Origin of the sequence: Actinophytocola sp. (assembly GCF_009379765.1) — a bacterium.
Taxonomy (GTDB): Bacteria; Actinomycetota; Actinomycetes; order Mycobacteriales; family Pseudonocardiaceae; genus Actinophytocola.
Genome location: NZ_WHTD01000044.1, coordinates 1 through 51,632 on the forward strand (window position 1 = coordinate 1; position 51,632 = coordinate 51,632).

Genomic DNA, 51,632 nt, shown 5'->3' on the forward strand with positions numbered 1-51,632 from the left:
CCCTGGTGCAGGGCAACGAACTTCGCGATCCGGCCCAGTGACTCCGCGGCGCGTTGAGCGCTCTGCCGGGTGTACTCAACGCTCTCGGTGAGGAGCGCGCAACGTTCATCGAACATGGCTCAGTTCTACCGGCGACCACCAACTTTTCCTTACACAGCAAGCAGATTCACCCATGTGGGTTTGTAGCTTGTCAGGTCTCGCTCGACGTTCCTGGTGTCTCCCGCCGGGAGTCTGTTGCCAGATCACTCGCCAACACCGCGACATACTTCCCTGCCCGCACAAACAGCTCCGCCCGACCAAGGCACGACGCCGACCGGCTGTGCAGCTCGAGTTCGACGGCCCGCCGGTCCACGTCCGTCCTATGAGGACGCTGCTCTGGTCGTGGTGCGGCCTGCGCAGATCGCCGCGCTTCAGGCTGAAGGTTGCCGGATTGACGCGGCAGTTGGTGCAGAACAGCCGGAACTCGTCGAAGCCGTCGGGCGAACTCTCAGAACTGACCGTCCCGCACCTGGAACTTCGTGGGCTTGTCCCACAGAACGCCCCCGCGCCGAACCCAGTCGGTCTGCCACCGCAGCAGGGTCGGGGCCAGCACGTCGGGCACACCGAACAGCTCATGACAGCGCGCCGCGTTGTTGAGCAGCGCGGTCTCGGCCTCCGACCCGGTCAGCGCCGGCGCCACACCGAGGTCGTCGCCGGCAGCCTCCGCCAGGGCGCGGACCGACAACGTCTCCGGTCCGGTGAGGTTGAGGATCTCGACCTCCGGGGTTGCGATCGTCAGTGACCGCAGCGCGACCTCGTTGGCATAGCCCTGCCAGACGACGTTGACATAACCGGCGCCGACATCGATCGGGCGCCCGTCGCGGACCGCGGTGCAGATGTCGGCGAGAACGCCGTACCGCAGCTCCACCGCGTAGTTGAGCCGGATCAGGGTCATCGGGGTGCCGTACCGCTGCGCGGCGTAGGTCATGACCCGTTCCCGCCCGAGCGTCGACATCGCGTACTCCCCGACCGGACCCACGGCGTCGCGTTCGGTCGCCCCGCCGCTCGCCGGGCCGACGAAGGGATAGACGTTTCCGGTCGAGAAACAGGCGATTCGCGACCCCTGGTAGCGCCGCGCCGCCAGGCCCGCGACCACCGCGTTGGTCTGCCACAGCGGCGCTGGGTTGCCCGCGCTGCCGAACTTGGCGCCGACCATGAACACGACGTCGGCGGCGTCCGGCAGCTCGTCGTACGGCCGGTCGCCGAGGAGGTCGAAGGCGACCGTACGCACCCCCGCCGCCCCGAGTCGTTGCCGCACGGCGTCATCGGTCCACCGGGAGACCGCGATGACCGAGCGGTCCGGGCGACCACCGGATGCCAGGGCGCGGGCCGCGAGCATGCACAGCGTCGGCCCCATCTTCCCGCCCGCGCCAAGGACGACCAGGTCGCCGTCGCCCGCGCACAGGTCCGCCACCAGGGCAGGCGACGGCGTCGACAACAGCTGTTCGAGCTCGGTCTCGTCGGCGACCATCTCAGCCCTTCACTCCCGTCATGGCCACACCCTCGGTGAAATGTCGCTGGGCGAACAGGTACGCGAGGAAGATCGGCGTGAGCGCCACCACGGATCCGGCCAGCGTCACGTTCAGCGGCTGGGACTCCCGCATCAGCCCCGCGATACCGGTGGTCAGGGTGCGCATCTCGGGATCCTGTCCGATGACGAGCGGCCACAGGAAGTCGTTCCAGTGCCACAGGAAGACGAACAGCCCGAGAGTGGCCAGGATCGGCCGGCACAGCGGCAGGATCAGCTGAACGAAGATCCGCAGGTCCGAGGCCCCGTCCACGCGGGCGGCGTCGATGATCTCGTCCGGGATCCCGGCGATGAACTGACGCATGAGGAAGGTCGCCTGGGCGTTGGCCAGGGTGGGGACGATGAGGCCCCAGTACGTGTTGACCCCGTCCAGCTTCGACAAGATCACGAAGGTCGGGATCAGCGTGATGTGGTACGGGACCATCAGCATCGCCAGGAACGACCAGAACACCGCGGTCCGCCCCGGGAACCGCTTCTTCGCGAAGGCATAGCCCGCCATCGACGCGAGCAGCAGGACGAGGACGACGCTCACCAGTGCGTACACGAGAGTGTTGAGGATCCAGCGGGCGAGGTTGTTCGCGGAGAGGACGATCCGGTACGCCTCGGCCGTGAGACCCGTTGGGATCAGCGCGTCCGGGAAGGTCAGCACGGACGCCGGTTTGAACGACAGGACCACCATGGCGTAGAAGGGAAAGAGCGTGACGAGCGTTGCCACCGCCAGGAGCAGGGGGACGAGCACCCGCCCGAGACGTCGGGGTCTGAACAGGACGTCGCTCATGTCTCCTCCTTTCCGAAGGCAACCCGCTGGACCACCGTGAACACGAGCACGATGACGAAGAGGACCATCGAGACGGCCGCGCTGTAGCCGAAGTTGAAGAACTTGAATGCCTGGTCGTACAGCATGTATCCCATGGTGTAGGTCGAGTTGACCGGACCGCCGCCGGTCATGATGTACACCGCGTCGAAGACCTGGAACGACGAGATGGTCTCGATGACCACGAGGAAGTACACCACCGAGCGCAGCTGCGGCAGGGTCAGGTGCCGGAACCTCTGCCACGGTCCGGCGCCGTCGACCAGGGCCGCTTCCTCCAGCTCCCGCGGGATCTCGTTGAGCCGGGCGAGGACGACGAGCATGTCGAACCCGAACCTTCCCCACGCGGCCACGATCGCCACCGCCGGCAGTGCCAGGGTTGAGCTGGTGAGCCATGACCCGGTCGGTACGCCCAGTGCGGACATCAACGACGGCACCGGGCCGCCGTCGTTGAAGATCCAGATGAAGATCACGCCGGCCAGCACCAACGACGTGATCACCGGAAGGAAGAAGACCGACCGGAAGAACCGCACCCCGGCGAAGGCCCGACGCACGAGAAGCGCCAGCCCGATGGACACCGCGATGACCAGTGGGACGGCGATGACCGTGTAGACGAGGGTGACCGTGAGCGCCTTCCAGAAGAGCTGGTCCCCCAGCATGTACCGGAAGTTCTCCAGGCCCACCCAGTTGATGGCACCGCCGAGGTCCATGTTCGAGAAGGCCAGCCCGACGCCGCCGAAGAACGGCGTGAACCGGAAGGCGACGAACAAGGCGAGCATGGGGAGGACGAAGGCGAAGCCGATCAGGGCGTCCCGCCGATGTCGCCCGGCCAAGCGAGGTCTCGGCACCCGGGCGCCTTCCCCGGGTGCCGAGACCTCGGCCGGGCGAGCCGGCCTCGCCGCCACCACCTGCGGTCGGGACACTATTTCGAGAGGATCTGCTGCGCGGCTCCCGCGGCGTCGTCGAGGGCCTGCTCCGGGGTCTTCTCGCCGAGGACGGCGGCCTGGACCTCAGGGGCGACGACCGCCTGGATCTCCCGCGCCTTGGCCACTGCCGGCCCGGTGTAGGTCATGTCGAGGTACTTGGCCGACTCCGCCTCGACCGTTCCCGGCGCGTACTCGAGGGGTGCCGTCGTCTTGGGCGCGAAGTAGCCGCCGAACTTGTCGACCGCGGCCATGACCTCGGGCGTCGTGACGAAGCTGAGCCACTCCGCGGCGGCCGCCTTGTTCTTGGATCCCTTGAGGATGGTGTAGGAGCCCACCGTCCCGTAGGTCTTCTGCTCCTTGTTCTTCAGCGGAGGGATCACCACCCGGTCGTCGCCCCACTGCTCGGTCAGGAGGGTGGGCTCGATCTGGAACTCGCACGCCACCTGACGTTTCGCGATGGCGGACTGCTCGAGCGGGACCGCGGTCGTCGCCTCGGACTTGGGCGCGTATCCCTTGTCGACCAGGTCGGTCAGGAAGGTCAGCGCCTCGACCGCCTCGGAACTCTTGAGCGACAGCTCTCCGGACTTGTCGAAGATGTCCCCGCCGGCCTGCCACACCCAGGGGTAGAACGTCGTGTTGAGCGCGGCGGCGTTCGTCGCGTCGACCTGCGTGGCGTACAGGCCCTTCGCCTTGAGCTTGGGCGCCATCGCCATGAGGTCCTCCCAGGTCGCCGGCGGCGTGGTCACGCCGGCCTGGGTCAGCACCTTCTTGTCACACGTCCCGGGGATGACGCTCATGAGGATCGGCGCACCGTACAGCTGTGCGTCCACGGTCACGGCGGACAGCGCGGAGGGCCGGTACCCCTCTGTCGACACCGAGTCGGGGATCGGCTCGAGGGCGCCCTTTGCCTGCATGGCACGCAGCTCGTCCGGGACCATGTACGCCACGTCCGGGGCATTGCCACCGGTGATCTGCGTGACGAGCGTCGTCTCGCGGTCCTTCCACGGCTGCACGTCCACCGTCACGGCGATGTCCGGGTTCACCTTCTTGAAGGCCTCGATCTGGGTCGCCCAGAACGCCTTGTCCGCCGCGTCGTCCTTCAGCGGATAGACCCGGACCGTGATCGATCCCCCGGCCCCCTCCCCGTCGGCCGACCCGTCGTCACTCCCGCACGCGGCGAGCGAGGCGCCAGTCAGCAGGCAGACGAAGAGGGGAACGATTGACCAGCGCTTCGACATCATCGCGACAACCCCTATCTCATCGGATTTCAGACCGGACCGTAATGACCCCAAGTCGTCTCGTCAAGCCCGTGCGTGATCGATCCACCCACGTTGACATGGCCGTTTCGGCACAGTTACGGTCAGGACCGATATTGTCACTGCGACGCGACGGAGTCTTGTGGATGACCAGGACTGACCCGGGGGCCGATCCGGCTGCGGTCAGGGCGGACGACACACCCCCTCTGACGATCCTGAGACAGGGTTGCGCCATTCCTGCCCATCCCCTGGCCCTGGACGACGGCGGCGGCTTCGACCCGAGCCACCAACGCGCGCTGACCCGCTACTACCTCGACTCGGGAGCCCGGGGACTCGCCGTCGGCGTCCACTCGACGGAGTTCGCCATCCGTGCGGTCGGTCTGCTGGATCCCGTCCTGGAGCTCGCGGCCGAGACGGTCGCCGACTGGTCCCGGCGCAGCATCGTCCTCATCGCCGGCGCGTGCGGTCCGGCGCGCCAGGCCGTCGCCGAGGCGGAACGCGCGGCCAGGCTCGGTTACCACGCGGTCCTGCTCAGCCCCAACGGTCTCGACGGCGTCGACGAGGAGGTGCTGCTGGACCGGACTCGCGCCGTCGCGGAGGTGCTCCCGGTCGTCGGTTTCTACCTGCAACCGTCGGCGGGTGGCCGGTATCTCTCGCCCGAGTTCTGGACCCGGACGGCGCTCATTCCCCAGGTCCTGGCCATCAAGGTCGCTCCGTTCGACCGCTACCAGACCCTCGACGTGGCGCGCGGCGTCCACCAGGCCGGCCGAGCAGGCGACCTCGCGCTCTACACCGGCAACGACGACAACATCGTGGCCGACCTGCTGACGTCCTTCGACTTCGGCACGGGACCCGACCGTGCGCGGGTCGACATCCGCGGTGGCCTGCTCGGACAATGGGGCGTGTGGGCCGCACGGGCCGTCGAGCTCCTCGACCTCGCCCGCCGCGCCAAGGCCGGCGAATCGGGCCTCTACCCCGAGCTCCTGGCGTTGTCCGGACGGATGACCGATGCGAACAGCGCGATCTTCGACGCACGCGGTGCCTTCCGAGGCTGCATCCCGGGCATCAAGCAGGTGCTCAAGGACCAAGGGCTCGTCGCGAGCACGCGGTGCCTCGACCCGGGGGAGGTCCTCTCCCCGGGGCAGCACGCGGAGATCGACCGGGTTCGACGTGAACATCCCCAGCTCGCCGACGACGTATTCGTCAGCGAGTACCTGGACCGCTGGCTGGCCTGAGGAGGAGACGACCATGAGCGCAGCCGACGCCTTCGCCACGACGGCACTCACCCAGCTCGGCCGGGTGGTCGACGAGCAACGCGAGAACATCGCAGCCGGGGGCGCGATGATCGCGGCGGCCCTGGCGGCCGGTGGCATCCTCCACGCCTACGGCACCGGTCACTCCCGCAGCGTCGCGCTCGAGCTCGTCGCCAGGGCCGGAGGCTTCATCCCCACGAACCTGTTGTCCATCAAGGATCTCGTCCTCTGGGGCGGACAGGCGCCCGAGTCGATTCGCGACCCCAGGCTGGAGCGCGAGCCCGGCGTGGCAGAAGCCGTTCTCGCGCTGCACGACGTGCGGGCGGGCGACGTCATGGTCATCGCGTCCAACTCGGGCATGAACCCGGCCATCGTCGAGATGGCCAGGCTCGTGCGGGACCGCGGCGTGCCGGTGGTCGCCGTCGGCTCGCTCGCCCACAGCCGGGCCGTGGCCAGCCGGGACACCACGGGCACGACCCTGTTCGACAACGCGGACGTCGTCGTGGACACCCTCACCCCGCACGGCGACGCCGTCGTCGCCCTCGAGACCGGCGGCTACGCCTGCGGCACCTCGACCCTGGGCGGCGTGCTCATCGCCCAGCTCCTGGTCGCCCGCGCGATCGAGGAGCTGGACCGGCGGCAGGTGCACGTCCCGGTCTACCGGTCGATGAACACGAGTGGGGCGGACACGTCGAACGCCGAGGCCGAACAGTCGTGGGCCGCGCGCCTGCGGCCCGTCGAGGCCTGAGCCCGGGGTGGCCGAGATGACTGTGGGTGAGCCGACCGTGGCTGAGCCGACCGTGGTCGCGGTCGACCAGGGCAAGTCGGGCACCCGGGCCGAGGCTCGCGTCGAGAGCGGGGCGAGTGTGCACGGCGCCGCGCCCGGCCTGTCGCTCGCCCGCGGCTCCGAGCTGGGCTCCACCGGCGCCGACGCCGTGGTCGACGCGGTGGCGAGCCTTCGCCTCCCGAGGCCACCCGATGTGGTGTCCGTCGGCACCACCGCCGCTCCGGAGAGCCAGGACGCGCGCCGCGAGCTGGCCGCGGAGCTCCGCGCCCGGCTGGGCGCCGAACGGGTCCTCGTCACGGAGGACGCGGTCACGGCGCATCTCGGGGCCTTCCGAGGCGCGCCCGGAGTCGTCGTGTCCGCCGGCACGGGCGCCATCGCGCTCTGGTCCGACGGCCAGACCTGTGCCCGGGTCGACGGCTGGGGGCCGATCCTCGGCGACCATGGCAGTGGTGTCGCCATCGGCGGTGCCGGGCTGCGCGCCGCCTTCTCGGCCATGGACGGACGTGGCGCGCCGACATCGCTCATGGAGTCGGCACGGCGCCACCTCGGCGGACTGGGTCTGGACGCGGCCAGGAGGTTGCACGCCGCCGCCAACCCGACCGAGATCATCTCCGACTTCGCCGTCGACGTGCTGCGCGCCGCCGAGGAAGGCGACCAGGTCGCCGGCGCGATCGTCGCCCGGGCGGCGACCGACCTCGCCACCAGCGCCGCGCTCGCCGCGCGGCTCTCGTTGGCGGCCGGGGAGCATCCGCGGTGTTGCGCCGTCGGGCAGCTCATGCGGAGCCCGGCCCTGCGATCCGCGTTCACCGAGCGAGCGACCGAGTTGGGGCTCGTCGTCGGGCCGGCTCCCGCGGGCTCCCTGGCGGGTGCCATGTTCCTTGCCACGACGGGGCCGCCCCCGGCCTTCGCCGCCCTCGTCGGCGTCGCCGCCGGCGCCCGGTCGCGGCTGCCCGGCCCGCTGGGCGCCCGGTGAGAGTCGGTCACGGCGCCGCGCCTATCCCGGTCCCGGACGGCTCGACGATGGGCGGCTACGTGGACCGTCGCGGACCGAGCAGCGGGATCGCCGACCAGCTCGAGGCACACGTCGTGACCTTCACCGATGGATCCCGCCGGTTCGCTCTGGTCGTCCTGGACCTCATCTGCGTGAACGTGGATCTCGCCGGCGCGGTCCGGCACGCTCTCGTGGACCTCGGGGTCGACGAGTCCTGGGTGTGCGCCACCCACACGCACTCCGGTCCGGAGACGGGTTGCCGGCCGCGCGGGGCCGAGACGCCGGCGCCGTGGACCGAGGTGTGCGCGGCCGCCGTCCGGCAGGCGACCCGGGACGCCGTCGCCGGCGAGCTGTCGGGGTCGCTCACCGCCACCACGGTGGCCGTGGCCGGCGTGGCGTCGGTCCGAAGTAGACCGGATGGGGCGCTGCCCGTGCCGGTGGACCTGGTCTCGTTCCACACCGGTCACCTCGACGGGGCTCTGGTGGTGCTGCCCGTCCATCCGACGGTGCTGCCGGCCGGCAGCACCGTGGTGAGCGCGGACCTCGCCGGGGCCGTGCGCCGGGCCTCGGCCGAACGGCTCGCGGCCACCGGACGCGCGCCGTGGGTCGTCGTCGTGACCGGCGCGGCGGGCGACATCAGCACCCGCGGCGTCCGCCGCGGCACGGATCCCGATGAGTGCGACCGACTTGGTCGCGTCGTCGCGGACCAGGTCGTGGCGCCGCGCTCACCCGCCAGTCCTCGGCACCGTCGCCGGTCGGTCGCGACGACGCCGTCCTGACCGCGGCGGCCGACGTGACCCTGGCTCCGGGCGAGCAGACTCGGGACGACGCGGACGACCGTGGCAGGTCCACATCGGACGGGTCCGCGCGGCAGGAGGAGACCCTTCGCCAGGCCCGGCGACTCCGCCGGTCCCTGGGCCACTCCGACGCTCCCCTGCCCGCCACCGTCCGTGCCGCCCGGCTCGGGAGCGTCGGCCTCGTCGGCCTGCCCGGCGAGCCCTTCCTCGGGCTCCGGTCCCGCGCCGTCGAGACGCTCGGTGGCGAGCAGGTGCTCCTGCTGGGCTACGTCGGCGGCTACGTCGGTTACCTGCCGACTCGGGAGGCGTTCGCCGGCGAGCCGACGTACGAGACCGTCATCAGCGCCGTGGCGGCCGGCGAACCGGAACGGCTCGTCGACACCGGCACCGGGCTGCTTTCCCTGCTGGGTCAGAACTCCGCCAGCTGACGGAGGAAGTCGACCCGCGCCATGGCGTGCAGAGCACCGCCTCCTTCGTGCTCGTTGAAGGGGTACACGCGGATGTCCTTGGGGCCCGCGTAGTGGTGGTAGGCGGCGAACACCGTCGAGGGCGGACAGATCGGGTCCATCAGGGCCACCGAGAACAAGGCGGGCGCCTCGGCCCGGGCGGCGAAGTTCATGCCGTCGAAGTAGCTCAGGGTCCGGAACGTCTGCTCCGCCAGCTCGGGGCGCTTCCGGAGGAACTGGGCGACCTCGAGGTAAGGGACCCGGTCGGACACAACGGCCCCGCGCCGGTAGTCACATAGAAACGGCACGTCCGGAAGCACCGCCCGCAGACCCGTGACGAGACCGGACACGGCGAGCGCGAGGCCACCGCCCTGGCTCAGCCCGGCCACGGCGATCTCGTCGGATGCCACGAGATCCAGCGTGCGGGCCGCGTCCACGGCCCGCACGGCGTCCGTGACCAGGCGACGGAGGTAGTGCGCCTTCGGGTCGTTCGCCCCTTGTGTCATGAAGCCCGGCTCGTGCGGTCCCGACGACGCGGCGGACCGGTCCCCCGTGTCCCCGCACGAGTGTCCCCGCGCGTCGACGACGAGGTGCGCGATCCCGCACGCGGCATACAGGAGGTGCTCGTGCACGCGGCCCCGGCCGACTCCGTACCCCTGGAACTCGACGACGCACCAGCGGGCGGTGCCACCCCTCGGCAGCACCAACCACCCTCGGATCGGCTCGCCCGCCCACCCGGCGAACGTCACGTCATAGGTGTCGACGGCGCGCACTCCGGCCTCGACGCGGGTGGCCGTCGGCCGGTCCGGGCACGCGCGCGCCGAGTCCAGGGTGTCGCGCCAGAACTCGTCGAAGTCGGGCTCGCGGGTGAGCTCGGGCCGGTAACGCAGGAGCTGGTCGAGAGGCAGGTCGACAACCGGCATGTGTCTCGCTACCTCTTCGACACGCGCCAGGCGATCAGCTCGGCGTCCCGCGCGAAGACCAGCTCCCCCGCGTTGTAGACCATGCGCAGGGCCGGCTGGTCCAGCAGCGGCTGCCACTTCTTCCGGTTCGTGTCCACCTTGATCACGTGTTCGCCGCCGACGAGTGCGTAGAGCGTCCTGCCCTTGTCGTCGAGGGCGAGCTGACCCGCCTGCGAGTGACCCGGGGTCGTGTCGAACGTGCGCAGCGTGCGACCGGTCCGGGTGTCCAGCTCGAGCACGTCGCCGTCGACGATCGCCCACAGCCGGCCACGCGCGTCCGTGGTGACCGCGGAGATCGTCTTCGCGGCCGCCGAGGGGTTGACCTCCCAGAGCTTCTTCCCGTGCACGACGTCGTAGGCGAAGACGGTCGCCCGGTCCTGGGTCGGCGGGGTGGTGGACAGTCCACCCGCGACGGTCGTGCCGCCGTAGACGACCCCGGGGCGGCCCGCGGTCATGGACGTGATCCCCTCGTCGGTGACGAGTTGGTCGGTGACCCGCTCGACCGCACCGGTCCTCGCGTTCAGCACCGACAGCGTCCCGCCGAGGGTGTTGCCGGACGGGGTCGAGCCGACGACGACCTTGCCCGCGGTCTCCGCGACGCCCTGGGGACGGCTCTGGACGTGCGCCTTGAGGTCGAGGAGCTTCACCGGGTTCTCGACGCCGCCCGGCGCCGTGTCGGAGTACTCCGAGCTGTACCAGGGCTTGGCCGGGTCGTAGCGGTACACCCGGGCGTCCGGGTAGGCGCCGACGACGAGCCCCTGCCGGGTGGGCAGGAGGGACTCGATCTGGCTGAACTGGTGGTAGTCCGCCGCCCCGTCCTTTGTGGACACCGCAGCGAGCCCGCCCTGGAGGAAGCCGCCGGCGTAGACCGTGCCGCGCGGACCGGAGGCGAGCGCGAGAACCTGGGTCGGTTGACCCGGCACGCCGGCGCGCTTCGTCTCGAACTGTCCCGTCGTCGTGTCGTAGCGGAACATCAGGCCGCGCCAGAACAGCCCGACGACGCTGGTCCCGTCCCAGCCGATGCCGCGGGTGTTGACGATGCGTCCGTAGGCCTTGAGCCCTGTCCGCTGCTGGCCGCGGGAGACGGGGTCGTAGCCGATGAGCTCGGCGGAACCCGCCTCGAACTGCCGGAAGAACCAGACCCGCCCGTCCGGACCGGGTGGGGTCACGTCGAGACCGGCCGCGCCGTCGACCGTGTCCGACCAGGTCCCGGCCGCGAGGTCGTAGACCCGCAGTGGGCCGGGGAAGGTGCCTTCCCGCGCGTAGAGGTAGCTGCCGTAGGCGCGCAGGTCGTTGACGACCTTGCCCGTCGGGTCGGTCAACCCCGGCGGCTGGGGCAGCGGGCGCTTCGCTCCGGTGGCCAGGTCCAGCTCGGTGATCGCCCATGACGCGTACGCGCCCGCGTAGATCTTGCCGTTCGCGTACGCGATGCTCTTGACGTAGGTCTCCCCCGCGGCCATGACGCCGAAGTCGTGGAACGTTCGGGTCGTCGGGTTCCAGCTGAACACCTTGCCACCCGGCGACGTGCCGCCGTAGACCGTGCCGTCCGGTGCGACGACGATGTTCCAGATGTAGGCCTCCCCCGCGATCGGCACCCCGAGGTCCTCCGCCTCGGTCGCACCGGGTGCCAGCCGGTAGAGCCGGCCCGCGCCGTAGGTGCCCGCGTACACAGTGCCGTCCGGCGCCTGCTCAACGCCGTAGGCACCGCTGGATCCGGGCAGGGCCGCGCTCAGCAGCGGCGCTCCCGAGGTTGGATCCACGGCGTTGAGGTAGGCGGGGGTGCCGGACGACGCCGACCAGATGACCCGGCGCCCGTCCGGCATCGTCCCCACGGTGCCGCCGATGAGGAGGACGTCCTGCAAGGGCACCCCCAGCGACCGCGGCCCCACGGGACCTGGTGGCTCGTGCCCCGGGACCGCTTGGGCGGCGGGCGGGAGCCCACTGGAGACGAGCAGGAGCAGCAGGGCCGAGCCCACGACCTTGAGCACTGTTCTCCGTTGCCGCACAGCAGTTCCTCTCGATGCGTCTGGTCTGGATGGTCAGCTCGGCACGGCGAACAGGTGCGTCATCGCCGAGGTGTGGTTGGGAGAGGATCCACTTTGGCCGGTGGAGTCGGTGAGCCCCGCGGCCGCGCCACCCACCGACCCGACGTCGCCCGCGAGATGCGTTGTCGTCACCTGGGCGTGGACGTGGGTGCATCCCGGTCCCAACGGCACGATCGTGTAGAGCGGGACGGCGGCGTGGTTGACCCCCGTCGCCACGGTCTCCTCCGTCTGGGCTACGGGCGCGCTCGCACATCCCGTCCCGCCCGAGGTGGTCACGGTGAGCGTGAACCGGGCCTTCGAGTAGCCGTACGCGCATGCCGGGTTTCCCGCGCAGCGGTGGTACTCCACGTCCGCGATCACCGCGAGCCGGCTGTAGCCCGACGGCAGCGTCCGGTCGATCACCGGCGCGGTGATGCTGGAGATGACGGCGGGGTTGCCGACGGGCAGGGACTTCTGGACGGCCAGCCCGTTGACGTCCTCACCGACCGAGGTCGACGCGAACCTCAGGGTCCCTTCCACGGTCTCCCGGCCCGCCTCGTAGGAGGTCGACGCGGTCCGCAGGTAGAGCTTGCAGGTCAACGTGCCGCTCGTGGTCGCCGAGACCAGGAAGCGGGTGACGATCCTGATGTCGCGGTGGGCCGGGTCCCCGGGTGGGGGGAGCATGTTCTCGCCCATGACCACGTTGGAGGCGCCGGCGCCCGCGCACCGGACCTCGTTGTCGATCAGGTTCACCTGGTCGGCGTTGTAGGCCCGCAGCTCCGAGTAGACATAGGCCGTCGAACCGGCCGCCATCGGGGTGTCGACGGTGGCCAGGTGCACGACCTTCTGGGTCGCGGGGAGATCGGGGTCCCTCGGCGTCGGAGGGACATCGGTGATGACGACCGGGCCGAAGTCCTGGGAGATGGTCGCGGCGGCCGAGGTCGCGTCCGCGACCACGCCGACGAAGCCCGTCATGACCACGGCGATGGAGAAGGCGACGGGCCGCATCCACCGAAGAGTCTTCGTCACGTCGTTCTCCTCGCAGCGCCATGGCGAACCTCGACCGACCCCGACCTAACCCGTCACTCGCGGCGCAATGCCTCTGGCGACTGGTTACGGACAGGACCGTAATTGGTACGAACATAGAGCCGCCTTCTCGGGACGTCAAGACATCGCTCCCGAGGTCGGGTTCGGTCGACTCAGCGGCCGCGGCGCCGGCCCGCCCGGGTGCCGGCGGAGAACGCCGCCGCACCAGCGGGTTTCACGGCCGCTGTCGCCTGGGTGCCGGTGGAGCTCGACGTCGCGGACCGGGCGCGCGCACGGGAGGTCTTGGCCCGTCGGGATTGGGTGCCGGCCGGTCGGCCGCGCCGGCCCGAGTGGACACTCGGCGCCGGCGGCGCGCTCGGTGCCACGTAGGTGCGGGTACCGGGAGCGAGCTCGGCGAGCAGCGGGTGGCCCGGGCGCAGGCGGGTGACGGTGGCGGTGATGCCGGCCTTGCGGGTGAGGTCACGGACATCGGCGACCTGCGCGTCGGTCATGAGGGTGACCACGGTGCCGGACGCGCCCGCCCGAGCCGTGCGGCCCGAGCGGTGCAGGTATGCCTTGTGCTCCATCGGCGGGTCGGCGTGAATGACCAGCGCGATGTCGTCGACATGGATGCCGCGGGCGGCGATGTCGGTGGCGACCAGGGTGGCCGCGCTGCCCTCGGCGAAGGCGAGCAGGTTGCGCGTGCGTGCCGGCTGACCGAGGTTGCCGTGCAGCTCGACGGCGGGCACCCCCTCGGCGACGAGCTGGCGGGTGAGCTTGGTGGCGCCCCGCTTGGTACGGGTGAACACCAGCGTCCGCCCGGGCGCCGCGGTCAGGTCGACCAGCACCGGGAGCCTGGCCGCAGGTTGTACGTGCAGGACGTGGTGGGACATGGCCGCGACCGGCGAGGAGACCGGGTCGACGCTGTGCGTGACCGGATCGTGCAGGAAGCGCCGTACCAGCACGTTGACCCCGCCGTCGAGAGTGGCCGAGAAGAGCAGCCGCTGACCGTCCGCGGGGGTCTGGTCGAGCAGCCGGGTGACGACCGGCAGGAAGCCGAGGTCGGCCATGTGGTCGGCCTCGTCGAGCACGGTGACCTCCACGGCGTCGAGCCGCACGTGACCGGACTCGAGGTGATCGGCCAACCGGCCGGGGCACGCGATGACCACGTCGACACCCGCCTTGAGGCCCGAGATCTGCGGACCGGGGCGGACCCCGCCGTACACGGTCATGATGCGCAGCGACATGGCCTTGGCGAGCGGGGCCATCGCGGCCCGGATCTGGTCGGCCAGCTCGCGGGTGGGAGCCAGGACCAGCGCCCTCGGCCGGCCCGGACGCCGAGATGTGCCGCCTGCGGCGAGCCGGGCGAGCACGGGCAGCGCGAACGCGTAGGTCTTGCCCGACCCGGTCCGGCCGCGCCCGAGCACGTCGCGACCGGCCAGCGAGTCCGGCAATGTCGCGGTCTGGATGGGAAACGGGGTGACGATCCCCTGGGTTGTCAATGCCGCCGCCAGCGTGGCCGGCACGCCCAGCTGGACGAAGGTCGGACCGTCGGTCGGTGAACTGTCGGATGTGGACGCGAGAGTGTTGCGAGGGCGGCGAGCCGCCATGTGGTAACTCCGAAACGTTGATGGGTCGTCCTGCCCGGCGCTGACCCGGTGGGTCGCGGCGCGTGGTGGTCGACAAGAGAACGCGGCCCGAGGCAGAACTGAGCGGGCCGCCACCTACAGGCTACACGCTCCAGGCCGTCGCGGACCGGCTGGGTGATCAGCGCAACCGGGTCGTCGCGCGGCCGTGCGGCGCCGCCGCCGCCTACGGTGGGCCGGTGGCTCACGGAGGCGTGGTTCTGTTCACCCTTGGCGGCACGATCGCGATGGCCGGACGGCAGGGCGGGGTGGTGACCAGGCTGGGTGGCCGCGAGCTGGTCCGCCGGTCTCGAGGTCGGTGCCGGTGTCGACCTCGACGTGCGTGACGTCCGGGCCGTGCCCAGCGCGAACCTGTCCTTCGGCGACGTTCTCGACATCGTCGACGCGGCCGGTGCGGCCGTGGCCGACTGCGCTCGCGGCGTCGTGCTCACCCAGGGCACGGACACCTTGGAGGAGACCGCCTTCCTCATCGACTCGGTGTGGACCCACGACGTGCCGTTCGTGGTGACCGGCGCGATGCGCAACCCGACGCTGCCCGGCGCGGACGGGCCGGCGAACGTGTTTGCGGCGGTGCGGGTGGCCGCGTCGGCCGCGGCGCGGGGTCGTGGCGCACTGGTGGTGTTCAACGACGAGATCCATGCCGCGCGGTACGCGCGGAAGGCGCACAGCACGAGCACGGCCCCGTTCGGCTCCCCCGACGTGGGGCCGGTCGGCCACGTCGTCGAGGGTGCGCCGCGCCTTCTGACCGGTGTGGCCAGGGTGCGCCCGATCACCGGGTTCTCCCGCACCGCCCTGGCGGCGACCAGGATCGCGCTCTACACCACCACACTCGACGACGACGGGGTACTGCTCGACAAGCTCGCCGCCACCCACCACGGGCTCGTGGTCGCGGCGTTCGGGGTCGGGCACGTGCCGGGTGCTGCTTCGGCTCCTCGTGGCCGCGGGCGCCGGCCGCGACCGGATCGCCGACACGTTCGCCGCGCTCGGCTAGAAGGTACTCACAGTCAGTCCAGGGACGGCTCGCTGGTGACGGCGGCGATGGCCAGCTGCCTCGCCGGCTCGTCCACCTCGCGCACCACGAATTGCCGCGACCTGATGTGCTCGAGCAGGTCCGGGTCCGGCGACACGGCGTGCTCACGCAGGTAGTAGGAGACCGCGCCGGGCCAGACCCAGCTGCCGTCGGTACGGATGGTCATCGGCACCGCGGCCGGCCGGTCGGGGTTGAAGGCGTCCTCGGCAAGCCCCCGCCCGGCGAGCACGACCGGCGCACCGTCGAGGTAGTCGAGCACCCGCTGACGCTCCTCGGCGGCCAGCGGCAGCCGGCGCACCACGGGATGACCCTCCCGGTTGAACCCGTCATGGATGCGAGGCGTCCGGATGCTCGGCCGCGCGGCTGTGGGCGTCGGCACCGGGTCGGCGCCGGTCCGCTGCCACAGCCAGGCCGGCACGAACTCGTCGGCGCGCGGGAACATGGCCAGCTCGTCGCGGTAGCCGACCCGCGGTGGCACTCGCCGCCAGCGCGGCTCCTCGTCGATGACGAACTCCACCGCCGGCGGTCCGTCCGGTCGGAAGGTGAGCTCGGCGGCGAGCCAGGTCCCCCTCTCGGCCTGGTACATCCCGGACCGCAGGGCGCCGAGCAGGCGCACCACTTCCTCGCTCGGCCGCTCCGCCCGGGTGGCCCCGTCCGGTCCGTGGACCACCAGGTCCACCTCGATGTGCCGGCCCGCGGCTCGGTAGTGCACCTGGACCTGCCGCGAGCGCGGCGGGACCGACGCGGTCACGGCCTGACCGATCTGCGACACGAGCTGCCGCTGCTGTTCCGGCCTCAGCGGTACCGGCTGGCTCATGATCGAGTCCTTTCGGCGTCAGCCGGCCGACGGGGACGGCGGCGCGCCGGTCGCGGAACCAGTTCGCGCAGAAGCGTAGCCGCTCCTGAACTCGGGTACCCACACGGCGTTCACCGGCTCCCGACACGCCCGGCGCCGCTACTCGGCGGCGGTGGTGATCGGCGCGAGGATGGCTTCGACCCGCGCGTGGTCCGGGCTGGTGCCGGTGTCGTGGAGGCGGCACAACTCCAGTGCGGTGCGGTGTTCGGTCAGATCCCGGTGGTCGGGGTCGGCGCCGCGCGCGATGAGGTGCGTCACGCTCGCGACCCGGCCGTTCATCGCCGCCTGACGCAGTGCCTGGCGTCCCCACCGGGCGTCGGTGGCGTCGACCGGTGTGCCTGCGTCGAGGAGTTGGTCGATCACGTCGAGACGCTGATGGTCGGCGGCCATCACCAGTGCCCGGACCCTCTCCTGCGGCGGTGTGTCGGGCCGGAGCCAGCCGGTGACGTCGCCGACCGCGGCGGCCTCGGCGATGCCGCCGACCCGGGCGCCGGCCCTGGCGAGGACGGTGGTCAAGCCGAACACCGCCGCGTGCCACAGCGCGGTGCCGCCGGGCACCCCGCCCGAGGTGGGTGCGGCGGTCGCGTCGAGGTCCGCGCCCGCGGCGATCAGCACCGCCGCGACCTCGGCGTCGCCGTAGCTGGCCGCGGTGGCCAACGGCGTCTCCAGGTCCTCAGGTCGCCCGTCGACCAGGGCGCCGGCGGCGAGCAGAGCCCGGGCCATCCCGCCGGTGCCGGGCATGTCGCGCCAGACCCTGCCGGCGGTGTCGTAGCGGAGCATGGCCACATATCCGAGCGGGGTCGCGCCCTTCGGCTGATCCCGCCAGTGATCCATCGGCTCGGTCGCCAGGCCGGGGTGGTCGGCGAGGAACGCGGTCAGCTGGTCGACGTCACCCCCGTCGAGGATCTCCCGACGCTCGACCTCGACCTCGAGCCGGGCCCAGCCGGCGAACCCGTAGCCCCGGGCGACCGCCAGCCGGGCGGTGACCAGCGTGGGACGCGCCGACAGGGCCGTCAGCGCGGCTTGGGCGGCGGACTCGCCGTGGCGGGCCGCGTGCAGCAGGTCCGTGGCCTGGTGGCGCAGCCGGTCGAGGCTGGCGTGCGCGGGAAGTGCGGGCATGACGTCTCCTTCCGGGGGATCTCGGCTCAGACGGTGCCCTCCGCGAAGTCGGTGACGTCCTGTCCGGTGCTGTCCTCGCCGCCGGACGCGTATGTCTGGCCGTCCACGATGATCTCGTACCCGAAGCTGCCCGCGGAGTGGTGGTAGTCGATCCGCCACGCGACCGGCTCCGGCCAGGCCGGGATGTCCACGATCCGCCGCCACGGCAGCGCCACGTTCCGTACCGACTCCGCCTGGCCGCGCACGGTGGTCGTCAACGAGTACAGGGTGCTCTCACCGGACACGATGATCTCCAGCGTGCGGTCGTCCGACTCCGTGATCGGGGCGACCGGGGCGGTCGTGGTCGTCGTGGTCCGCACCGTCGTCGTGCCGGGCAGTGCCCTGCCGCTCACCGGCTCGTCGCGGGCGAACGCCAGCGCGGCCGTCGCGCCGCCCCCGAGCACTGCCGCACCGCCGGCGAGCAGCACCGCCCGCCTGCTCACCCTCGGGGTGGGTGGTGGCGCGGCCGGCCCGGCCACGGGCGGGTTCGCCGCCTCGCTCACCCGCCGGTGGATCTCGGCGACCACCTCGGCGGGCAGTGACATCCCGTCGGACATCCCGTCGGACGCGGCGATCCGGGTCGCCGACACCAGCTCGGTCACCGCGGGACGGGCGGCCGGATCGGCGTCGAGGCAGCGGGCCACCAGCGCCCGCAACGGGTCGCCGGCGGCGTCGAGCCGGGGTGTGCCGGTGAGCGCGTACGCCAGCGTCGCGCCGTAGGAGAAGACGTCGCTCGCCGGGCCGGTGGCGGCACCCGCGAGCTGTTCGGACGACATGAACCCGGGCGACCCCGCCCTGTGCGCGCCGGCCCCGGTCCGCACGCCGCCCACGATGCCGAAGTCGATCACCCGGGGGCCTTCCGCGGTGAGCAACACGTTGCCGGGCTTGAGGTCCAGATGCAGGATCCCGGCGCCGTGGATCGACGCGAGCGCTTCGGCGAGCCCCGCCGCCAGCGGCGCCACCGACTCCCGCGGCAGCGGGCCGTGGTCCCGCACGGCCTCCCGCAGCGACACCGCCGGCAGGAACTCCATGGCGAGCCACGGGACCGGCGCGTCCGGGTCCGCGTCGACGACGCCGGGGCTGTACCGCCCGCCGGCCGTCCTCGCGGCCGCCACCTCGCGAAGAAAACGGTCCCGGTACTCGGGATCGGCGGCGAACTCGAGGTGCATCACCTTGACCGCGACCGTGCGACCACCGAGCGACCGTCCGAAGTAGACGATCGCCATGCCGCCCACGCCGATGCGCGCGAGGATCCGGTGGCGTCCGATCGTGCGGGGGTCGCCGTGCTCGAGTGGCCGCACCTCAGCCTCCACCCGGTGGCCGGATCGCTTCGACGTATCCCTCGACGGTGCCGACGAGCACGAGCCCGTCCGAGACCACCACGCCCCACGACGCCGCCACGTTGCCGTGGTCCCACCGCACGCTGCCGTCCGCGGTGTCCAGGGCGTACAGATGCGCGGTGTTGGACACGACGTACAGGGTGTCGCCGACGAGGGCGATCGTGCTCTTGTCCACGTTGTCGTAGGGGTCCGTCGCGCCGGTGCGCCTGCCGATCGGGCGGGTCCACAGTGGCGCGCCGCCGGCGGCCGCGAAGGCGCGGATCTCGCCGTCGGCGGCGTAGTACATCGCGTTCGCGTCGGCCACCAGCCAGACGAAGGCGCTGCTGCCGAGGCCCGGCCGCTGCCACCCCACGACCCCGTCCGCGGCGCGCACCGCGCGGATCGTGCCCTTGGCGTCGCAGACGTACGCGATCCCGTTGGCGGCCTGCGGGTCCGCGGGTTGTTCCGGGACGGGGATCGTCCAGCGGACCCGGCCGGTGTCCAGGTCGACGCCGGTGACCTTCTCCAGGGTCGCGGCGACGAGGACGTCGCCCGCGGCGACGAACCCCCGCTCGCCCCGGACGTCCGCGGTCCAGCGCGGCCGCCCGTCGGCGGCGCCGATGGCACGCAGCATGCCGGTGCCGAAGCACACGACGCTTCCCGCGACCACGGCGGACCGCGACACCTCGCCGGCCGGCGGGTCGTATGTCCACTTCGGACTTCCCGTGGCGCCGTCGACCGCGCTGACCCGCCAGCCCTTCGGGTTGACGAGCAAGGCGGTGTCACCCGCGGTCGCGCTGACAGTTTCCGCGTCGCGTTGCCACGCGAGCGCGCCCGTCGCCGGGTCGAGCGCGCGGATCCCGACGCTGCCCCACGAGGACGCGAGCACCGTCCCACCCGCGAGGTACAGCTGGGGAATCGACGTGCTGACCTTCACTCGCCACTCGACCGCGGCGCCCGTCCGGGTGAGCACGCCCGGGGTGGACGACCGCGCGGCACCGTCCTGCGCCGCGCGGTGCTCGTCGTCACCCAGCAGTGCCACCGCGCCCACCACCGCGCCGGCGGCGACCGCGACCCCGCCGCCGATGAGGACCGTCCGCCTGCTGACCCGCCGCGGCTCGGGGCTCGGCACGGGCACCGACGGGTCCATGGTCGGCTCGCTCATCAGCGAGCGCGACGCGCCCTGCGCCGGCCGGTCCAGCGGCTCGTCGCCGCCTCCGGGCAGGGTGAGCACGCGCCGGGCGGCCGCGGCGTGGCGGTCGATCGCCTCGGCGACCCGGGCCGGCAGCCACCCGGTGGCGTCGGTGGCCCCGGTGGCGTCACCCAGCCGGTCGAGCAGCGCGACGGCGGGCGGCCGCTCGCGCTGGTCGACCCGCAAGCACGTGGCGAGGAGGTCGGAAAGCACGCGGTCGTCGATGCCGGCGACGTCGGCGTCCGCGGCGACGACCCGCCGCAGGACGACGTCGGTGTCACCGGTGCCGAAAGGCTCCCGCCCGGTCGCGGCGAACGCGACCACCGCGCCGAGCGCGAATACGTCGGCGGCCGTCCCGGCCACCATGCCGTTCACCTGCTCCGGTGCCATGAACCCCGGCGTGCCGAGCACCGTGCCGGCGCGGGTGATCGCGGTCGCGTCCTCCTGCCTGGCGATCCCGAAGTCGATCACCCGCGGCCCGGACGCGGTGAGCACGATGTTGCCCGGCTTGAGGTCGCGGTGCGCGAGCCCGGCGCGGTGGATGTCGGCGAGCGACTCGGCGAGACCCGCGGCCAGCGTGCGCACCGAGTCGAGCGGCAGGGGCCCGAAGGTCACGATCGTCTGGCGCAGGGTCAGGCCGGGAAGGTAGGCGGTGACGAGCCAGGGCTCGGCGGCCTCCGGGTCGGCGTCGAGCACCGCCGCGGTGAAGGTGCCGGTGACCGTCCGCGCCGCGGCGGCCTCGCGACGGAACCGAGCCCGGTACTCGGCGTCGCCCGCGAACCGCGGCCGGATGACCTTGATCGCGACCGCCCGACCGCCGGGCGAGCGCCCGAGGTAGACGACCCCCATGCCGCCCGCGCCGAGACGGGCGAGCAGGCGGTGGTCATGGACCCGTTCCGGGTCGCTGGGCAGGAGCGGCTCCACTGCCATGACCCTAATGGCTCAGGTACCTCGAAACCCACGAGCCTCCTCGGTGGGGTGGCTGGTTTGCCGGGATCACCCTCGTGGCCGTTCTCGCCTTGGCCGGATGCGGGACCGCCGTCTCATCCCGGTCCGCGGGTGCCTCGGTCCGCGGACGCCTGGCGACACGGCGGGCCTCGACCTGTGCGCGGTACGGCGGTCGGCGTCAGGTTCCAGGTGGGTGGCACTGTCTACTTCGGACGTGCGCCGAACCAGGTGGTCAGCGCGTCGGCCAAGGCGTCGCCACCCGCCCAGGCCACGACGCCGTCCGGGCGGACGAGCACGCCCGGCAGGTTCGGCTCGTCCGGGCACCGGGTGCGGACGGTGCGCACGCGGCCCTCGTCCAGGTCCACATGCGACGGGAGGCCGCCCAGGTCCAGCAGGACGCCCGCGCCGCCGCGGAGGTGGTCGGCCAGGCGGGTTCCGTCGTCGAGGGGCAGGTCCGGGGCGCTGCGGCCGACCAACGGGTGGTCGCCCGGGAGGTCGTACCGTTGCCAGACGCCGGAGATCTTCTTGGCGAAGTAGGTGGTGCCGGCGACGGTGTCGACGAGCTCGCCCACGACCGCGCGGATGGCTCGCGCGTGCGGGTCGGGGCGCATCAACGCGATCTGCGCCCGGGTCCAGTCCAGCACCCAGGCGCCGATCGGGTGGCGCTCGGCGGTGTAGGTGTCCAGCAGGTCCTCCGGAAGTCGGCCGCGCACCACGGCGGCGAGCTTCCAGCCGAGGTTCACCGCGTCGCCGATGCCCAGGTTCAGGCCCTGGCCGCCGAACGGGGAGTGCACGTGTGCGGCGTCCCCGGCCAGCAGTACGTGGCCGAGCCGGTAGGTGGTGGCCTGCCGGGCGTTGTCGGTGAACCGGGTGGCCGACCGCACGCCGGTGATGGTGACGTCCACACCGGACACCGCGCGAAGGCTCTTCTCCAGCTCCGCCATGGTGATCTCGGCGTCCCGGTCGGCCGGTGGGCCGTCGAACTCCACGGTGAGGACGCGGCCGGGATTCGGGCCGTGGGCGTAGGTCCCCGTGGGCGTCATGTGCCAGCCCCGGCTGAGCCGGTCGGGTCCGTCCATCTCCACGACGGCCTGGTGGCCGGTGATCTCCGGGGCGGTGCCGGGGAACTCGAACCCGGCAGCCTTGCGGACCAGGCTCCGGCCGCCGTCGCAGCCGACCAGCCAGCTCGCCCGCATGCTCTCCGGCTCCATGTGCACGGTGACGCCGGTGTCGTCGGCGTCGAAGCCGGTCACCTCGACGCCCCGGCGAACGTCGACGCCGAGCTCGGCGGCACGGCGGTCGAGGATCGCCTCGATCTGCTGCTGTGAGACGAACCCGATGTCACCCGCCGGTCCTTGGCCGGCGAAGTCCGGGTCGGACTCGTCCAGCAGGTCGGCGGACAGCCAGATGGCGGCGAAGTGCCCGGCGAACTTCGGCGGTGGTTTGGCCGGCCCGCGGTCCTTCATGAAGGACCGGAACACCGCCATGGACTCGTCCTGGGCGGCGGCAAGCTCCGGGAGCAGGCCGCGCCGGTAGAACGCCTCGGCGGTCGGGACGTTGATCGCCCCGGCCTTGATCGTCCGGTCGGGTTCGGTGAGCCGCTCCAGCACGGCGACCGACACCCCGTGCAGCCGCAGCTCGCAGGCGAGCATCAGACCTACCGGCCCGCCGCCGGCGATGATCACGTCGTGGTTCATACCGAAAACTGTACTCGACTCAAAATTCAGTCGGGTACAGTATCGGCGTGGCGTCGTTGCGGGAGCGGAAGAAGGCCGAGACCCGGCAGCGCATCGCCGACATGGCCACGGTCATGTTCGTCCGGCGCGGGTTCGACAACGTCACGATCACGGACATCGCCGAGGCGGCGAACGTGTCGAAGGTGACGGTGTTCAACTACTTCCCGCGCAAGGAGGACATCTTCTTCGACCGCGGCCCGCAGGCGCTGGACCTGCTCACCGCCGCCGTCCGCGACCGCCGGGCCGGCGAGTCCCCGCTGCGCGCGGTGCGGCGGCTGCTGGTGGATCTCGCCGAGCAGCACCACCCGGTCGGCGGTTTCCGGGACGGCTTCCCCGCCTTCTGGCGCACCGTACTCGACTCCCCCGCGCTGCGCGCCCGGGCTCGCGAGGCCATCGATGAGCTCGAGGAGCATCTCGCCCGCCTGATCTCCGACACCAGTGACGATCCCACTCCCCGGTTGACCGCGGCGGTGGCCATCGCCGCCTACCGCACCACCTACACCGCCGGCATCACCCGCATGCTCGCCGGCGCGAGCGCCGACGAGGTCACCGCGGACCACATCGCCGCGGTCAACCGCGCCTTCGACATCCTGGCGGGTGGCCTCGCATGACCGTCGTGGCGAGGTTGCGCGGGAGCGCCTGACGCCCTGGCCCGAAATCGTTCCTCCCGTGTTGTCGAATATCGGGTTGTGGCGGCGTCACTACGTCGACGGCGCCACACCGGCGGCGTGCGAAGAGAGGACGACACATGGAGTACGCACTGCTCATCTACGGCGACGAGAAGGTCTGGGCGGCGCACGACGAGGACGAGAAGCATGCGAACAACGCGCGGCACGAACGCTTCGCCACCGCGCTGGCAGCGCGGGGTGCGATGCGCGGCGGCAAGGAGCTGGCGCTCGCGAGCTCGGCGACCACCCTGCGGCACGAGGACGACGACGTGAGCGTCACGGACGGTCCGTTCGCCGAGACCACCGAGGTGCTCGGGGGCTTCTACCTGATCGAGGCGGCCGACCTCGACGAGGCGATCGCGTTGGCCAAGGAGCTGCCGGAGCGGGTGGTCGAGATCCGGCCGGTCGTACCGATGTCGGAGAGCGGCAGCTGAACGCGCCGGACGCGGTCGAGCAGGCGTACCGGGAACACTGGTCGCGCCTGCTCGCCCTGCTCGTGACCCGGATGCGGCGGTTCGACATCGCCGAGGACAGCCTCCAGGACGCCTTCCTGGCCGCGGCCCGGACCTGGCCGGAGCGGGGCGTGCCGTTCCACCCGGCGGCCTGGCTGCTGACCGCCGCGCACCGGCGCGCGCTCGACCGGATCCGCCGCGAGGAGAACGAACGGCGGCGGCTCCCGTTGCTCGTGACCGACCCGAGGGCGGAGGACGTGGTGGTGGAGGATCCCGACCCGGATGCCGGCCCGGGTTCCATCGTGGACGAGCGGCTGCGGCTGCTCTTCGCCTGCTGCCACCCCGCGTTGTCCGCCGACGCTCGTGCGGCGCTGATGCTGCGGTTCGGCGCCGGGCTGAGGACCGCCGAGATCGCCCGCCTGTTCCTGGTGCCCGAGCCGACGATGGCCGCCAGGCTGACGAGGGCCAAGGCCAAGATGGCGCTCGCGGGCATCCCGCTGCGCCGGCCGACCGCCGAGGACGTGCCCGCGCGGCTCCGCGTCCTGCTGAAGGTCGTCTACCTGCTGTTCACCGAGGGGTACCGGGCCACCGCCGGACCCGAGCTGCGGCGACCGCGGCTGGCCGGCGAGGCGATCCGGCTCGGCTACCTGCTCTGCGAGCTGCTGCCGGACCAGGACGAGGCCCTCGCCCTGCTCGCGCTGATGATCCTGCAGCACGCCCGCCGCGACGCCCGCTTCGACGGGGAGGGCCGGCTGGTCCTCATGGCCGACCAGGATCGGACGACGTGGCGCCACGACGAGATAGACCGCGGCCTGGACCTGCTGCGCCGGTTGGGCCCGGCGTCCGGCGACTACCACCTCCAGGCACTGGTCGCCGCCGAGCACAGCAAGCCCGAGGCCACCGACTGGCCGCGCGTCGCCCAGCTCTACGCCGAGCTGGAGCGCCGCACCGCGTCACCTGTCGTCCGCCTCAACCGGGCGGTGGCCGTCGCGGAAGCCGGGTCGCCGGAGGCGGCGTTGACCCTCCTCGACGGACTGGACGAGGCACTGCCCACGAACCACCTCCTCCCCACTGTGCGGGGCGAGCTGCTGTCCAGGCTGGACCGAACCGAGGAGGCAGCCGCCGCGTTCGACGCCGCCCTGCGGCTGGTCCGCACCGACGCCGAACGAGCCCACCTGCGGCGGCGCCGGGCCGACCTACGCCGGGGCGCCGACGAGGAGGCGGGCGGTGAGCGCCCATGAGTCACGGGCGAGCGGCTCGGGGACCGGGCAGTCATCACACGCCTCCGGCCCCGCGGTGTTCCGGACCTCGACGCCCGAGGCAGAACCTTCCCGGCGTCGGCGACGGCGTAGAACGAACCCGCCACGATCACCGGCATGTCCGGATCGGACAGTGCCACCGCCCCCGCCGGTGCTTCGGACAGGCGCGGTCCGGCACGGTCCGCCGATGCCGCCGGCAGGGACTCCCCCGCGCCCGGTTCCGCCCGGCCGAGTCGAACTCCGTCGCGACGACCGCGACCGCCGACGTCGGTCTCGACCACCGCGTAGTCGACCGTCCGGTCGCACAAGAGCCGGAATGCCGCGGCCGCGACCGCCTCGAACCCCGGTGACCGTCCCGAGTGGACCATGCGGAACGCGGGCTCCTTCCGCCGTACGGCGTCGACCGCGGCCACGGGTGCGCCAACCGGCGGCGCGCCGTCCGTCACGACGGCGGCACCCGAGGACGGCAGCTCGGCCATCAGGTACCGCTCGACGTCATCGCGGCGGCGAGGCGCCGGACACCGCCCGATGACGGCTCTTCCAGGGACGATCGGCCATGGCCGCCACGCCGCTCGGCTACGGTCGGCGGATGACCGACCGGCTCCCCGACGCGCCACCGATCCTCGGCGACCCGCCCGGGTCGTTCGCGTGGGATGTGTTGCACCGCAGGCATCCCGCGCTGATCGAGCAGGTGCGTGGCGGGCTGCCGTACCCCCCGGACCGGCTCCGGGCGCTCGACGCGCTGACCGAGGAGATCACCGGCGTCATCGAGCCGCTCGACCGCGACGCGCACGACCGCGCGACGTGGGACGCCTGGGGCGCCGAGTACGTCGGCCGGCCGTGGCCGGCGGTCCCGTTCCTGTGGGCCGAGAGCTACTTCTACCGGCGGTTGCTCGGCGCGGTCGGGTACTTCGGCCCCGGGCCGTGGCGCGGGATCGACCCGTTCGAGCCGGCGAAGTCGGCCGAGCTGGCCGACCCCGCGCTGGATGTCGACCTCGCCGCGCTGGACGAGCTGCCGGGGCTGCCGGCGGACGAGCTGGTGGCCGCGCTGACGGGGGCTTCGCTGTGGGGCAACCGCGCGGACCTCGGCTTTCGGATCGGGGCCGCGCCGACCGAGGCGAACGAGGACCTCGTCGTCGACCAGCGCCCCCGCCTGTGGTCGCTGCTCGCCGCCGCGCGGACGGTGTGCGTGGTGGCCGACAACGCGGGCCGGGAGCTGCTGCCGGACCTGCTGCTGATCGACCACCTGCTCGCCGCGGGCGGGGTGGCGCGGGTGGCGCTGCACGTGAAGCCGCACCCGTACTACGTGTCGGACGCGACGATGTCGGATGTCATCGCCGCCCTGCGCCGGCTCGGTGGCGCGCCGGGGTACGCCGCCGCGGTCGGCGAGCGGCTGCGCCGGGCCGTCGGCGCGGGCCGGCTGACGGTGAGCGCGCCCGACTTCTACCGCGCGCCGTGGTCGTTCCACCGGATGCCGGCCGACCTCGCGGCGGAGTTCGCGGCCGCGTCGCTCACGGTCGTCAAGGGCGACCTCAACTACCGCCGCCTGGTCGGCGACCGGGCCTGGCCGGCGACCACCCCGTTCGAGGCGGTGACGGCGTACTTCCCCGGCCCGGTCGCGACCCTGCGGACGCTCAAGTGCGATGTGGTCACGGGCGTGCCGGCCGAGACCCTGGCCGCCCTCGACGGCACCGGGGAGCCCTGGCGCACCAACGGGACCCGCGCCCTGGTCCAGGTCCGTGGCTGAGCCAGGGCTCGAGCCGCGCGGCCCGCGACGCGCGGGAGGGAGCTGTTGCGCCCGGCGGCCGGCCGTGATCGTCTGAGTGGTCGGTCTTGCCAACGAGAACGCGGGGACAACCGGTGGACGTACCGCAGTTCGTCTGGTGGCTCACGATCGCGGGCGTCGTGGGCCTGCTTCTGTTCGACTTCATGGCTCACGTGCGCACGGCGCATGTGCCGACCCTTCGCGAGGCGGCGGTCTGGTCGACCGTCTACGTCGGCATCGCGATCGCCTTCGGCGTCGGCGTGCTGGTCCTCGGCGGCTCCGCGATGGGAACGGAGTACTTCGCCGGGTACGTGACGGAGAAGGCGCTGTCGGTCGACAACCTGTTCGTGTTCCTCATCATCATGTCGAGCTTCAAGGTGCCCCGTGCCGACCAGCAGAAGGTGTTGCTCGTCGGGATCGTCTTCTCGTTGCTCGCGCGGACCGGGTTCATCCTGCTGGGAGCCGCCCTCATCAACACGTTCGCGTGGACCTTCTACGTGTTCGGCGTGATCCTGCTGGTCACCTCCGGCAACCTGATCAAGCCGCAAGGCGAGGACAGCCACTCGGCGGACAACATCGTGATCCGCGTCGCCAGGAAGCTCTTCCACACCACGGACGACTACGACGGCGACAAGCTGTTCACCGTCGCGCACGGCAAGCGGGTCATGACGCCGATGCTGCTGGTCATGGTCGCCATCGGCGGCACGGACCTGCTGTTCGCGCTCGACTCCATCCCGGCCATCTTCGGGCTGACGCAGAACGTCTACCTCGTGTTCACGGCAACGACGTTCTCGTTGCTCGGGCTGCGCCAGCTGTACTTCCTCATCGACGGCCTGCTGAACCGGCTCGTCTACCTGGCCTACGGGCTGGCCGTGGTCCTGGCGTTCATCGGGGTGAAGCTCGTCCTGCACGCCCTGCACGAGAACAACGTGCCGTTCATCAACCGCGGCGAACCGGTCGAGGTGGTGGAGATCAGCACCGGGCTGTCGCTGAGCGTCATCTTCGGCGTCCTCGTCGTCACCGTGGTCGGGTCGATGACCAGTGCGTGGGGCAGGGCGCAGAACGTGATCGCCTCGGCCCGGCGCCACGCGATCGAGTACTGCGACATCGAGGAGGACCCCGTGCGGCGCGGGGAGGTCCTCACGATGCTGCTCGCCGAGGAAGCGACCCTCAAGAAGCTTCCCGAGAAGTACCGGGCACGGATCCGGGAGGAGGAGAAGCTGATGACCCTGCTCGAGCGGGCGCACGCGGAGCGGGCCCGCGTCGCGACCTGAGCACGACCGAGTGGCGGAATCGGCGGAACGGCCTAGACTTCCCGCTGGTCAGAGAGGACGTGCCGATGTCAGAGCAGGCAAGTGCCGCGAGTGAGATCGCGGGCGGATACACCACCTCCGGCGGGGCCGTCGAGCTCGGCTCGGTGGTCGTCGACGGCACCGTCGACCCCGGCGCGCGGGTCCGCATCCCGCTGGCGATGATGAACCGGCACGGGCTGATCGCCGGCGCGACCGGCACCGGGAAGACCAAGACACTGCAGGGGATCGCCGAGCAGCTGTCCGCCGCCGGCGTCCCGGTCGTGATGGCCGACGTCAAGGGCGACCTGTCCGGTCTGACCCAGGCGGGCACCCCGAACGACAAGATCACCGCGCGGGCGGCCGACACCGGCGACGACTGGCGGCCCGCGGCGTTCCCGGTCCAGTTCCTGTCGCTGGGCACCAGCGGCGCCGGGGTGCCGGTCCGGGCGACGATCACCGGGTTCGGTCCGCTGCTGCTGGCCAAGGTGCTCGAGCTGAACGAGACCCAGGAGTCCACGCTCGGCCTCATCTTCCACTGGGCCGACGGCAAGGGCCTGCCGCTGCTGGACACGAAGGACCTCCGCGCCGTCATCACCCACCTGACCGGCCCCGATGGCAAGGCCGACCTCCAGGGCATCGGCGGCGTCTCGGCCGCGACCGCGGGCGTCATCCTGCGCGCGCTGTCCAACCTGGACGCCCAGGGCGGCGACGAGTTCTTCGGCGAGCCGGAGCTGTCCGTCGCCGACCTCATGCGCCGGTCCGACGGGAAGGGCGTCATCAGCCTGCTCGAGCTGGCCAACCTGCAGAGCAGGCCGGCGCTGTTCTCGACGTTCCTCATGTGGTTGCTGGCGGAGCTGTTCGAGGAGCTGCCCGAGGCCGGCGACCTGGACGCACCGAAGCTCGTGTTCTTCTTCGACGAGGCGCACCTGCTGTTCAACGACGCGTCGGAGGCGTTCCTCGACCGCATCGAGCAGACCGTCAAGCTGATCCGCTCCAAGGGGGTCGGCGTGTTCTTCTGCACCCAGCTGCCGACCGACCTGCCCAACCCGGTGCTGTCCCAGTTGGGGGCGCGGGTGCAGCACGCGCTGCGGGCGTTCACCCCGGACGACCAGCAGGCGCTCGCGCGCACGGTGAAGACCTACCCGACGACGCCGCACTACGCGCTCGACAAGGCGCTGACCTCGCTCGGGATCGGCGAGGCGATCGTCACCGTGCTCAGCGAGACGGGCGCGCCGACCCCGGTCGCGTGGACCCGGCTGCGGGCCCCGCGGTCGCTGATGGGAACGATCGGCGGCGACGCCGTCACGCAGGCGGCCACATCCTCGGAGCTGCACGGAAAGTACGCCCAGACCGTCGACCGTGAGTCGGCCTACGAGCGCATGGCACAGAAAGCCGCCGCCGCGCCGTCCCCCGAGTCCGCCGAGAAGGACGGCACCAAGCCCGCCGGCACAGGCCCGCGCAAGCGCGAGGACGACGACCCCGGCTTCGTCGAGAAGGTGATGGGCAACAGCGCGGTCCGGTCGTTCTTCCGCTCCGCCGCGAGCGCGGTCGGCCGCGAGGTGACCCGCGGCCTGTTCGGCACCCGCCGCCGCCGCTGACCCACCCACCCCGCGAGTCCAACACTCCGGACCCCTGAGTCTCACGTTCGCGGCCCGACCGGCCCGCGCTGGTAGAACCTGCTCGTGGTGGATCAGGTCTGCTCGCTCCGCTGAAGGGCCGTACCCTCGCCCGCAGACCGCGCGGAAGGGAGCCAACGTGTCGAACATGGACCGCCTGGAACAGATCGTCGGCCGCCTACCCGAGGCGGAACGAGTCGACATCGAGGCGTGGGACGGTGAGCCGACCTTCCGCGTCGGAGGCAAGAACTTCGTGTTCGCCAGTCCGGACGCCACCGCCATCAGCGTGAAGCTTTCCAAGGACGAGGCCGCCGCGCTGGTCGCAACCGATCCTCAGGCCGTCCCGACCTCCTACGGCATGGGCCGCCATGGCTGGGTGTCGATCACGCTCGACGGCCGGCCCACGCGGGAGCGCTGGCGGGAGGTCGAAGAATGGGTCCGCACCTCCTACACGCTGATCGCGCCCAAGAGGCTCGCCCGCCAGGTCCTCGGTCAGGATCAACCGACGCCCTGATACGCAGGTCCCCCGTCGGAAGTTCGTCACCTAGTCCGCCGGCCCAGCTTCCTGCTGGCGGCGTTGCCGGTCCGGTTGTCATCCGGACCGGCACGCGGTTCTGACCTGCGGGGCGTCACTCCCAGCTGCCGAGCCACTTCGGTGCCACGATGCCGACCTCGACGGCGAGCTCCTGGGCGTCCTGCCGGAGGCGGGTCAGCTCGTCCTTCGGGTCCGTCGCTCCCAGGACGGCGTGCACGACCTCGGCGAGGGCGTACGAGTCGTGTTCCCGGGCGGCGGCCCGTACCGTGGCCGGCACCGCGGAGTCGAACGCGACGTCGAAGCGCTGCAACCCGGACCCGGCTCGCGCGCAGGCGGCGCACGCGCAGGCGGTGACCTCGCTGCCCTTGAGATCGATCCCCCGCTGCCAGTGCAGCAGCCGCGGCACGAACACCTGAGGGCTGCGCTTGGGCCGAACACCGTCGGCGCGCCTCGCGACGGGTCCCCCGAGATGCCGGGTGGAGGACGACAACCCGATGGCCGCGAGCGTCGCACCGGCGGCGATGGCGGGAATCCCGACCGGTCCGGTGCGCAGCAGCTCGAGCTTGCGTCCGGTCCGCGCGCTCCACCGCAGCAGCCGGCGCAACCCGAAGACCTTGTAGGAGGAGTCCACCGGATCGAACGGCGCACCCAGCACCAGCGAGACATCCCGGTCCGCGGCCCGCAACTGCTCGGCGAGCACCCCACTGTGCTTGGACCCGAGCCAGCCCCCGTCGAGCACCAGCGTGACGGAGACCTTCACCGGGTACTCGCGACCCAGCGCGGCCTTCAGCTCGTCGAGCTGCCCCACCCGCAACCGGAGGCCCGGGGTACGCACCACCGACAACCCGAGCTCGGCCTGCGCGTCGACCCAGTCGAAGACCGGCAGGTCGAGCGCGAGCCCCAACTGCCCCTCGACAACCGGCGCCTTGGCCTTTCCCCGCCCGAGATACGCGGCCGGATCAAGATCCACCCCGGCAAGCTCCCCGGCCCGCGCCAACACCCGAGCGACCGCGAGCCCGTGCACCCCCTGCAACGTCACCCCGCCGAACCGCTCCCGGTTGGCCAACGCCTCGGCGGCGCTACACCGCCCGAGATAGGCCTGCACCCGCCCGAGCGACGACCGCACACCACCGCGCACCCGCCGATCGACCATGGAGTCCTCACAAGTTCCGAACACCACAACGGTAAACGACGCGGGGTGGCGACTCGAACCGCGAGCAGGGACCTGTCTTCTGGACCTACCCAGAATCCGAAGCGCCAGACCCCAGTTGGCCGAGCCAGGCGGCGGTGTGCTGCGCGTCCGCATGTGGCGACTTGCCCAGGCCGGCGGCGAGCGCGCGCAGGCCGTCGGGTTCGTAGTAGCTCGCGATCCAACCGATCGCCCGACGTGATGCGAATCCCATCGATGGTGATCGCCAGCCGGCCGTTGGAGACTTCGGCCGCAGTTGACGCATCCCGACCAGGACGAAGACCAACCCCACCACGAGCCCGACAACCGCCCCGACCCAGAAGGGTTCGGTGCCGGCGAACGCGACACCACCCATCACCGGAGCGACAACGACCAGGACCACCTGCCCGAGCACGATCAACCGGCGAGTGCGCACCGTGAACCGGAGCCAGGTCCCCTGCATGGCCCGAAGATACAGCTCGGACCTCCTCGTAGGACCTGTTGAAAGCGGTCAGCGGATTCACGCCCGTGCCCCAGTACCCGGCGAACGGGCCTGGCTACTGTTGCCCGACATGGGCGAGAAGCAGACGACCACCATCGGGCAGCGGTCATCGTTGCTGGCCAGGCCGAGCGCCTGGGTGTCGGTGACGCCGCTGCCGGTCGCCAGGCGCGGCGTCGTCTCCACCGCCGGCATCGCGGTCCAGGGCCTCGTCCGGTTCTGCTACAGCCTGCTGATCGGGCGCACGATGCCGGCGGGCTTCCTGTCGGCCACGAACAGCGCCATCTCCACCAGCATGCTGTCCACGCTGCTGTGGCCGACCTCGCTCGCCTCGGCCGCGGGGAAGTTCCTCGCCCGCGAGTCCGGGTCGCCTCAGCGGGCCGCCGCGCTGACCCGCTACCTGGGCAGGCTCTGCGTACTGACCTCGGTGGCGCTCGCGGCGGTGGCGGTCGTGGTGACCGCGGTGTGGCTCGCGCCGGGACACCCGTCGACCGCGGTGTTCGTCGGCTTGCTGACCCTGGGCTGGTCCGGCTACACGTTCGTCCGCTCCGCGCACTACGCCACGAACCGCGTGGCCAGGGCGACGTTCTGGGACTTGCTGTCGTTCCTGGTCTCAGTGCTGGGCCTGGTGCTGGTGCTCGCGTTCGACGCGACCGACCTGCTCCTGCTGCCGATCACCGTCGGCTACCTCGGCTACGCCGTGCTGGGGTGGCCTCGCGGGACGAAGGGCGCGCTCGACGAGGCGCTCAAGCGGGAGATGCGGCGGTACGTCAGCTGGGGCGTGGTCGGCTCCCTGACCACGGGTGGCTTCCTGCAGCTGACCATGGTCATGGCCCACCAGACCGGCGACACGACCGGCGCGGACGCCTACGCGGCGGCACTCACGCTGGCCACCCCGGCGTCGATGATCGGCTCGGTGCTGAGCCTGCTGCTGCTGCCCACCCTGTCCGAAGCGGTGGGCCGCGGCGACCTCGACTCGGTGCGCAGGCAGACCGACCTCGCCAGTCGCGGGCTGATCGCCCTGGTCGGCGGCGTGTTCGGGGTGGTCATCGTGGGCAGCCGCGTCGTGGTCGCGGTCATCTGGCCGAACCTGACCTCGACGGTGCCGATCCTCGAGGTGCTGCTGCTCGCCACGTTCCTGATGACCGCGGCGGCCGCGTGCACCGAGTCCATCAACTCCTTCAGTGTGCACGGCGCCCGGACCATGGGGGTGATCCGGTCGATCGGGTTCGTCACCGGGCTCGCCGTCGTCGGAGCGCTCGTGTCCGGCATGTCCGTGCTGGGCATCGCCATCGGCTACCTCGCCGGGATGGTGCTCACCGGACTGATCCCTATCGCCGTGGTGTGGCGACGCGACGGGCAGCGTTGGGGCCCGTCCGCGCTGCGCGTGCTCGTCGGTGCCGCACTGGCCGCCGGCCTGGTGGTCCTGCGCGACCGGTGGGGGCCGGTCGGCTGGCATGACCTGCTGCTCGTCGCGGTGTTCGCGCTCGCATGGCTCGCCATGCTCGGCCGCGACACGCGGGTGCTGCTGCGGCGCTGACACCGTGGGTCCGGCCCCGTCCGCCGGTTGCTAGTCTGCCCGCGGCTCCTCCGAATCGGCATCGTTCCGACAACTCATCTGCGCGGAGCCGCTCGTCTTTCCTGGGGGACGGACGAGCATTCGAACGGGCCGTACGGAGGAGGACACATGAGTTGGTGGCAGCTGACGCCTGCCTTGGCGTGTACCGCTGCCATCGTCTTCCTGCCCGGCTACCTGGTCCTGCGGAGCTGGGCCGTGACCGGCCTCGTCGCCGTCGGCATGGCCGCCCCGTTCTCGGTCAGCCTGATCGCGATCACGGCGGTGCTCGGACCACTGGTCGGGCTGCGGTGGAACGTGCTGGTCGTGGTCGTCCCGGCGCTCGCGCTCGCCGCGGTCGGGCTGGTTCTGCGCAAGCTCACGCCGACCACCCTGGCCGTCCGGGACCACGCGGCGAGGCCCGTACGGTCCCGGTGGCCGCTGCTGGTGCACCTCGGCGCGCTGCTCATCCCCGCGCTGCTGCTCACCCGCGGCCTGACCAGGATGATCGGCGCCCCGGAGAACATCTCCCAGACCTACGACAACGTCTTCCACCTCAACGCGATCCGCTACATCCTGGAGAGCGGGTCGGGGTCCTCGCTCACCATGGGCGGGATGTACAGCAACGGCGCCTCCCCGGCGAGCTACCCGGCGGCATGGCACGACCTGGTGAGCCTCGTCGTGCAGGTGGCCGGCGTGTCCATCCCCGCGGCGGTGAACGCGGTGACCCTGGTCGTCGGCGCCCTGGTCTGGCCGATCTCGTGCATCTTCCTCACCACCCGGGTCACCGGCACCCGGCCGGTGCCGCTGCTGTTCGCCGGCGCGCTGTCCTCGGTGTTCGGCGCGTTCCCCTACCTGATGGTCGACTTCGGCGTGCTCTACCCGTTCTTCCTGTCCCTGGCGCTGCTGCCCGCGGGGATCGCGCTGATCGCCATGGCGACCGGCGTCGGCATCCGAGGCGGCACCCCGCGGTGGCTCGCCGCGCTGGGACTGGCAATCGCTGCGGCGGGCATCGCCCTCGCGCATCCGAGCACGCTCATGGCGCTGCTGGTGTTCGCGGTGCCGATCCTCGTCGTCGCGCTCGTGCGGTACCGCCGCATCCTGGCCGTCGGGCGGGCCGCCGCGCTGCGGTACTGGAGCGTCGTGGTGCTGATGCTCGGCTACCTCCTGTTCGGCGTCGTGCTGTGGGACCGGCTGCGTCCCGGTGACAAGACCTGGTGGCCACCCATCGAGACCATGCCCCAGGCGATCGGGAAGATCCTCAGCGCGGGCTTCTCCGCGCAGGGCCCGACCTGGGTCGTGCTGCTGCTGACGCTCGTCGCCGCCGGCCTGGTCATGCGCAGGCAGCTCAGCTGGTGGGTGCTGGGCACCTACCTGATCGCCGCGAGCCTGTACGTCATCGTCGCGGCGATGCCGAGCGGCCCGTTGCGCAACTTCGTCACGGGTGTCTGGTACAACGACTCGTTCCGGCTGGCCGGGCAGCTGCCGGTGATCACCGTCGTGCTCAGCGCGATCGCCGCCGTCTGGCTGTTCACCCGCACCGTCGACCTGCTGGCCGCGCGCCGCCCCGCGTTCGAACGGCTGCGCTCCACGCCGACGGCCGGCCCGGCCGCCGCCGTGGCCGCGTTCGTCGTCGCCGCCGTCATCGGGGTCGTCGGCCAGTACAGCTCGGTCAACTACGCGGTGGGCCGCGGGCAGGCCAGCTACACCCCGACCGAGGAGTCCCCCGTGCTCTCCCCGGACGAACGCGACCTGCTCGACCGGCTCGACGAGGAGATCCCCGAGGGCGACTCCGTCATCGGCAACCCGTGGACCGGCACGGCCCTCGCCTATGCCGTCGCCGGCAGGCGCATGCTCACCCCGCACGTCGGCGGCACGATTCCCCCGGAGATCCTGGACGTGATGGACAACCTCGACGAGATCGGCACCGATCCCGAGGTCTGCGCCACCATCCGCGAGCTGCGCAGCTACTACGTCCTGGACTTCGACGGGCCCCAGGTGCACAACCGCGACATCCACTTCGACGGTCTCGACTCGCTGGGCACCAACCCGGGGCTGACCGAGATCGACCACGAAGGGTCCGGGGCCCGGCTGTTCCGGATCACGGCGTGCTGAATGCCGACGATAGGCTGCGGGCAAGCGAATCCTGAACACCGTCGAACGCGCCCGCGGTTGTCTCGCGCCGATCGCGTGGGCGATGCGGGGCAAGGCCGACCAGCTGATCGCACACACCGGCCAGCACTACGACCACAACATGAGCGACGTGTTCTTCGCCGAGCTCGGCATCCCCGCACCGGACTCGGTGCTGGTGTACGGCGACACCAACTCCAGGTCGCGGGCAACCCCGCCGGCACCGGCCGCGCCGGTCCGGCCGGGCGGGTACCACGTGGCGACCGTCCACCGGCCGGACAACACGGACGACCCGCGGCGGCGGCGCGCCATCGTCGACGGCATCGCCAAGGTCGGCAAGCCCGTGGTGCTGCTGGCCCACCCGCGGCTGGCACCGGCCGGGCGCCGAGAACACCGTGCGGACGCTGCTGGAGCGGTGGACCACTACCCCAGGTGGCGGTAGAACTCGTCGAAGCGGTCCGCGATCGCGGCCGCGCCGAACCGCGGGATCACCGTCGCACGGATGGTGTCAGCGGAAACGTCGGCGAACCTGTCGCGCGCCCGCCGGACCCCCATCGCCAAGGCCGTCGGATCGTCCTGTTCGGTGAGCACCCCGTTGGCGTCCGTCACGTAGTCGGTGAACCCGCCGGTGCCCGGCAGCACCACCGGGCGGCCGCAGGCGATGGCTTCGGCACCCGCGGCCAGGAACGTCTCGAAGGCCGTCGGGAGGAAGAACAGGTTCGCCGCGCGCAGATGGTCGGCCACCTCGTCGGGCCGGACCGCGCCGGCCAGGTGGACCCGGTCGGCGAGCCCGAGCTCGGCGATGCGGCGCTCGACCTCGCCACGCAGCACACCGTCACCGACCCAGGTCAGGGTGGCGTCCGTCCCGGTGTCCACCAGCTCCCGCATCGTGTCCACCGCCAGTACCGGGCGCTTCCCCGCGACCAGACCGCCGACCGCGACGAGCTTCAGCGGGGTCCAGGAAGGCTGCGGCGCCGGTTGAAACCGGTCGGCCACCACGCACGGGATCACCTCGACCGCGTCCCGTCTGGCGAACTTCGCGACCGTGTCGGCCAGAACGCTGGACACGGCACCGACCCGGCGCGGCAGCCGCAACAGATGCCGCGCGCCGGCCAGGTGCGGCCACGCGCCGCCGACCCGGTCGGGAAAGGCGACCCCGCTCCAGTGCTCGGTGTGCACCCAGCGCCCGCCGACGACCGGGAACAGCGGGGCGAGGACGCCGAGCGTGCTGAACGCCATGCTGTGCACCACGTCCGCGCCTCGCGCCAGTCGCCGCAGCTCCCGGTAACCGGCGAGCATCGCGGCCGGCGTGGCCGGCAGCTCCGTCACCGGCAGCCCGGCGACCTCGCGCTCCTGGATCCGGCCGGTGCCACCGAGCCGCAGGTGCACGACCTCGACATCGTGGGTTCGGGCGATGGCGCCGGCATGTGCCACGTTGAACGGTGCGACGCCAGGCCGGTCCGCCGTGGGGAACCAGGTGCTGACGACGAGGACGCGCATAGGTCAGGCCTTCCGATGTGTTCGGCAGAGTGACGCTTGGCCGGTACCGACGGTTGGTCCGACGGCCGCAAATAATGGCGGTGCTGCCGGTGGCGCGTCGGTGCCACGCTGCCGCGTGACCGGGCGCTCGCCCGTACTATGTGGCGTCCGCGACTCTCGACTCGTGAGGAACGCCTGTGCGCACCTTGGTTACCGGCGGTGCCGGTTTCATCGGCTCCACGCTGGTCGACCGGCTGATCTCGAACGGGCACGAGGTCGCCGTGGTGGACAACCTGTCCCGGGACAGCCGCGCGAACCTGGCCGACGCGCTGGACACCGGCCGGCTCACCGTGCACGAGCTGGACATCAACGACCCCGAGCTGGCCGCCGCCGTCGCCGGCGCGGCGCCCGAGGTCGTCTACCACCTCGCCGCGCAGATCGACGTGCGGCACAGTGTGACCGACCCGCTGGACGACGCCACCCGCAACGTGCTGGGCACCATCGCGGTGGCCGAGGCGGCACGCAAGGCCGGCGTGCGCAAGGTGGTGTTCGCGTCCTCCGGCGGCTCCATCTACGGCACGCCCGAGGACCTGCCGATCGCCGAGAGCACGCCGGTCAACCCGAAGGTCCAGTACGCGGCCAGCAAGGTGTCCGCGGAGGTCTACCTGAACGCCTACCGTGAGCTGTACGGCCTGGACTGCACGCATCTCGCGCTGGCCAACGTGTACGGCCCGCGGCAGGACCCGCACGGCGAGGCGGGCGTGGTGGCCATCTTCACCGGGGCGCTGCTGGCCGGCCGGCCCACGAAGGTGTTCGGCGACGGCGGCAACACCCGCGACTACGTGTACGTGGGCGATGTGGTGTCCGCGTTCGTCGCGGCGGCCGGCTCCGTGGGCGGCGGCCGGCGCTACAACATCGGCACCGGCGTGCAGACCTCCGACCGCGAGCTGCACACCCTGGTCGCGCGCGCCGCGAACGCACCCGACGAGCCGGAGCTCGCCCCCGCACGCCTGGGCGACCTGCGCGCCTCGGCCCTGGACGCGAGCGCCGCGGCGGCCGAGCTCGGCTGGCACCCCGAGGTGGACGTCGCCGAGGGCGTCCACCGCACGGTGGAGTACTTCCGCAAGCTGGCCTAGCGGCTCAGGCCCGGGGGCAGCTCAGGTCTGGCGCAAGTAGCCGTCGTTCTCGGTGTCGGACTGCTCGGGGCTCTCGGCACTGCGCAGCGCGACGGCGCGAGCGAGCCGGGCGTAGCGCAGCTCGATCTCCTTGAACCGCAGGTACGTGTTGATGTTGGCGAAGCCGAAGGCGACCACCAGTGCGTAGAGCACCAGGTCGGTGCCGCGGCCGACGCCGACCATCACGGCCAGCTTGCTGACCTGGTCCGGCGCCAGCACCGCGAACACCCCGAACACCAGGAACAGCGCGAACCCGATCTTGACGCTGGCGCCCGCCCTGCTGGTGCCGTGGTGGCGGAGGAAGAACACGAGCAGCAGTACCACGGCCAGAATGAGCAGGTACTGGATCAGCATGGTGGCTACCTCCTGGCGTTCGTCCGCAGCAGGGTGTCGAACAGGATGTTCACCCCGTTGATCATCGACTGGCCCTTGGCCATGGAGTACTCGGTGTACAGGATGGTCACCGGCTCCTCGCCCACCCGCCATCCCCTCCGCGCGATCATCTCCACGATCTGCGACGCGTGGCCCATGCCGTTCAGCGTGATGTTCAGGTCGTCGGCGACCTTCTTGGTGAACACCCGAAGGCCGTTGTGCGCGTCGGTGAGCTCGAGCTTGCGCAGGGTGGGCGACAACATCACCACGGTCTTGAGCACGAACCGCTTGATAAACGGGATGTGCTCGGTGTCGCCGTGGAACCGGGTGCCGACCACGATGTCCAGCGGCTCGTCGCGCAGCCGCTGAACCATCCGCCCGACGTCCTCCACCTGGTGCTGCCCGTCCGCGTCGAAGGTGACGAAGTACTGCGCGCCCGGCTGGGCGCGGGCGTACTCGACGCCGGTCTGGATGGCCGCGCCCTGGCCGAGGTTGACCGGGTGACGCACCAGATGGGCGCCGCTGCGCCGAATGAGGTCCGCGGAGCCGTCCTTGCTGCCGTCGTCCACGCAGACCACGTTCGGGAAGGTCTTGCGTGCCTCCTGGACCACGCCGGCGATGACCGTCGCTTCGTTGTAGACGGGTACCACCAGCCACACGTCCTGCTGGTCCGCCACGTCGCCTCCAGGTGGCCTCGGTGACACTGGGTGGGCCAAGTCGGCCCCGGGCAGGTTACCGGCGGGCGGGTTCACCTGGTCACCGGGTGCTCTCCTGGGTCACGAGGGCCGGCGCACGGTATGTGCCCCGGTGACCAGGCTAGCCGAGCGTGACGTTCAGAGGTCGCGCAGCTAGTGTCGTGAGTTCGAGGTTGTTTGACGTTTGCCGGGGATCCAGATTGCCGCGAGGCGCCACCTCGGCGCGGTGGGCGCCGTCAGGCCTATCTGCGCGACCTCTTAAGCTGCGGGGCGACTCCCGCGCGTCATGGGCGCGCTCACCACGCTATGTCCGGATGGGGATTCCTTCGGTGAAGATCGCTGTCATTGCCCTGGGGAAGATCGGTCTTCCGCTCGCCGTGCAGTTCGCCGCCAAGGGCCACGAGGTGGTCGGCGTCGACGTGAACGCCGAGGTCGTGGACCTGGTCAACCGCGCGGTCGAGCCGTTCCCCGGCGAGTCGCACCTGCGGGACAGGCTCAACGAGCTGGTGCCCTCCGGCGCGCTGCGCGCCACCACCGACTACGCCGGCGCCGTTCCCGGCGCGGACGCGGTGGTGCTCGTGGTGCCGCTGTTCGTGGACGACGACGCGCGGCCGGACTTCGCCTGGATGGACGCGGCCACCGAGGAGCTGGCGCGCCACCTCACCGCGGGCACCCTGGTGTCCTACGAGACCACGCTGCCGGTCGGCACCACCCGCGAGCGGTGGAAGCCGATGCTGGAGAAGGGGTCCGGGCTGGTCGAGGGAGTCGACTTCCACCTGGTGTTCTCGCCGGAGCGGGTGCTCACCGGCCGGGTGTTCGAGGACCTGCGCAAGTACCCGAAGCTGATCGGCGGCCTGTCCGCGGCCGGCGCCGCGCGGGCCACGGAGTTCTACGAGGCCGTGCTGGACTTCGACGACCGCCCGGACCTGGCCCGCCCGAACGGCGTGTGGGACCTCGGCTCGGCGGAGGCGAGCGAGCTGGCGAAGCTCGCCGAGACGACCTATCGCGATGTGAACATCGGCCTGGCCAACCAGTTCGCGCGGTACGCCGCGACCGCGGGGATCGACGTGTACCAGGTGATCGAGGCGTCGAACTCGCAGCCGTACAGCCACATCCACCAGCCGGGGATCGCGGTCGGCGGGCACTGCATCCCGGTGTACCCGCGGCTGTACCTGTGGAACGACCCCGAGGCGAGCGTGGTGCGCGCGGCCCGGGAGGCGAATGCCGGCATGCCGGACTACACGGTCGGCCTGCTCGAGGGTGCGCACGGCGAGCTGACCGGGCAGCGGGTGGTCGTGCTCGGCGCCGCCTACCGGGGTGGGGTGAAGGAGACCGCGTTCTCCGGGGTGTTCGCCACCGTTCGGGCGCTGCGCGACCGGCAGGCGACCGTGCTGGTGCACGACCCGATGTACACCGACGACGAGCTGCGCGCGCTCGGCTTCGAGCCCTACCACCTCGGCGACAAGGCCGACGCCGCGGTCGTGCAGGCCAACCACGCCGAGTACACCCGGCTGGGACCGGACGACCTGCCCGGCATCGCCACCATCGTCGACGGCCGCCGGATCAGCACCGCCGACCGCTGGCCGGGCGTCACCTACCGGGCGATCGGAAAGGCGTGAGCACCATGGCGTTCGTATCGGACAGCGCCGACGTCGCGCAGAACGCGAAGCTCGGCGCGGGCACCAAGATCTGGCACCTGGCGGAGGTGCGCGGGGACGCCGAGCTCGGCGAGAACTGCATCGTCGGGCGCGGCGCGTACATCGGCACCGGGGTACGGGTCGGCGACAACTGCAAGATCCAGAACGATGCGCTGGTGTACGAGCCGGCCGTGCTGGCCGCCGGCGTGTTCATCGGCCCCGCGGTGGTGCTCACCAACGACACCTACCCGCGCGCGGTGAACCCGGACGGCAGCCAGAAGAGCGCCTCGGACTGGGCGCCGGTCGGCGTGACCATCGCCGAGGGCGCCGCGATCGGTGCCCGCGCGGTGTGCGTGGCGCCGGTCCGGATCGGCGCGTGGGCGACCGTTGCCGCCGGCGCCGTGGTGACCCGGGACGTGCCCGACTTCGCGCTGGTGGCGGGGGTTCCGGCGCGCCGGATCGGCTGGGTCGGCAAGGCCGGCGCGCCGCTGCGCCAGGACGGTGCGCATGACGGTGCGCACTGGGTGTGCCCGCTGACCGGCACGACCTACACCGAGGCCGACGGCGCTCTCACGGAGTCCACGCCGACCGGGTGACCTGATCGGGTGGCCGGGCGGCTGCGCTAGGGTCCTCGTCCGTGAGGATTCGATCCGTTGTGACGACATTGAGCCGGAACCCGTTGGTGCTCCAGGTGCGCAAGCGTGCCTTCAAGGGCACCACGGAGTACTGGGAGAGCCGCTACGCGAAGGGCGGCACGTCCGGCGCCGGCTCCTACGGCAGGCAAGCCGAATGGAAGGCCGAGACCGTCAACGACTGGGTGGCCGAGCTCGGCGTGACCTCGGTCGTCGACTTCGGCTGCGGTGACGGCAACCAGCTCTCGCTCGCCAAGTACCCCCGGTACCTCGGCCTCGACCCGTCGGCCACCGCGGTGCGCATGTGCGTCGAGCGGTTCCGCGACGACAAGACCAAGAGCTTCCTCCAGTACACCCCGGACACCCTGGCCGACCCGGCCGGCTGGCTGCGCGGCGACCTCGCCCTCTCCATGGAGGTGATCTTCCACCTGATCGAGGACGAGGTCTTCGAGGACTACATGACCCGGCTGTTCGACAGCGCCGAGCGATACGTGGTCATCTGCAGCAACGACACCGACGACGACGAGCAGGTACCGCACGAGCGGCACCGCGACTTCACCCGCTGGGTCGAGCGGGAGCGTCCGCAGTGGGTGCTGGAGCGGCGGCTCGACCCGCCCGCGGACCTCGACGTGATGTCATCCTTCTTCCTCTACAAGCGGAACGCCTGAGGGCTGCCGATTCCGGGGCCGCCGCTCAACGGCGCCGGAGCCCCGGGATCGGCAGCTTCGCGACCTCCGCGCGGTTCAGCAGCCACCACATCGCCAGGAACCCTGCCGCGAACACCGGGTCGAGCAGCAGCGGCAGGTGGGCGAGGTGCTCCACCACGACCATCGCCACCGCCACCACCAGGCCGAGCGCGACCTTGCCGTACACCCGGCCCCACCGGTGGCCGTCCGTGCGCCACACCACGCCGATCGGGATCGTCGCGATCACCACGGTGCCGCACAGGTAGCCGAGCGCGACGCCGGTCAGGCCCATCCGCGGCGCCACCAGAAACCAGGTCCCCACGCCCACCAGCATGCCGAGGATGCTGGCCGCGGTGCTCACCATCATGCCCCGCTGGGAGCGGGTGTTCAGCGCGCTCACGCTGGCCACGCAGAGGTTCGTGGCCAGCACCGCGACCACCAGCACGGGCAGCAGCTTCTCCGCGCCGGCGAAGGTCGGACCCCAGACCACCCCGACGATCAGCCTGCTGCACACCATGATCGAGCCGAAGACGGCGACCATCGTCACGGCGAGCCCGCGGGTGGCCCGGTCGGTCTGCGCGAGAACGGCGGCGTGGTCGCTGCGGCCCCACGCCTCGGCCATGGACGGCAGCAGCACCAGCGTCAGCGAGGCCGCCAGCAGCGACGCCGGGGTGGCCAGCGCGATCGCCGCGGCGTACAGGCCGGCATCCGCGTCGCCGGCGGCCAGCTTCGCCCCGATCTGGGAGAGCTGCAGGAACCCGGTGCTGGCCAGCGTGCCGACCGCGCCGAGCAGCACGAACCCGTCCAGCTCGCGGCGGCGGGGCCGGTCCGGTCTGCCGCGCGCGCCGTACGGCCAGCTGGCGAGCGTGTAGAGGCCGTAGGTCAGCACGAGCGGCAGCACCAGCGCGGTGTCGCGCACGCCGGCGAGCAGCAGCGCGACCAGACCGGCCAGGCCGAGCAGCACGCTCGTCACGTCCCACAGGGTCGCCCGCAGCACCTGGCCCGCGCCGAACTGGATGCCCCTGGTGAAGCTGTAGCCGGAGTAGGCGATGGTCAGCGCGGCCACGCTGAGCGCGGCCGACCAGGAGCCGCCGTCGATCAGCACCCAGAGCGGCAGGCACACCGCGCCGAGCAGCACCCCGGCCTGCACGGTGCGCATCCGCAGGTGCGCCGCGGTGGTCCGGGTCTCCTCGGTGTCGCCCGCGCCACGCGCCATGGCCAGGAACTTCGAGGCCGCGCTGCCGGTCGTGGTCGGCCAGAGCAGGGCCAGGGTCAGCGACATGGCGATGGCCGACGCCACCACGCCGAGCACGGCTCCGCCCGCGATGTGACCGACCAGGAACGAGGTGGCGAACCGCAGAATCCCCTGTGCGACCAGGCCGATCGTGCTGTAGACACCGCCGCGGGCCAGTGACGTCGCGATCGGCCGGTCCAGCCGGACCGGGCGCATCATCCGGGCGAGCGCGCCCTGCTTGTTCTCGGTCACGGTCACCGGCGAGCGGCCACGACGGCGCGGTGCACCGCCGCGACGGTGTCCACCGCGTGCGCCACGCCGTGGTGGTCGCGCACCCACTGCCGGACCGTCGCCGGATCGTGCGACACGGAGCCGGCCAGCGACGCCACGACCGCCGCCACCGCGTCACCGATGCCGCCGATACCGCCGCCGAGCACGGGCGGCGGTGCCGCGGCATACAGCGGCAGCGGCACCGGCACCACCATCGGCGTGCCGGCGGCCAGCGCCTCGAGCTCGCTGGCGGCGAGGATCCCCGCCGCCTGGCCGACCACGACGTGCGCGCCGGACAGCAGCGCGAGGTAGTCCGCGTGGTCGCCGCGGGGAACCAGCCGCACACCGAGCGCCGCCGCGTCGGCCGCGTGCGCTCCCCAGTCCAGGCCGACCACCTCCGCCCGCTCCCCCAGCGCGGCGACCAGCTCGGCGGCGACCTTCAGCTGGGTGGTGCTGTCCTTGTCCGGCGTCCACCGCGACGCGAACACCACCCGCGGGCGGCCGGCCACGGGCGCCCAGGGCGCGATGGCGTCGACGTCGATCGGCACGGGCAGGTAGACCGCATCCGCGCGGTGCGCCAGCACGTGCTCCGCGAGGTCCGGCGTGGAGTAGAACACCGCCTCGGCGTCGCGCAGCCCGGCCCGGATGCCGCCGCCGCGCGCCGGGTCGTACTGCGCGGTGCGCACGTCGGTGCCGTGGCAGTGCAGCACGTACCGGGGCGCGCCGAGCCGGGAGTGTGCCAGCGTGGACGCCGAGTGCACGTGCACGATGTCGTGGCGCCGGGCCAGCACCCGCAGCCGGGCCACCCACGCGGCGCCGATCAGCGCGCGCCTGGCCTGCCCGGTCGGCCCGCGCCACTCCTGCGCGGGAGCTGCCTTGGGCAGGTGGTGCCACGCGTAGCCGCGCCGCGTCGCCTCGGCGATCATCCGCTGCGCGGTGAACGCGGCCTCGTTGACATGCAGCACCGAGGGCTGCCGCACCGCGGTTGCCACGGTGCCATCCGCGCCGGCCGCGGCGGTCACGCTCGGTGTCCGGGCAGCAGCCCGGCGACGACGTTGCGGGTCACCGCGGCGTCCTCGACGGAGTTCAGCACCTTGGCGGCCCGGTCGGCGTTGTGCTTGAGCTCGCGCACCCGCTGCTCGGTCATCGGCGCGAGCACGTCGTGCAGGGCCTGCGCGGACGCGTCCGCGGCGATCGCACCCAGCTCGTGCTCGGTGATCAGCCGGTCGGTCTCCAGCGCGGAGCCGAACACCACGGCGAGTCGCGCCTGCACGTAGTCGAAGATCTTGTTCGGCAGCATCAGCCGATGGTTCGGGGTGAGCGGCGGCAGGCTGAACACGCCGACGTCGTAGGCGTTCAGCGTGCCCACCAGCTCCGCCGGCGCGACCGGCGGGTGCAGGGTGACGCGCGGCTCGCCGGCGATCCGCGCGCGCAGGCTGTCCAGGTACTTGCCGCCGTCGCGCGCGGGCACGAGGTACAGGTCCAGGGTGAACCGTTCGTCGAGCATGCGCACCGCGTCGACCAGCGCCTCGATGTTGCGGCCCGGCACTGCGCCGCCGCTGTGCACCAGCCGGATCCGCCCGTCGCGCACCTCGCCGGGCGACAGCTCGCGGAACGCGCCCGTGTTGCGCACCGTGTGCGTGCGCACGCCGAAGCGCTCCTGGTAGAGCTTGCCGATGGAGTCGTTCACGACGGTCACCGCGGCCATCTTGGGCAGGTACCTCGCGCACTGGTCGGTCATGAACGGCTTGACCAGCAGCCGCCAGGGACGGACGTGCGCGCGCTCCTCCGGGGCCCACTCGTGCATGTCGGCCACCACCGGAGCGCCGTGCGCCACCCGCAGGCCGACCGCCATGGCGCGCGCCTCGTTGGCGACCACCACATCGAAGCGCCGGTCGCCGACCACGGTCAGCGTGGCGCGGACCGCCGGCGCGGCGAGCTCCACCCGGCGGTACCGGCGCAGCGCCAGCGAGGCCACCCCGGCCGGGGTCTGCGGCAGCGACGGCAGGCCGGCGTCGATCTCCAGGTGCTCGGTGGCGACCCGCGGCCCGTCGCCGTACCCGACGGTGGTGACGTCGCCGAGCTCGGCCAGCACGTCCAGCTGGCGGAGCACGCGCGAGTCGTGGTTGATGTCGGAGAAGGAGATGCAGAGGATCCGGGCTCGAGGCTGGTCGGCGGCCATGGTGCGGCAGTGTATCGGCGGGCGATCTTCCGACCGCCCACCCGTACCAGGCCGAACCCCCTGACGACGGGCCCGGCGCGTCGGCAAATACAGTGGGCGCGACATTTCTCCGCCCAACCTCGGGAGAACCGTGAGCAAGGACTTCATACCGGCCGCCAAGCCGATCATCGGCGACGAGGAACGGGCGGCGGTCGACGCCGTGCTCCGCTCCGGGATGCTGGCCCAGGGTGCCGAGGTCGCCGCGTTCGAGCAGGAGTTCAGCGCCACGCTGCTGGACGGCCGGCCGGTGGTCGCGGTCAACTCGGGCACCGCGGGCCTGCACCTCGGCCTGCTGGCGGCCGGCGTGGGCCCCGGCGACGAGGTCATCGTGCCGTCGTTCACCTTCGCGGCCACCGCGAACTCCGTCGCGCTCACCGGCGCCACCCCGGTGTTCGCCGACATCGAGCTCGACCACTACGGCCTCGACCCGGAGCACGTGGCGAGCGTGGTCACCGAGCGCACCAAGGGCATCATGCCGGTGCACCTGTACGGCCACCCGGCGAACATGCCGGCCCTGCAGGCGCTCGCCGACGCCCGCGGTCTCGCGCTGTACGAGGACGCCGCGCAGGCGCACGGCGCCGGCCTGGACGGCCACCCGGTCGGCACGTTCGGCGCGTTCGCCATGTTCAGCCTCTACCCGACCAAGAACATGACCTCCGGCGAGGGCGGCATGGTCGCCACCGGCGACGCCGACCGGGAGCGCACCCTGCGCCTGCTGCGCAACCAGGGCATGCTCAAGCAGTACGAGAACGAGATCGTCGGCTTCAACGCCCGGATGACCAACCTGCACGCGGCGATCGGGCGGGTCCAGCTCACCAAGGTCGGCGGGTGGACGAAGGCCCGCCAGGCCAACGCGCGGTTCTTCGACCGGAACCTGTCCGGTGTCGGCGTACCCCGGGTGGCCGACGGCGCGGTGCACGTCTACCACCAGTACACGATCACGGTGCCACAGGACCGGGACGGCTTCGTCGCCGCGCTCAAGGAGGAGCACCAGATCGGCTCCGGCGTGTACTACCCGATCCCGAACCACCGGCTTGCCCCGTTCGCCCGCGAGGAGGACCTCCCGAACACCGAGCGGGCCGCGCGGACGGTCGTCTCGCTGCCGGTGCACCCGTCGCTGGACGACGAGGACCGGGACCGGATCGTGCACGCGGTGAACACGCTGGCGAAGGCGGGTGCGTGAGATGGCCGACCTGCGAGTGGGCCTGATCGGCCTGGGCATGATGGGCCGCCACCACGCCCGGGTGGTGCGCGAGGTGGACGGCCTGGAGCTGGTCGCGGTCGCGGACGCCACCGGCGACCCGCACCACGTTGCCGGCGGCCTGCCGGTGCTCGGCGACGTGCACGAGCTGATAGCGGCCGGCATCGACATGGCGGTGTGCGCGGTGCCCACCGGCATGCACGAGGAGGTCGGGCTCGCGCTGGCCGTGGCCGGGGTGCACACGCTGATCGAGAAGCCGATCGCGCACAGCGTGGACGCCGGCGAGCGCCTGGTGAAGGCGTTCGCGGCGCGCGGCGTGGTCGGCGCGGTCGGCCACATCGAGCGGTACAACCCGGCGCTGCAGTCGCTGCGCGAGCGGATGGCGGGCGGCGACCTCGGCGACATCTACCAGATCGCCACCCGCCGCCAGGGCCCGTTCCCGGCGCGGATCGCGGACGTCGGCGTGGTCAAGGACCTGGCGACGCACGACATCGACCTCACCGCCTGGCTGGCGCAGTCGGAGTACGTGACGGTGGCCGCGCAGGTCGCGCTGCGCTCCGGCCGGCCGCACGAGGACCTGGTGGCCGCCACCGGCCGGCTGGCCAACGGCACGGTCACCAACCACCTGGTGAACTGGCTGTCCCCGATGAAGGAGCGGGTCACCGTGGTGACCGGCGAGAAGGGCGCGTTCGTGGCGGACACGCTGACCGCCGACCTCACCTTCTACGCCAACGGCGTGGTCACCACCGAGTGGGAGTCGGTGGCCAACTTCCGCGGCGTGGCCGAGGGCGACGTGACCCGGTTCGCGATCCAGAAGCGTGAGCCGCTGCGCACCGAGCACGAGAAGTTCCGGGACGCGGTGCTGGGTCGCGGGTCGGACATCGTGACCTTGCAGGAGGGGCAGAGCACGCTGCGCACCGCGGAGCAGCTGCTGACCACCTCGGCGTCGACATCGGCACTGGCGGCGGTGGCGGTATGAAGGTCGTCCTGGTGACCCGGCTGTTCGCGCCGGAGGTCGCCGCCGCCGCGTTCCGGCTCAAGGCGCTGGCCGACGGGCTGACCGCGGCCGGCCACGAGGTCACCGTGCTCACCACCAGGCCGCCGGACAACGCCGGCACGCAGGAGTTCCCGGACTACACGGTGCTGCGCTGGCCGGTGCTGCGCGACGCCGGCGGCAACGTGCGCGGCTACGTGCAGTACGCCAGCTACGACTTCCCGATGATGTTGCGGCTGCTGGTGCGCCCGGCGGACGTGGTGATCTCCGAGCCGCCGCCGACCACCGGCGCGATGGCCGCGCTGGTCTGCCTGGTGCGCCGCAAGCCGCTGTACTACTACGCCGCCGACATCTGGTCGGACGCGCTGGTCGCGATCAACGCGCCGAAGTACGTGTTCCGCATGGGGCACGCGTTCGAGAAGTTCGCGCTGCGCCGCGCGCGCGGCGTGATCGCGGTGTCCGACGGCGTCGCCGAACGCGTCCGTGCCCTCGGCGCGAGCAACGTCGAGGTGGTCGCCAACGGCGTGGACACCGCCCAGTTCCACCCGGTGGCCGACACACCCGCGCCGGACGCCCCGTACTTCGTCTACCCGGGCACCATGTCGGAGTTGCACGGCGCGGACGTGTTCGTGCGCGCCATGCCGATCGTGCTGGAGAAGCACCCGGAGGCCCGCCTGCGTTACTTCGGCCAGGGCACCGCCGTGCCGGGGCTGCGCACGCTGGCCGCCGAGCTCGCGCCGGACGCCGTGGAGTTCGGCGGCGTCGTGCCGCCGGCACAGGCCGCGCGCTGGATCAGCGGCGCGGCCGGCGCGCTGGCCAGCATCGTGCCCGGCCAGGGCTACGACTTCGCCCAGGCCACCAAGATCTATGCGGCGGCCGCGTGCGGCACCCCGGCGCTGTTCGCCGGGGTGGGCGCCAGCGCCACCCTGGTCGAGGACAACGAGCTGGGCCTGGTCGCCGAGTACACCCCCGAAGCCGTGGCGGCTCAGATGATCGCCATGCTCGACGGCGAGCGCCCGCCCGGCGAGCGCCTGGTGGCCTGGGCCCGGGACAACGCTTCCCTTGCCACCACGGGCAAGCTGATCGCCCAGTGGATCACCGACGATCTGAAGGACCAGACGCGCTGAGCCCCGTACCCGGTCCGTCCACAGTAGACCGAAAGCGACGATCGCTCAGCCGCTCCGCCGGTTCCTCGGCATCAGGCGGACGTTGATCGGCTTGTCGGGTCCCAGGGTGATGAGCTGCTTCGGCGCGACGAGCTCGCGGGAGGCGAGCTCGACGCGGTACCGCTGGACGGTGCTCGCGATGATCAGCAGCATCTCGCTCATGGCGAACTGGTTGCCGATACACACGTGCGGGCCGGAGCCGAACGGGATGTAGGAGCTGCGGTCGCGCTTCGCGGTCTCCTCGGGAATGAACCGGTCGGGTCGGAACTCGTCCGGGTCTTCCCAGAAGTCGGGGTGGCGGTGCATGTGATACGGGCTGAAGAAGATGTCCGTGCCGGCGGGGATTCGGTATCCGCCGATCTCATCGTCCTCGAGGGCGCGCCGCCAACCCTGCCATTGTTGCGGATACATGCGCTGCGCCTCGTCGACGACGGTCCGCGTGTATACGAGCTTGCTGCAGTCGGCGATGGTCGGCGGCCGGCCGGCCAGCTCGTTGTCGACCTCCTGCTGGACCCGCTGTTGCACGTCGGGATGCAGGCCGAGCCGGTAGAACACCCAGGTGAGAACGTTCGCGCCGGTCTCGTGCCCGGCGAACAGCATCACGAAAACCTGGTCGCGCAGCTGCTCGTTGGACATTCGCTCGCCGGTTTCCTCGTCCACCGTCTGAATGAGCATGGAAAGCAGGTCGCCGCGGTCGACCTCGTCCAGGAGATGCTTGGTGATCACATAGTCGATGATCTCCTCGACGATCTGGTGGCTCGACCAGAACCGCCGGTGGCCCGCGGTCGGCACCGACAGCGGAAGCAGCGGCATCTGCATGTAGGCGGTGAGCTCCCGGTCGATCGTGTCGATCGCCTGGGCGAAGCGGTCGACGACCTTCTCCTCCTCCAACGCGAAGAGCGCTCGCGCCACGACCCGCAGGGTCAGCCGGCGCATCTCCTCGTTGGTGTTGATGACCTCGTTCGACGCGACCAGCTCGTCCCACTGGTCGAGCCGGGCACGGATCACCGCGAGCATGTGCTCGCTCATGGACGCGACCCGCTGGTAATGGAACGAGGGCTGCATGAGGCGGCGCTGGCGGCGCCATTCCGGGCCGCCCTCCACCGTCGCGAGCCCCTGGCCGAACAGGTTGCGCGCCATTTTGTGGGCCATGGTGGAACGGTTGTAGTTGCCCGCCTTCTGCTGCAGCACGTGCTTGACGTGATGCGGATGGTTGAGCACCACGATCCTGTTCGTGGCGAGCCGGAACGAGCAGACGTCGCCATATGTCGTGAACAGGTTGCCGAGCCAATCCAGCGGCGCCCGCCGGAATGACATCGTGCTTCGCACGAAGTTGGCCGGTCCTGGTGGTGTGGAACGAGATTTCGGGTTGACCGTGGATCCCGTTCCGGGCATGGCAGGGCCGTCCCTTCGCCGGCCGCCAGCCCCGCGCCGACGGGCTCGACGATCATCATGCCAGAGACCAACAGCAGGCCATAGGGCGCCTTGTGCCGGAAACCCGGTTGCCAGCACGGTAATCGCTGTTCACGGTGCCGATCGGCGGCCCAAGATCGCCGGTCGTGGGACTCGGCTTCCGCGCTTTGCGCCATCCAGTATCTTCTGACCCCAGCCGAGCGTGAGGACCTGGTCGATGTCAGCCCGAGAGCTCGTTCCCCACCAGCCAGAACGTTCACCCGTGATCGACGCGTTGCCCGTGGTACTGCTGGCAATGGTGGTCACCGGCGGTGTGACGGTGTGGCTGACCTTCCAGGTGCCCGCCCCCGACCGGTTACTCGTGGGCGCGGCCGCCGCCGGGTTGTCGGTCGCGCTGTGCTTCGCCGCCGCCGCCGCGGCGTACTGTGCGGCGCGGGCGCGGCGGACCGACGGCCGGCTGCGGTCACTGGAGAGCGGGATCGCACGGCTGGTGGACGACGTGGTGCCGACCGTCGCGCGCCGGCTCCGCGACGGTGCGTCGGTGGACACCGCCGTCGCGGCGGCGCCGATGCCCGCCGACGGGGTCCAGCGCGACATCCTGCGCACGGTGGCCAGAGAGTTCGGGGTCGGCGAGCGGCAGCGGGCCGCGGCGATGGCGGCCTGCGCGAGTGCCGCCGGCCGGGTGCAGGCGATGGCGACGAGCATGCTCGCCGATCTGCGGGAGATGGAGGGGCGCCACTCCGAGGAGGTGCTCGGCGATCTGCTGAAGCTGGACCACAGCACCGCC

Annotated in this window: 44 protein-coding genes and 2 pseudogenes; 24 read left to right on the plus strand and 22 right to left on the minus strand. The window is 71.8% G+C overall.

From position 1 onward, the window contains the following. Window positions 1-487: 487 nt before the first annotated feature. From GEV28_RS15555 to GEV28_RS15570, 4 genes are all read right to left on the minus strand, one after another. Window positions 488-1,510 carry an NAD(P)-dependent oxidoreductase gene (locus tag GEV28_RS15555; protein WP_291412780.1) on the minus strand — a complete coding sequence of 341 codons (1,023 nt, stop codon included), beginning with the start codon at window positions 1,508-1,510 and terminating at the stop codon, window positions 488-490. Window position 1,511: 1 nt separating this feature from the next. Continuing rightward, window positions 1,512-2,345 carry a carbohydrate ABC transporter permease gene (locus tag GEV28_RS15560; RefSeq protein WP_291412781.1) on the minus strand — a complete coding sequence of 278 codons (834 nt, stop codon included), beginning with the start codon at window positions 2,343-2,345 and terminating at the stop codon, window positions 1,512-1,514. Further along, window positions 2,342-3,211 (minus strand): carbohydrate ABC transporter permease, encoded by an 870-nt coding sequence (locus GEV28_RS15565; RefSeq protein WP_291412782.1) that lies wholly within the window; start codon window positions 3,209-3,211, stop codon window positions 2,342-2,344. Before GEV28_RS15565 ends, GEV28_RS15560 begins: the two co-directional genes overlap by 4 nt. 89 nt (window positions 3,212-3,300) lie before the next feature. Then, complete coding sequence (locus GEV28_RS15570) at window positions 3,301-4,545, minus strand: ABC transporter substrate-binding protein (protein ID WP_291412783.1); 1,245 nt, start codon at window positions 4,543-4,545, stop codon at window positions 3,301-3,303. 161 nt (window positions 4,546-4,706) lie between these two features. On the opposite strand from GEV28_RS15570, the gene GEV28_RS15575 reads away from it, so the two are divergent. From GEV28_RS15575 to GEV28_RS15595, 5 genes are read left to right on the plus strand one after another with little or no spacing between them, the layout of a single operon-like run. Continuing rightward, window positions 4,707-5,795: a dihydrodipicolinate synthase family protein gene (locus tag GEV28_RS15575; RefSeq protein ID WP_291412784.1), complete on the plus strand. Its 1,089-nt coding sequence runs from the start codon at window positions 4,707-4,709 to the stop codon at window positions 5,793-5,795. 13 nt (window positions 5,796-5,808) lie between these two features. After that, a complete protein-coding gene (locus GEV28_RS15580) occupies window positions 5,809-6,561 on the plus strand; it encodes a sugar isomerase domain-containing protein (RefSeq protein ID WP_291412785.1) in 753 nt (250 codons plus the stop codon). A 16-nt stretch (window positions 6,562-6,577) separates the two neighbouring features. Continuing rightward, window positions 6,578-7,573 carry an N-acetylglucosamine kinase gene (locus GEV28_RS15585; RefSeq protein ID WP_291412786.1) on the plus strand — a complete coding sequence of 332 codons (996 nt, stop codon included), beginning with the start codon at window positions 6,578-6,580 and terminating at the stop codon, window positions 7,571-7,573. A 47-nt stretch (window positions 7,574-7,620) separates the two neighbouring features. Beyond that, window positions 7,621-8,370 carry a hypothetical protein gene (locus GEV28_RS15590; protein WP_291412787.1) on the plus strand — a complete coding sequence of 250 codons (750 nt, stop codon included), beginning with the start codon at window positions 7,621-7,623 and terminating at the stop codon, window positions 8,368-8,370. Window positions 8,371-8,384: 14 nt separating this feature from the next. Beyond that, complete coding sequence (locus GEV28_RS15595) at window positions 8,385-8,816, plus strand: hypothetical protein (protein WP_291412788.1); 432 nt, start codon at window positions 8,385-8,387, stop codon at window positions 8,814-8,816. On the opposite strand, the gene GEV28_RS15600 is transcribed toward GEV28_RS15595, so the two are convergent. From GEV28_RS15600 to GEV28_RS15615, 4 genes are all read right to left on the minus strand, one after another. Further along, entirely contained in the window at window positions 8,798-9,757 is a 960-nt protein-coding gene (locus GEV28_RS15600; protein ID WP_291412789.1) for an acetylxylan esterase, read from the minus strand. The genes GEV28_RS15595 and GEV28_RS15600 overlap by 19 nt on opposite strands. A gap of 8 nt (window positions 9,758-9,765) precedes the next feature. Next, window positions 9,766-11,784, minus strand: a complete 2,019-nt coding sequence (locus GEV28_RS15605) for a PQQ-binding-like beta-propeller repeat protein (RefSeq protein ID WP_291412790.1) — start codon at window positions 11,782-11,784, stop codon at window positions 9,766-9,768. Window positions 11,785-11,835: 51 nt separating this feature from the next. Beyond that, window positions 11,836-12,849: a hypothetical protein gene (locus GEV28_RS15610; RefSeq protein ID WP_291412791.1), complete on the minus strand. Its 1,014-nt coding sequence runs from the start codon at window positions 12,847-12,849 to the stop codon at window positions 11,836-11,838. A 170-nt stretch (window positions 12,850-13,019) separates the two neighbouring features. Beyond that, on the minus strand, window positions 13,020-14,456 hold the full coding sequence (locus tag GEV28_RS15615) for a DEAD/DEAH box helicase (RefSeq protein ID WP_291412792.1): 1,437 nt from the start codon (window positions 14,454-14,456) through the stop codon (window positions 13,020-13,022). Window positions 14,457-14,810: 354 nt separating this feature from the next. Between GEV28_RS15615 and GEV28_RS15620 the strand changes: the two are divergent. Further along, window positions 14,811-15,215: pseudogene (locus tag GEV28_RS15620) on the plus strand (asparaginase domain-containing protein); the annotation flags it as partial. A gap of 281 nt (window positions 15,216-15,496) precedes the next feature. On the opposite strand, the gene GEV28_RS15625 reads toward GEV28_RS15620, so the two are convergent. The 5 genes from GEV28_RS15625 to GEV28_RS15645 form a co-directional block, all read right to left on the minus strand. After that, the gene (locus GEV28_RS15625) at window positions 15,497-16,339 is read right to left on the minus strand and encodes a ferredoxin (RefSeq protein ID WP_291412793.1); all 843 of its coding nucleotides are present in this window, start codon (window positions 16,337-16,339) and stop codon (window positions 15,497-15,499) included. 138 nt (window positions 16,340-16,477) lie between these two features. Next, the gene (locus GEV28_RS15630; protein ID WP_291412794.1) at window positions 16,478-17,497 is read right to left on the minus strand and encodes an ankyrin repeat domain-containing protein; all 1,020 of its coding nucleotides are present in this window, start codon (window positions 17,495-17,497) and stop codon (window positions 16,478-16,480) included. Window positions 17,498-17,523: 26 nt separating this feature from the next. Next, complete coding sequence (locus tag GEV28_RS15635) at window positions 17,524-18,837, minus strand: serine/threonine-protein kinase (protein ID WP_291412795.1); 1,314 nt, start codon at window positions 18,835-18,837, stop codon at window positions 17,524-17,526. Window position 18,838: 1 nt separating this feature from the next. Beyond that, on the minus strand, window positions 18,839-20,977 hold the full coding sequence (locus GEV28_RS15640) for a serine/threonine-protein kinase (RefSeq protein WP_291412796.1): 2,139 nt from the start codon (window positions 20,975-20,977) through the stop codon (window positions 18,839-18,841). Window positions 20,978-21,198: 221 nt separating this feature from the next. Continuing rightward, complete coding sequence (locus GEV28_RS15645) at window positions 21,199-22,692, minus strand: FAD-dependent monooxygenase (protein ID WP_291412797.1); 1,494 nt, start codon at window positions 22,690-22,692, stop codon at window positions 21,199-21,201. 47 nt (window positions 22,693-22,739) lie between these two features. Between GEV28_RS15645 and GEV28_RS15650 the strand changes: the two genes are divergently transcribed. From GEV28_RS15650 to GEV28_RS15680, 7 genes are all read left to right on the plus strand, one after another. Beyond that, a complete protein-coding gene (locus GEV28_RS15650; RefSeq protein ID WP_291412798.1) occupies window positions 22,740-23,342 on the plus strand; it encodes a TetR/AcrR family transcriptional regulator in 603 nt (200 codons plus the stop codon). A gap of 137 nt (window positions 23,343-23,479) precedes the next feature. Next, window positions 23,480-23,833, plus strand: coding sequence for a YciI family protein (locus GEV28_RS15655; RefSeq protein WP_291412821.1), 354 nt, complete (start codon window positions 23,480-23,482; stop codon window positions 23,831-23,833). Further along, the gene (locus tag GEV28_RS15660; protein WP_291412822.1) at window positions 23,830-25,092 is read left to right on the plus strand and encodes a sigma-70 family RNA polymerase sigma factor; all 1,263 of its coding nucleotides are present in this window, start codon (window positions 23,830-23,832) and stop codon (window positions 25,090-25,092) included. Before GEV28_RS15655 ends, GEV28_RS15660 begins: the two co-directional genes overlap by 4 nt. A 607-nt stretch (window positions 25,093-25,699) precedes the next feature. After that, window positions 25,700-26,857 carry a damage-control phosphatase ARMT1 family protein gene (locus GEV28_RS15665; RefSeq protein WP_291412799.1) on the plus strand — a complete coding sequence of 386 codons (1,158 nt, stop codon included), beginning with the start codon at window positions 25,700-25,702 and terminating at the stop codon, window positions 26,855-26,857. A gap of 113 nt (window positions 26,858-26,970) precedes the next feature. Further along, window positions 26,971-28,149, plus strand: coding sequence for a TerC family protein (locus tag GEV28_RS15670; protein ID WP_291412800.1), 1,179 nt, complete (start codon window positions 26,971-26,973; stop codon window positions 28,147-28,149). A gap of 65 nt (window positions 28,150-28,214) precedes the next feature. Beyond that, window positions 28,215-29,765 carry a helicase HerA-like domain-containing protein gene (locus GEV28_RS15675; protein WP_291412801.1) on the plus strand — a complete coding sequence of 517 codons (1,551 nt, stop codon included), beginning with the start codon at window positions 28,215-28,217 and terminating at the stop codon, window positions 29,763-29,765. A 166-nt stretch (window positions 29,766-29,931) separates the two neighbouring features. Beyond that, window positions 29,932-30,297: an MmcQ/YjbR family DNA-binding protein gene (locus GEV28_RS15680; protein ID WP_291412823.1), complete on the plus strand. Its 366-nt coding sequence runs from the start codon at window positions 29,932-29,934 to the stop codon at window positions 30,295-30,297. 115 nt (window positions 30,298-30,412) lie between these two features. Here the strand turns inward: GEV28_RS15680 and GEV28_RS15685 are convergent, their stop codons facing one another. Both GEV28_RS15685 and GEV28_RS15690 read right to left on the minus strand, forming a co-directional pair. Continuing rightward, a complete protein-coding gene (locus GEV28_RS15685) occupies window positions 30,413-31,471 on the minus strand; it encodes a hypothetical protein (RefSeq protein ID WP_291412802.1) in 1,059 nt (352 codons plus the stop codon). 85 nt (window positions 31,472-31,556) lie between these two features. Continuing rightward, the gene (locus tag GEV28_RS15690; protein ID WP_291412803.1) at window positions 31,557-31,907 is read right to left on the minus strand and encodes a hypothetical protein; all 351 of its coding nucleotides are present in this window, start codon (window positions 31,905-31,907) and stop codon (window positions 31,557-31,559) included. A 151-nt stretch (window positions 31,908-32,058) separates the two neighbouring features. Here GEV28_RS15690 and GEV28_RS15695 point away from each other — a divergent pair, with 151 nt between their 5' ends. From GEV28_RS15695 to GEV28_RS15705, 3 genes are all read left to right on the plus strand, one after another. Further along, window positions 32,059-33,525 carry a hypothetical protein gene (locus GEV28_RS15695; RefSeq protein ID WP_291412804.1) on the plus strand — a complete coding sequence of 489 codons (1,467 nt, stop codon included), beginning with the start codon at window positions 32,059-32,061 and terminating at the stop codon, window positions 33,523-33,525. A 147-nt stretch (window positions 33,526-33,672) separates the two neighbouring features. Continuing rightward, window positions 33,673-35,655, plus strand: a complete 1,983-nt coding sequence (locus GEV28_RS15700; protein ID WP_291412805.1) for a DUF6541 family protein — start codon at window positions 33,673-33,675, stop codon at window positions 35,653-35,655. Window positions 35,656-35,737: 82 nt separating this feature from the next. Next, the gene (locus tag GEV28_RS15705; RefSeq protein WP_291412806.1) at window positions 35,738-36,112 is read left to right on the plus strand and encodes a hypothetical protein; all 375 of its coding nucleotides are present in this window, start codon (window positions 35,738-35,740) and stop codon (window positions 36,110-36,112) included. Here GEV28_RS15705 and GEV28_RS15710 read toward each other — a convergent pair. Then, the gene (locus GEV28_RS15710; RefSeq protein WP_291412807.1) at window positions 36,094-37,170 is read right to left on the minus strand and encodes a glycosyltransferase; all 1,077 of its coding nucleotides are present in this window, start codon (window positions 37,168-37,170) and stop codon (window positions 36,094-36,096) included. The two genes, GEV28_RS15705 and GEV28_RS15710, sit on opposite strands and share 19 nt — an antisense overlap. Before the next feature lie 176 nt (window positions 37,171-37,346). On the opposite strand from GEV28_RS15710, the gene GEV28_RS15715 reads away from it, so the two are divergent. After that, complete coding sequence (locus tag GEV28_RS15715) at window positions 37,347-38,285, plus strand: NAD-dependent epimerase/dehydratase family protein (protein ID WP_291412808.1); 939 nt, start codon at window positions 37,347-37,349, stop codon at window positions 38,283-38,285. A 21-nt stretch (window positions 38,286-38,306) separates the two neighbouring features. On the opposite strand, the gene GEV28_RS15720 is transcribed toward GEV28_RS15715, so the two are convergent. Together GEV28_RS15720 and GEV28_RS15725 are read right to left on the minus strand one after the other, a co-directional pair. Beyond that, entirely contained in the window at window positions 38,307-38,678 is a 372-nt protein-coding gene (locus GEV28_RS15720; RefSeq protein WP_291412809.1) for a DUF2304 domain-containing protein, read from the minus strand. A gap of 5 nt (window positions 38,679-38,683) precedes the next feature. Then, a complete protein-coding gene (locus GEV28_RS15725; RefSeq protein WP_291412810.1) occupies window positions 38,684-39,373 on the minus strand; it encodes a glycosyltransferase family 2 protein in 690 nt (229 codons plus the stop codon). A gap of 347 nt (window positions 39,374-39,720) precedes the next feature. On the opposite strand from GEV28_RS15725, the gene GEV28_RS15730 reads away from it, so the two are divergent. The 3 genes from GEV28_RS15730 (at window position 39,721) to GEV28_RS15740 (ending at window position 42,328) form a co-directional block, all read left to right on the plus strand. After that, window positions 39,721-41,010, plus strand: coding sequence for a nucleotide sugar dehydrogenase (locus tag GEV28_RS15730; RefSeq protein ID WP_291412811.1), 1,290 nt, complete (start codon window positions 39,721-39,723; stop codon window positions 41,008-41,010). Between the two features lie 5 nt (window positions 41,011-41,015). Then, window positions 41,016-41,624 (plus strand): acyltransferase, encoded by a 609-nt coding sequence (locus GEV28_RS15735; RefSeq protein WP_291412812.1) that lies wholly within the window; start codon window positions 41,016-41,018, stop codon window positions 41,622-41,624. Window positions 41,625-41,719: 95 nt separating this feature from the next. After that, window positions 41,720-42,328 carry a methyltransferase domain-containing protein gene (locus tag GEV28_RS15740; protein WP_291412813.1) on the plus strand — a complete coding sequence of 203 codons (609 nt, stop codon included), beginning with the start codon at window positions 41,720-41,722 and terminating at the stop codon, window positions 42,326-42,328. Window positions 42,329-42,353: 25 nt separating this feature from the next. Here GEV28_RS15740 and GEV28_RS15745 read toward each other — a convergent pair whose 3' ends face one another. The 3 genes from GEV28_RS15745 to GEV28_RS15755 are packed head-to-tail and all read right to left on the minus strand — an operon-like array spanning window position 42,354 to window position 46,032. Further along, entirely contained in the window at window positions 42,354-43,838 is a 1,485-nt protein-coding gene (locus GEV28_RS15745; protein ID WP_291412814.1) for a hypothetical protein, read from the minus strand. Beyond that, a complete protein-coding gene (locus GEV28_RS15750) occupies window positions 43,835-44,842 on the minus strand; it encodes a hypothetical protein (RefSeq protein WP_291412815.1) in 1,008 nt (335 codons plus the stop codon). Before GEV28_RS15750 ends, GEV28_RS15745 begins: the two co-directional genes overlap by 4 nt. Window positions 44,843-44,868: 26 nt before the next feature. After that, window positions 44,869-46,032 (minus strand): glycosyltransferase, encoded by a 1,164-nt coding sequence (locus tag GEV28_RS15755; RefSeq protein WP_291412816.1) that lies wholly within the window; start codon window positions 46,030-46,032, stop codon window positions 44,869-44,871. Between the two features lie 130 nt (window positions 46,033-46,162). Between GEV28_RS15755 and GEV28_RS15760 the strand changes: the two genes are divergently transcribed. Genes GEV28_RS15760 through GEV28_RS15770 form a run of 3 tightly spaced genes read left to right on the plus strand, consistent with a single transcriptional unit; the run spans window position 46,163 to window position 49,393 of the window. Further along, a complete protein-coding gene (locus GEV28_RS15760; RefSeq protein ID WP_291412817.1) occupies window positions 46,163-47,254 on the plus strand; it encodes a DegT/DnrJ/EryC1/StrS aminotransferase family protein in 1,092 nt (363 codons plus the stop codon). A 1-nt stretch (window position 47,255) separates the two neighbouring features. Beyond that, window positions 47,256-48,251, plus strand: coding sequence for a Gfo/Idh/MocA family oxidoreductase (locus GEV28_RS15765; RefSeq protein WP_291412818.1), 996 nt, complete (start codon window positions 47,256-47,258; stop codon window positions 48,249-48,251). Further along, the gene (locus tag GEV28_RS15770) at window positions 48,248-49,393 is read left to right on the plus strand and encodes a glycosyltransferase family 4 protein (protein WP_291412819.1); all 1,146 of its coding nucleotides are present in this window, start codon (window positions 48,248-48,250) and stop codon (window positions 49,391-49,393) included. The genes GEV28_RS15765 and GEV28_RS15770 overlap by 4 nt, the downstream gene beginning before the upstream one ends. A 45-nt stretch (window positions 49,394-49,438) precedes the next feature. On the opposite strand, the gene GEV28_RS15775 is transcribed toward GEV28_RS15770, so the two are convergent. Beyond that, window positions 49,439-50,761, minus strand: a complete 1,323-nt coding sequence (locus tag GEV28_RS15775; RefSeq protein ID WP_291412820.1) for a cytochrome P450 — start codon at window positions 50,759-50,761, stop codon at window positions 49,439-49,441. Window positions 50,762-51,107: 346 nt separating this feature from the next. Here GEV28_RS15775 and GEV28_RS15780 point away from each other — a divergent pair. Then, window positions 51,108-51,632, plus strand: a pseudogene (locus GEV28_RS15780) (ATP-binding protein); the annotation flags it as partial.

Bases quoted from the DNA above. Each gene is read 5' to 3' on its own strand.
- GEV28_RS15555 (WP_291412780.1), bottom strand. From the start codon at position 1,510: ATGGTCGCCGACGAGACCGAGCTCGAACAGCTGTTGTCGACGCCGTCG.
- GEV28_RS15560 (WP_291412781.1), bottom strand. From the start codon at position 2,345: ATGAGCGACGTCCTGTTCAGACCCCGACGTCTCGGGCGGGTGCTCGTC.
- GEV28_RS15570 (WP_291412783.1), bottom strand. From the start codon at position 4,545: ATGATGTCGAAGCGCTGGTCAATCGTTCCCCTCTTCGTCTGCCTGCTG.
- GEV28_RS15575 (WP_291412784.1), top strand. From the start codon at position 4,707: ATGACCAGGACTGACCCGGGGGCCGATCCGGCTGCGGTCAGGGCGGAC.
- GEV28_RS15580 (WP_291412785.1), top strand. From the start codon at position 5,809: ATGAGCGCAGCCGACGCCTTCGCCACGACGGCACTCACCCAGCTCGGC.
- GEV28_RS15585 (WP_291412786.1), top strand. From the start codon at position 6,578: ATGACTGTGGGTGAGCCGACCGTGGCTGAGCCGACCGTGGTCGCGGTC.
- GEV28_RS15590 (WP_291412787.1), top strand. From the start codon at position 7,621: ATGGGCGGCTACGTGGACCGTCGCGGACCGAGCAGCGGGATCGCCGAC.
- GEV28_RS15600 (WP_291412789.1), bottom strand. From the start codon at position 9,757: ATGCCGGTTGTCGACCTGCCTCTCGACCAGCTCCTGCGTTACCGGCCC.
- GEV28_RS15615 (WP_291412792.1), bottom strand. From the start codon at position 14,456: ATGGCGGCTCGCCGCCCTCGCAACACTCTCGCGTCCACATCCGACAGT.
- GEV28_RS15625 (WP_291412793.1), bottom strand. From the start codon at position 16,339: ATGAGCCAGCCGGTACCGCTGAGGCCGGAACAGCAGCGGCAGCTCGTG.
- GEV28_RS15630 (WP_291412794.1), bottom strand. From the start codon at position 17,497: ATGCCCGCACTTCCCGCGCACGCCAGCCTCGACCGGCTGCGCCACCAG.
- GEV28_RS15640 (WP_291412796.1), bottom strand. From the start codon at position 20,977: ATGGCAGTGGAGCCGCTCCTGCCCAGCGACCCGGAACGGGTCCATGAC.
- GEV28_RS15645 (WP_291412797.1), bottom strand. From the start codon at position 22,692: ATGAACCACGACGTGATCATCGCCGGCGGCGGGCCGGTAGGTCTGATG.
- GEV28_RS15655 (WP_291412821.1), top strand. From the start codon at position 23,480: ATGGAGTACGCACTGCTCATCTACGGCGACGAGAAGGTCTGGGCGGCG.
- GEV28_RS15665 (WP_291412799.1), top strand. From the start codon at position 25,700: ATGACCGACCGGCTCCCCGACGCGCCACCGATCCTCGGCGACCCGCCC.
- GEV28_RS15675 (WP_291412801.1), top strand. From the start codon at position 28,215: ATGTCAGAGCAGGCAAGTGCCGCGAGTGAGATCGCGGGCGGATACACC.
- GEV28_RS15680 (WP_291412823.1), top strand. From the start codon at position 29,932: ATGGACCGCCTGGAACAGATCGTCGGCCGCCTACCCGAGGCGGAACGA.
- GEV28_RS15685 (WP_291412802.1), bottom strand. From the start codon at position 31,471: ATGGTCGATCGGCGGGTGCGCGGTGGTGTGCGGTCGTCGCTCGGGCGG.
- GEV28_RS15695 (WP_291412804.1), top strand. From the start codon at position 32,059: ATGGGCGAGAAGCAGACGACCACCATCGGGCAGCGGTCATCGTTGCTG.
- GEV28_RS15700 (WP_291412805.1), top strand. From the start codon at position 33,673: ATGAGTTGGTGGCAGCTGACGCCTGCCTTGGCGTGTACCGCTGCCATC.
- GEV28_RS15705 (WP_291412806.1), top strand. From the start codon at position 35,738: ATGCGGGGCAAGGCCGACCAGCTGATCGCACACACCGGCCAGCACTAC.
- GEV28_RS15710 (WP_291412807.1), bottom strand. From the start codon at position 37,170: ATGCGCGTCCTCGTCGTCAGCACCTGGTTCCCCACGGCGGACCGGCCT.
- GEV28_RS15720 (WP_291412809.1), bottom strand. From the start codon at position 38,678: ATGCTGATCCAGTACCTGCTCATTCTGGCCGTGGTACTGCTGCTCGTG.
- GEV28_RS15735 (WP_291412812.1), top strand. From the start codon at position 41,016: ATGGCGTTCGTATCGGACAGCGCCGACGTCGCGCAGAACGCGAAGCTC.
- GEV28_RS15755 (WP_291412816.1), bottom strand. From the start codon at position 46,032: ATGGCCGCCGACCAGCCTCGAGCCCGGATCCTCTGCATCTCCTTCTCC.
- GEV28_RS15765 (WP_291412818.1), top strand. From the start codon at position 47,256: ATGGCCGACCTGCGAGTGGGCCTGATCGGCCTGGGCATGATGGGCCGC.
- GEV28_RS15770 (WP_291412819.1), top strand. From the start codon at position 48,248: ATGAAGGTCGTCCTGGTGACCCGGCTGTTCGCGCCGGAGGTCGCCGCC.